Annotated in this window: 55 protein-coding genes and 1 tRNA gene (2 of these 56 cut by a window edge); 33 read left to right on the top strand and 23 right to left on the bottom strand. The window is 60.0% G+C overall.

The genetic code is table 11. From position 1 onward, the window contains the following. Window positions 1-848 carry the 3' portion of a glutamate synthase subunit beta gene (locus ACFX4T_RS07365; RefSeq protein ID WP_216923231.1) on the top strand. 610 nt of this gene lie to the left of the window's left edge, so the window shows 848 of its 1458 coding nt (coding positions 611-1458); its start codon lies off the left edge, out of view; it ends in the stop codon at window positions 846-848. A gap of 55 nt (window positions 849-903) precedes the next feature. Then, window positions 904-2394: a pyruvate kinase gene (gene pyk, locus ACFX4T_RS07360; protein WP_216923233.1), complete on the top strand. Its 1491-nt coding sequence runs from the start codon at window positions 904-906 to the stop codon at window positions 2392-2394. 139 nt (window positions 2395-2533) lie between these two features. Here the strand turns inward: pyk and ACFX4T_RS07355 are convergent, their stop codons facing one another. Then, the gene (locus ACFX4T_RS07355) at window positions 2534-3139 is read right to left on the bottom strand and encodes an ANTAR domain-containing response regulator (protein ID WP_216923235.1); all 606 of its coding nucleotides are present in this window, start codon (window positions 3137-3139) and stop codon (window positions 2534-2536) included. A gap of 198 nt (window positions 3140-3337) precedes the next feature. On the opposite strand from ACFX4T_RS07355, the gene ACFX4T_RS07350 reads away from it, so the two are divergent. Together ACFX4T_RS07350 and ACFX4T_RS07345 are read left to right on the top strand one after the other, a co-directional pair. Next, window positions 3338-3419: transfer RNA gene (locus tag ACFX4T_RS07350), tRNA-Leu, on the top strand. Between the two features lie 86 nt (window positions 3420-3505). Next, on the top strand, window positions 3506-4636 hold the full coding sequence (locus ACFX4T_RS07345; protein WP_377651326.1) for a tyrosine-type recombinase/integrase: 1131 nt from the start codon (window positions 3506-3508) through the stop codon (window positions 4634-4636). A 16-nt stretch (window positions 4637-4652) separates the two neighbouring features. Here the strand turns inward: ACFX4T_RS07345 and ACFX4T_RS07340 are convergent, their stop codons facing one another. Together ACFX4T_RS07340 and ACFX4T_RS07335 are read right to left on the bottom strand one after the other, a co-directional pair. Then, window positions 4653-4955 (bottom strand): hypothetical protein, encoded by a 303-nt coding sequence (locus ACFX4T_RS07340; protein ID WP_377651325.1) that lies wholly within the window; start codon window positions 4953-4955, stop codon window positions 4653-4655. 641 nt (window positions 4956-5596) lie between these two features. Next, on the bottom strand, window positions 5597-6949 hold the full coding sequence (locus ACFX4T_RS07335; protein WP_377651324.1) for a DUF1524 domain-containing protein: 1353 nt from the start codon (window positions 6947-6949) through the stop codon (window positions 5597-5599). Between the two features lie 371 nt (window positions 6950-7320). Between ACFX4T_RS07335 and ACFX4T_RS07330 the strand changes: the two genes are divergently transcribed. From ACFX4T_RS07330 to ACFX4T_RS07315, 4 genes are all read left to right on the top strand, one after another. Next, the gene (locus tag ACFX4T_RS07330; protein WP_377651323.1) at window positions 7321-7818 is read left to right on the top strand and encodes a hypothetical protein; all 498 of its coding nucleotides are present in this window, start codon (window positions 7321-7323) and stop codon (window positions 7816-7818) included. Further along, window positions 7815-8831, top strand: coding sequence for an MAB_1171c family putative transporter (locus ACFX4T_RS07325; RefSeq protein ID WP_377651322.1), 1017 nt, complete (start codon window positions 7815-7817; stop codon window positions 8829-8831). Before ACFX4T_RS07330 ends, ACFX4T_RS07325 begins: the two co-directional genes overlap by 4 nt. Further along, a complete protein-coding gene (locus ACFX4T_RS07320; protein WP_377651321.1) occupies window positions 8828-9289 on the top strand; it encodes a hypothetical protein in 462 nt (153 codons plus the stop codon). The genes ACFX4T_RS07325 and ACFX4T_RS07320 overlap by 4 nt, the downstream gene beginning before the upstream one ends. A 298-nt stretch (window positions 9290-9587) precedes the next feature. Next, window positions 9588-10484: an alpha/beta hydrolase family protein gene (locus ACFX4T_RS07315; RefSeq protein WP_377651320.1), complete on the top strand. Its 897-nt coding sequence runs from the start codon at window positions 9588-9590 to the stop codon at window positions 10482-10484. On the opposite strand, the gene ACFX4T_RS07310 is transcribed toward ACFX4T_RS07315, so the two are convergent. Next, window positions 10453-10719, bottom strand: coding sequence for a winged helix-turn-helix domain-containing protein (locus tag ACFX4T_RS07310; protein ID WP_377651319.1), 267 nt, complete (start codon window positions 10717-10719; stop codon window positions 10453-10455). The genes ACFX4T_RS07315 and ACFX4T_RS07310 overlap by 32 nt on opposite strands. Before the next feature lie 379 nt (window positions 10720-11098). On the opposite strand from ACFX4T_RS07310, the gene ACFX4T_RS07305 reads away from it, so the two are divergent. Then, complete coding sequence (locus tag ACFX4T_RS07305) at window positions 11099-11425, top strand: hypothetical protein (RefSeq protein ID WP_377651318.1); 327 nt, start codon at window positions 11099-11101, stop codon at window positions 11423-11425. Here ACFX4T_RS07305 and ACFX4T_RS07300 read toward each other — a convergent pair. Beyond that, complete coding sequence (locus tag ACFX4T_RS07300; RefSeq protein WP_128397298.1) at window positions 11379-11702, bottom strand: helix-turn-helix transcriptional regulator; 324 nt, start codon at window positions 11700-11702, stop codon at window positions 11379-11381. The genes ACFX4T_RS07305 and ACFX4T_RS07300 overlap by 47 nt on opposite strands. Window positions 11703-11887: 185 nt before the next feature. Here ACFX4T_RS07300 and ACFX4T_RS07295 point away from each other — a divergent pair, with 185 nt between their 5' ends. The 8 genes from ACFX4T_RS07295 to ACFX4T_RS07260 all read left to right on the top strand — a co-directional run bounded on the left by ACFX4T_RS07295 (window position 11888) and on the right by ACFX4T_RS07260 (window position 20283). Further along, on the top strand, window positions 11888-12781 hold the full coding sequence (locus tag ACFX4T_RS07295; protein ID WP_377651317.1) for a hypothetical protein: 894 nt from the start codon (window positions 11888-11890) through the stop codon (window positions 12779-12781). A 53-nt stretch (window positions 12782-12834) separates the two neighbouring features. Next, window positions 12835-13554, top strand: a complete 720-nt coding sequence (locus ACFX4T_RS07290) for a hypothetical protein (RefSeq protein WP_377651316.1) — start codon at window positions 12835-12837, stop codon at window positions 13552-13554. After that, window positions 13554-14693: a C40 family peptidase gene (locus ACFX4T_RS07285; RefSeq protein ID WP_377651315.1), complete on the top strand. Its 1140-nt coding sequence runs from the start codon at window positions 13554-13556 to the stop codon at window positions 14691-14693. The genes ACFX4T_RS07290 and ACFX4T_RS07285 overlap by 1 nt, the downstream gene beginning before the upstream one ends. Before the next feature lie 642 nt (window positions 14694-15335). Further along, window positions 15336-16736: a hypothetical protein gene (locus tag ACFX4T_RS07280; RefSeq protein ID WP_377651314.1), complete on the top strand. Its 1401-nt coding sequence runs from the start codon at window positions 15336-15338 to the stop codon at window positions 16734-16736. Between the two features lie 427 nt (window positions 16737-17163). Then, window positions 17164-17394, top strand: a complete 231-nt coding sequence (locus tag ACFX4T_RS07275) for a helix-turn-helix domain-containing protein (RefSeq protein ID WP_377651313.1) — start codon at window positions 17164-17166, stop codon at window positions 17392-17394. Window positions 17395-17566: 172 nt separating this feature from the next. Further along, window positions 17567-17923, top strand: a complete 357-nt coding sequence (locus ACFX4T_RS07270; protein WP_377651312.1) for a hypothetical protein — start codon at window positions 17567-17569, stop codon at window positions 17921-17923. Window positions 17924-18195: 272 nt separating this feature from the next. After that, window positions 18196-18354, top strand: a complete 159-nt coding sequence (locus ACFX4T_RS07265) for a hypothetical protein (protein ID WP_377651311.1) — start codon at window positions 18196-18198, stop codon at window positions 18352-18354. A gap of 171 nt (window positions 18355-18525) precedes the next feature. After that, window positions 18526-20283: a hypothetical protein gene (locus ACFX4T_RS07260; protein ID WP_377651310.1), complete on the top strand. Its 1758-nt coding sequence runs from the start codon at window positions 18526-18528 to the stop codon at window positions 20281-20283. Between the two features lie 72 nt (window positions 20284-20355). Here ACFX4T_RS07260 and ACFX4T_RS07255 read toward each other — a convergent pair whose 3' ends face one another. Further along, window positions 20356-20556 carry a hypothetical protein gene (locus ACFX4T_RS07255; protein WP_377651309.1) on the bottom strand — a complete coding sequence of 67 codons (201 nt, stop codon included), beginning with the start codon at window positions 20554-20556 and terminating at the stop codon, window positions 20356-20358. A 74-nt stretch (window positions 20557-20630) separates the two neighbouring features. After that, window positions 20631-21197 carry a recombinase family protein gene (locus tag ACFX4T_RS07250; protein ID WP_377651352.1) on the bottom strand — a complete coding sequence of 189 codons (567 nt, stop codon included), beginning with the start codon at window positions 21195-21197 and terminating at the stop codon, window positions 20631-20633. Window positions 21198-21457: 260 nt separating this feature from the next. Between ACFX4T_RS07250 and ACFX4T_RS07245 the strand changes: the two genes are divergently transcribed. Both ACFX4T_RS07245 and ACFX4T_RS07240 read left to right on the top strand, forming a co-directional pair. Beyond that, a complete protein-coding gene (locus ACFX4T_RS07245) occupies window positions 21458-22390 on the top strand; it encodes a hypothetical protein (RefSeq protein ID WP_377651308.1) in 933 nt (310 codons plus the stop codon). Between the two features lie 28 nt (window positions 22391-22418). Next, window positions 22419-23006: a hypothetical protein gene (locus ACFX4T_RS07240; RefSeq protein ID WP_377651307.1), complete on the top strand. Its 588-nt coding sequence runs from the start codon at window positions 22419-22421 to the stop codon at window positions 23004-23006. A 321-nt stretch (window positions 23007-23327) separates the two neighbouring features. On the opposite strand, the gene ACFX4T_RS07235 is transcribed toward ACFX4T_RS07240, so the two are convergent. The 6 genes from ACFX4T_RS07235 to ACFX4T_RS07210 all read right to left on the bottom strand — a co-directional run bounded on the left by ACFX4T_RS07235 (window position 23328) and on the right by ACFX4T_RS07210 (window position 29550). Beyond that, complete coding sequence (locus tag ACFX4T_RS07235; RefSeq protein ID WP_377651306.1) at window positions 23328-24344, bottom strand: hypothetical protein; 1017 nt, start codon at window positions 24342-24344, stop codon at window positions 23328-23330. A 274-nt stretch (window positions 24345-24618) separates the two neighbouring features. Next, window positions 24619-24921 carry a hypothetical protein gene (locus tag ACFX4T_RS07230; protein WP_377651305.1) on the bottom strand — a complete coding sequence of 101 codons (303 nt, stop codon included), beginning with the start codon at window positions 24919-24921 and terminating at the stop codon, window positions 24619-24621. 412 nt (window positions 24922-25333) lie between these two features. Then, window positions 25334-26170, bottom strand: a complete 837-nt coding sequence (locus tag ACFX4T_RS07225) for a recombinase family protein (RefSeq protein WP_377651351.1) — start codon at window positions 26168-26170, stop codon at window positions 25334-25336. Continuing rightward, on the bottom strand, window positions 26053-26715 hold the full coding sequence (locus ACFX4T_RS07220; RefSeq protein ID WP_377651304.1) for a recombinase family protein: 663 nt from the start codon (window positions 26713-26715) through the stop codon (window positions 26053-26055). Before ACFX4T_RS07220 ends, ACFX4T_RS07225 begins: the two co-directional genes overlap by 118 nt. 853 nt (window positions 26716-27568) lie before the next feature. Further along, window positions 27569-28363 carry a hypothetical protein gene (locus ACFX4T_RS07215; RefSeq protein ID WP_377651303.1) on the bottom strand — a complete coding sequence of 265 codons (795 nt, stop codon included), beginning with the start codon at window positions 28361-28363 and terminating at the stop codon, window positions 27569-27571. 818 nt (window positions 28364-29181) lie between these two features. Then, entirely contained in the window at window positions 29182-29550 is a 369-nt protein-coding gene (locus ACFX4T_RS07210; RefSeq protein WP_377651302.1) for a helix-turn-helix domain-containing protein, read from the bottom strand. A gap of 252 nt (window positions 29551-29802) precedes the next feature. On the opposite strand from ACFX4T_RS07210, the gene ACFX4T_RS07205 reads away from it, so the two are divergent. From ACFX4T_RS07205 to ACFX4T_RS07180, 6 genes are all read left to right on the top strand, one after another. Continuing rightward, complete coding sequence (locus ACFX4T_RS07205; RefSeq protein WP_377651301.1) at window positions 29803-29979, top strand: hypothetical protein; 177 nt, start codon at window positions 29803-29805, stop codon at window positions 29977-29979. 137 nt (window positions 29980-30116) lie between these two features. Then, entirely contained in the window at window positions 30117-33503 is a 3387-nt protein-coding gene (locus ACFX4T_RS07200) for a hypothetical protein (RefSeq protein ID WP_377651300.1), read from the top strand. Window positions 33504-34143: 640 nt separating this feature from the next. Beyond that, window positions 34144-34602: a hypothetical protein gene (locus ACFX4T_RS07195; RefSeq protein WP_377651299.1), complete on the top strand. Its 459-nt coding sequence runs from the start codon at window positions 34144-34146 to the stop codon at window positions 34600-34602. A gap of 116 nt (window positions 34603-34718) precedes the next feature. Continuing rightward, entirely contained in the window at window positions 34719-35984 is a 1266-nt protein-coding gene (locus tag ACFX4T_RS07190) for an AAA family ATPase (RefSeq protein ID WP_377651298.1), read from the top strand. 2 nt (window positions 35985-35986) lie between these two features. Next, window positions 35987-37303, top strand: a complete 1317-nt coding sequence (locus tag ACFX4T_RS07185; protein WP_377651297.1) for a hypothetical protein — start codon at window positions 35987-35989, stop codon at window positions 37301-37303. 245 nt (window positions 37304-37548) lie between these two features. Beyond that, window positions 37549-38394, top strand: a complete 846-nt coding sequence (locus ACFX4T_RS07180) for an AbiV family abortive infection protein (protein ID WP_377651296.1) — start codon at window positions 37549-37551, stop codon at window positions 38392-38394. 129 nt (window positions 38395-38523) lie between these two features. On the opposite strand, the gene ACFX4T_RS07175 is transcribed toward ACFX4T_RS07180, so the two are convergent. From ACFX4T_RS07175 to ACFX4T_RS07165, 3 genes are all read right to left on the bottom strand, one after another. Further along, window positions 38524-39174: a hypothetical protein gene (locus tag ACFX4T_RS07175; protein WP_377651295.1), complete on the bottom strand. Its 651-nt coding sequence runs from the start codon at window positions 39172-39174 to the stop codon at window positions 38524-38526. A gap of 119 nt (window positions 39175-39293) precedes the next feature. Next, the gene (locus ACFX4T_RS07170) at window positions 39294-39737 is read right to left on the bottom strand and encodes a hypothetical protein (protein WP_377651294.1); all 444 of its coding nucleotides are present in this window, start codon (window positions 39735-39737) and stop codon (window positions 39294-39296) included. Further along, the gene (locus ACFX4T_RS07165; RefSeq protein ID WP_377651293.1) at window positions 39734-40972 is read right to left on the bottom strand and encodes a hypothetical protein; all 1239 of its coding nucleotides are present in this window, start codon (window positions 40970-40972) and stop codon (window positions 39734-39736) included. The genes ACFX4T_RS07170 and ACFX4T_RS07165 overlap by 4 nt, the downstream gene beginning before the upstream one ends. Window positions 40973-41537: 565 nt before the next feature. Here ACFX4T_RS07165 and ACFX4T_RS07160 point away from each other — a divergent pair. From ACFX4T_RS07160 to ACFX4T_RS07145, 4 genes are all read left to right on the top strand, one after another. Next, window positions 41538-41852 (top strand): hypothetical protein, encoded by a 315-nt coding sequence (locus ACFX4T_RS07160; protein WP_062096305.1) that lies wholly within the window; start codon window positions 41538-41540, stop codon window positions 41850-41852. Between the two features lie 12 nt (window positions 41853-41864). Then, a complete protein-coding gene (locus tag ACFX4T_RS07155; RefSeq protein ID WP_377651292.1) occupies window positions 41865-43274 on the top strand; it encodes a type IV secretion system protein in 1410 nt (469 codons plus the stop codon). Beyond that, complete coding sequence (locus ACFX4T_RS07150) at window positions 43267-44745, top strand: SCO6880 family protein (RefSeq protein WP_377651291.1); 1479 nt, start codon at window positions 43267-43269, stop codon at window positions 44743-44745. Before ACFX4T_RS07155 ends, ACFX4T_RS07150 begins: the two co-directional genes overlap by 8 nt. A 239-nt stretch (window positions 44746-44984) precedes the next feature. After that, window positions 44985-46202, top strand: a complete 1218-nt coding sequence (locus ACFX4T_RS07145) for an ATP-binding protein (protein WP_377651290.1) — start codon at window positions 44985-44987, stop codon at window positions 46200-46202. 58 nt (window positions 46203-46260) lie between these two features. On the opposite strand, the gene ACFX4T_RS07140 is transcribed toward ACFX4T_RS07145, so the two are convergent. Next, entirely contained in the window at window positions 46261-46425 is a 165-nt protein-coding gene (locus ACFX4T_RS07140; protein WP_377651355.1) for a hypothetical protein, read from the bottom strand. Here ACFX4T_RS07140 and ACFX4T_RS07135 point away from each other — a divergent pair. The 4 genes from ACFX4T_RS07135 to ACFX4T_RS07120 all read left to right on the top strand — a co-directional run bounded on the left by ACFX4T_RS07135 (window position 46424) and on the right by ACFX4T_RS07120 (window position 50301). Further along, the gene (locus ACFX4T_RS07135) at window positions 46424-48001 is read left to right on the top strand and encodes a type IV secretory system conjugative DNA transfer family protein (protein ID WP_377651350.1); all 1578 of its coding nucleotides are present in this window, start codon (window positions 46424-46426) and stop codon (window positions 47999-48001) included. The two genes, ACFX4T_RS07140 and ACFX4T_RS07135, sit on opposite strands and share 2 nt — an antisense overlap. Continuing rightward, the gene (locus tag ACFX4T_RS07130; RefSeq protein ID WP_377651289.1) at window positions 47998-48498 is read left to right on the top strand and encodes a hypothetical protein; all 501 of its coding nucleotides are present in this window, start codon (window positions 47998-48000) and stop codon (window positions 48496-48498) included. The genes ACFX4T_RS07135 and ACFX4T_RS07130 overlap by 4 nt, the downstream gene beginning before the upstream one ends. A gap of 85 nt (window positions 48499-48583) precedes the next feature. Continuing rightward, on the top strand, window positions 48584-49741 hold the full coding sequence (locus ACFX4T_RS07125; protein WP_377651288.1) for an ArdC-like ssDNA-binding domain-containing protein: 1158 nt from the start codon (window positions 48584-48586) through the stop codon (window positions 49739-49741). Window positions 49742-49794: 53 nt separating this feature from the next. Beyond that, window positions 49795-50301 (top strand): single-stranded DNA-binding protein, encoded by a 507-nt coding sequence (locus tag ACFX4T_RS07120; RefSeq protein WP_377651287.1) that lies wholly within the window; start codon window positions 49795-49797, stop codon window positions 50299-50301. Window position 50302: 1 nt separating this feature from the next. On the opposite strand, the gene ACFX4T_RS07115 is transcribed toward ACFX4T_RS07120, so the two are convergent. From ACFX4T_RS07115 to ACFX4T_RS07090, 6 genes are all read right to left on the bottom strand, one after another. Continuing rightward, the gene (locus tag ACFX4T_RS07115; protein WP_377651286.1) at window positions 50303-50524 is read right to left on the bottom strand and encodes a hypothetical protein; all 222 of its coding nucleotides are present in this window, start codon (window positions 50522-50524) and stop codon (window positions 50303-50305) included. 252 nt (window positions 50525-50776) lie between these two features. Then, window positions 50777-52174: an alpha/beta hydrolase gene (locus ACFX4T_RS07110; RefSeq protein WP_377651284.1), complete on the bottom strand. Its 1398-nt coding sequence runs from the start codon at window positions 52172-52174 to the stop codon at window positions 50777-50779. Between the two features lie 241 nt (window positions 52175-52415). Further along, window positions 52416-53246 carry an alpha/beta fold hydrolase gene (locus tag ACFX4T_RS07105; RefSeq protein ID WP_377651283.1) on the bottom strand — a complete coding sequence of 277 codons (831 nt, stop codon included), beginning with the start codon at window positions 53244-53246 and terminating at the stop codon, window positions 52416-52418. 3 nt (window positions 53247-53249) lie between these two features. Continuing rightward, window positions 53250-54206, bottom strand: coding sequence for a glycosyl hydrolase family 32 (locus ACFX4T_RS07100; protein ID WP_377651282.1), 957 nt, complete (start codon window positions 54204-54206; stop codon window positions 53250-53252). Between the two features lie 29 nt (window positions 54207-54235). Beyond that, the gene (locus ACFX4T_RS07095; RefSeq protein WP_377651281.1) at window positions 54236-55204 is read right to left on the bottom strand and encodes an alpha/beta hydrolase; all 969 of its coding nucleotides are present in this window, start codon (window positions 55202-55204) and stop codon (window positions 54236-54238) included. A 62-nt stretch (window positions 55205-55266) separates the two neighbouring features. Then, window positions 55267-56400: the 3' portion of an IS110 family transposase gene (locus tag ACFX4T_RS07090; protein ID WP_377651271.1), read on the bottom strand. The gene runs 66 nt beyond the window's last position; only the last 1134 of its 1200 coding nucleotides appear in the window; its start codon lies off the right edge, out of view; the stop codon is at window positions 55267-55269.

Below are 56400 nucleotides of genomic sequence, written 5' to 3'. Positions count from 1 at the left end.
TGAAGGCCGAAGGTACCCGCTTCCGCACCGGCGTCGCAGTCGGTACGGACGTTACTTGGGAACAGCTGCGCCGCCGTTACGACGCCGTGGTGATTGCTACCGGGGCCACAGTTCCGCGCGATCTGCCCATTCCGGGCCGTGACCTCGAAGGCGTTCATTTCGCCATGGACTACCTCGTTCCTTCCAACCGCGTCGTGGCGGGGGAGAGCCCCGAAAACCACATCGACGCCCGGGGCAAGCACGTGGTCATTCTCGGTGGCGGCGATACCGGTGCAGACTGCATCGGTACAGCGCACCGTCACCAGGCCGCCTCGGTCACGACGCTCGCGATCGGCAAGCAGCCGCCTCTCGAGCGCGCAGGCCACCAGCCCTGGCCGACGTTCCCCACACTCTTCGAGGTCGCCAGCGCCCACGAAGAAGGTGGCGAACGCACGTACCTGGCGTCCACCGTGGAATTTGTTGGCGAGAATGGCAAGCTCACCGGAGTCAAGGTTGCCGAGACGGAATTCGTGGATGGCAAGCGCCTCCCGAAGGCCGGCACCGAGCGGATCATTCCCGCCGACCTCGTCTTCCTGAGCCTGGGCTTCACCGGTGCTGAACCGGCCGGTATCACCGAGCAGGTCAGTGCAGAATTCGACGGTCGGGGCAACGTAGCCCGCGACGGCTACTACATGACGAACACCGAGGGTGTGTTTGTTGCCGGTGACGCCGGACGTGGCCAGTCCCTGATTGTGTGGGCCATTGCCGAAGGCCGTGCGTGCGCGGCGGCAGTGGACAAGTTCCTTATGGGAAGCACAATCCTTCCGGCACCGGTCGCCCCCACCGATCGGGCAATCGCGGTCTTATAGCGCCGGTAGGAATGATCTTTAACTCAATCAGCAGCACACTACTTAGGGTAGGTATATGAGACGCGCGAAAATTGTGGCAACTTTCGGTCCGGCAATCTCCAGCTACGACAACACTCTCGCAGTGCTGGAAGCCGGCGTTGACGTTGCCCGCATGAACATGAGCCACGGCGACTACTCCGTGCACGACAACACCTACGAGAATGTCCGCAAGGCTGCGGCGCAGCTGCACAAGCCCGTGGCCATCATGGCTGACCTCCAGGGTCCCAAGATCCGCCTTGGCCGTTTTGTCGACGGCCCGCACGAGCTGGCTGTCGGCGACACGTTCACCATCACCACCGAAGATGTCCCCGGCACCAAGGACATCTGCTCCACCACCCTGAAGAGCCTCACCGAAGACGTCAACGTAGGCGATGCACTGTTGATTGACGACGGCAAGGTTGCACTTCGCGCCATTGAGGTAGACGACGTCAAGGTTGTCGCCACCGTTACCGTCGGCGGCAAGGTGTCCAACAACAAGGGCATCAACCTGCCCGGTGTCGCCGTCAACGTCCCCGCTCTGAGCGAAAAGGACGAGGATGACCTCCGTTGGGCCCTCAAGCGTGGCGCGGACCTGGTTGCCTTGTCCTTCGTCCGTGACGCCTCGGACATCAAGCGCGTCCACGAGATCATGGACGAAGAAGGCCGCCGCGTTCCGGTGATCGCCAAGATCGAAAAGCCCCAGGCCGTGGACCAGCTTCACGAAATCATCGACGCGTTCGACGCCATCATGGTTGCCCGTGGCGACCTCGGTGTTGAGCTCCCGCTCGAAGAGGTGCCGATCGTCCAGAAGCGCGCCATTGAACTGGCACGCCGCTGGGCCAAGCCGGTCATCGTGGCAACACAGGTCCTGGAATCCATGATCGACAACCCGCGTCCGACGCGTGCCGAGGCTTCTGACTGCGCAAACGCAGTTCTCGACGGCGCCGACGCAGTCATGCTGTCCGGCGAAACCTCCGTTGGTCAGTACCCCATCGAAACCGTCAAGGTCATGGCCCGGATCATCGAGTCCACCGAAGAACACGGCCTCGAGCGCGTCCCCCCGCTGGGTACCAAGCCCAAGACCCGTGGTGGCGCCATCACCCGTGCCGCCGTCGAAATCGCCGACCAGCTGGACGCAAAGTACATCTGTACCTTCACCCAGTCCGGTGACTCGGCACGCCGTTTGTCGCGTCTGCGTCCGGTCAAGCCGGTCTTCGCGTTCACGCCTGTTGAGCACGTGTGGAACCAGCTGGCCCTCACCTGGGGTATCCAGCCGGTTCTTGTTCCCTCCGTGGGCCACACCGACGAAATGACCGCACAGGTGGACCGCAGCCTCCTGGACATGAAGATCGTCGATGAAGGCGACCTCGTTGTCATCGCTGCCGGTTCCCCTCCAGGACAGGCCGGTTCCACGAACTCGCTGAAGGTCCACAAGGTGGGCGACCTCGCCGACACGTCCAAGGTTGATGCTTCGCGCAAGGAACCTGTGGGTCCGTGGCCCGAAAAGAAGAGCAAGACCAGGGACTAAGTTCCTCGGTTTGAAAGCGGGCCCCGCCGTTTGGCGGGGCCCGCTTTGTTTTGGGTTGTTTCGTCACTGGGACGGGCACGGCGGCGGCCGGTCACCCCTCGCGCTTGGGTGACCGGCCGCCGTCGTTCGTTGCTTGGTGCTAGTTGACCTGGTTGATGATCGTTTCGGCAACTTCACGCATGCTCAGGCGACGGTCCATGGACGTCTTCTGGATCCAGCGGAAAGCTTCCGGCTCAGTCAGGCCCATCTTGGTGGTCAGGAGGCTCTTGGCGCGTTCTACGAGCTTGCGCGTGGCGAACTGCTCCTGAAGGTCTGAAACCTCGTTTTCGAGCGCCTTGATCTCCTCGTGGCGGGACAGAGCGATCTCAATGGCCGGGATGAGGTCAGCCGGCGTAAACGGCTTCACAACGTAGGCCATGGCACCGGCGTCGCGGGCACGCTCCACGAGTTCCTTCTGGCTGAAAGCAGTCAACAGGACAACGGGGGCGATGCGGGCCTTGACGATCTTCTCTGCCGCTGAGATGCCATCCATGACGGGCATCTTCACATCCATGAGGACGAGGTCCGGCTTCAGCTCTTCGGCCAGCTGCACGGCCTTCTCGCCGTTGTCTGCCTCGCCGACGACGTCGTACCCTTCGCCCTTCAGGATCTCGATAATGTCCAAGCGGATGAGGGTCTCATCCTCGGCTACGACAACGCGTCGGGCCGGCTGGGCTGCGGGTGTGGACTCCGTCTGTTCGGTCACGGGATCTCCTTGAAAAGGTTCGGCGGGTTCATGTCCATCTTAGTGTGGACCGCTGCGGCACATGATTTTGTTGCACTCGCGCGCCCGGTTCTTTGATTTAGCCTATCTGCATGTAGAGTAGTTTCGCGTGCTGGGAACGGATCGCGTTGCTCACAGAAATGAGGGCAGTCAGCGAGAATTAACTTCCCGGTAATCCGCGCCCGAGTGGCGGAATTGGCAGACGCGCCGCACTCAAAATGCGGTATCGAAAGGTGTGTGGGTTCGAGTCCCACCTCGGGCACGATATTGTCGCAGGTCAGGGGCCTATATGGCCCCTGATTGTTGACAAAACCCCCGAATCTGTTGACAGAGATCTAGCATTTTTATGTGGCTAGTATCCGGAAGCGCGTCAAAAAGGACGGCTCTTTGTCCTTCATGGTGGTCTGGCGAGATCCCAAAATCCGGAAGCAGCAGGGCATCACTGTTGAGTCCGAGCACGAGGCCGAAACTCTGAAACGGTTGCTCGATGCAAACGGTCAGTCCTTCGAAATCGCCCAGCAGGCCATCCTTTCGAACAAAACCAAGATGCCCACTGTCGCTGAGGTGGTCCAGGAGCACATCGACCTTCTGATCCGTCCCTCGAGCGGAACGGTGAAGACATATCAAACCATGCTGGATCTCCACGTGAAGCTGGTCATTGGTCACGTTCCCGTCGACAAACTGGACTACCGGATGATCGCCTACTGGGTGAAGTCGATGCTCGCAAAAGGCCGTTCGCCTAAGACCATCAAGAACGTGCATGGCCTGATCTCGGCGTCGATGACCACCGCGGAGATGCTCGGGTACATCACGCGTAATCCATGCCGCGGTGTGCAGCTGCCGAGCGTGGAGAAGGCGGAGGACGAAATGATGTTCCTCACCCACGCGGAGTTTGGCTTGATCATGGAGGGTATGGGGGAGCGATACCGGGATTTCACCAATTTCCTTGTAATGACTGGGACGCGCTTCGGTGAGGCAACTGCGCTGACTGTGGCCGACATTGATTTGTTAGGAAAGCCGGCAACTGCCCGCATCAATAAGGCATGGAAACGGGATGGGCAGAACCAGTTCTACATCGGACCAACGAAGACGGGTGCGGGTAAGCGGACGATTGGGCTGAACCCGGCGCTGGTGGACTTGTTGGTTCCATTAGTAGCCGGTCGACCAGGCAGCGACCTCTTATTCACGACGCCCAAGGGGGAACGGATTGTCCACAAGCTGTACTGGCACCACTACTGGGTTCCGGCGGTGAAGGCGGCCCAGCTCCGGGGGCTCCGGAAGGAACCTCGCATTCACGATTTGCGCCATACCCATGCGTCCTGGCTGATCCAAGATGGTGTGCCGATATTTACGATCTCGCGGCGGTTGGGACATGCTTCCATCAAAACCACTGAGCAGGTCTATGGGCACCTCATGCCAGAGGCGCTTCAGGTTGGAGCTGATGCGACGGAGCGGCAGGTTTCGGCGTTTATGCGGTGAGGCCGTTAGCGCTTGCTTAGGAGACGAGGCGGTTCCGTGCCCGTGTGCCGATGAGCCGAGTGCTGCTTGCGTTGGCAGTTTTTCCCGCTGGTGACGGATGGGAACCGGGCAAGATCTCACTGAGCCTGGCTATCTCTGCAATGTGCTCAGAGGTGAAGACGATCTTGCCCTTGCCCCAACAGGCATGCGGGAAGCGTCCGGCAGCAGCACCGTCCCGGAGCCACCCTTCGCTGCAGCGCATGAGTGCCGCCGCTTCGGCAGGTTCGAAAAATTCCAGGTCCATGACTTTCCGCCCTCGTCGTTCCACTTTGACTTTCATGTTCGGAATTTTGAGGAAAGACATGATCGGTGGATGTGACTAGAAGGAGGCGGCCAGATCATAGGGTGGCGTGGGCCTCTTGCTCTGACCGTCCTTTTCTAGATCAGCTACGTTGGAGTGTTACTCGTACTTTGGCCCCGGCACGAGTAAGGGGGCCTACTTATCTGAGAAAGCCCCCTTACTCACCTAATCGAGTTCGAGCCACCGTTCCCACGTCGGGCGACGGATCACGCCTAGAACCGAAGCGATTTCCGCCCAAGATAGCCCGCCTTGAGCCGCGTACTTCACGGTCACGTGTTTGGTGTTGGGTCCGATCACACGTCTGGCGGACCTGTTGGATGGCCCTTGGGGTTGCGGTTACCTCGGCCATCCACCCTTGGAATAGATCGGGATGTCCATGAGTCCTAGATATCAGGTCCCAAAATCAGTCCACGCACAATTTCCTACCCTTTTATGATGCTCGTTTGTCGGTGGAAGACGCTGTTGGCTAACGGCGCAACTTGCAGCTGAGGCGGCCGGCAGGCCAAGTTGAAGTCGGATTTCTTTGAGCTGTTCCAGGGCGGTTTTCCATACCTGAGGCCCAGCTGTGACATGCGGAGGTGAAGCCGGGTTGAGTCGTCTGTTTCGGTGTTCTCTTGCGACTACTTGTACCAGACGGCTACGCCGCCGTGGTGGGAGCATGTTCCTCGGTGGTTGGCTGAGTAGGAGAGTGTTCCGTCGTTGCACAGGGCTGTTGCTCCTCCGCCAGGCGCCGGTGCTGGAGCGGCGGGAGCGGGCGCAGGTGCGGGTGCGGGTGCGGGTGCCGGTGCGATCGGAGCCTGTACTGCAGGGGCGGGGACGGCGGCTTGGGCCGGTGCGGGGTCAGCGGGTGCCGGGACGGCCGCGTGTGCCGGCGCCGGTTCAGTGACAACTGCCGGTGTTGAAGCCGTGATAGTTGGTGCGGGGGCTTTTTCGTTCGTGGGTGCGGTTTGTTCCTTGCAGTCACCGAGAACCTTGGCCATGGCGTCGTGTTCGGCTTGCGTGACCCACAGGTTGTAGGTGGCCTTGACCGATATTTGGCGGGCTACGTAGTCGCAGCGGAAGGACCTGTTCGGGGGAAGCCAGGTTGCGGCGTCGCCGTCGCCCTTTTGGACATTCGTTGGGCCATCAGTGGACTGCAGGTTCAGTGGATCATTGGCGAAAGTGGTTCGCTGTTCAGTGGTGAGCTGTTGGGCGCCCTTTTGCCAGGCGTCGCTGAGGGCGACGACATGGTCGATCTGTACTGCAGCGCTCGTGTTGGAGCCTCGTACGAAGCTGATGGTCTTTGTCGTGTAGGGGTCGGCCAAGATCCCGGTTTGGACCTTGCACTGCACGCTGCTGGTGAACGTCACCTGAGTAAGGTCACGTTTGAGCGTGTCATTGCGGGTATCGCACCCGTTCCGGTCAACGTCTGCCCATGCCTGCCCAAATTGATCGCGGTCGTATCCGGTTTTTGGCGCCCTGCCCTTAACGGGGAGGGTAGCCAGCAGGTCCGCCGCCTTCGTCGCGTACGTAGGCTGTGTATGGGGTGCCTTGAACGTGGCGACCGTGGCCAGTTCGCTGGTGGTTTCTGGGTCCAGTGGAGCTCCGGTGTCCGAGGGGGTCGGAGTGGGCGACGGTGTCGAGCTCGCCTCTGACGCGGCAAGTTTCTGTGCTTCCGCCGCAGGGGAGGAGGTCAGAGGCTCTTTGGGCTTGGCGGGTGAAATTGCTGCGCCGACGATAAAGAGCACGAGCGCGCCTGCTAGGACCACGGCACCGGCTTTGCGGCCTCCGCGCAGCATGGCCCAGGAGCGTCGACCTGTGGCGACTACGTACAAGCCCGTTATGAGGCCAAAGAGCGAGAGCATGAGCAGCGCCCCGCCAAAGCCCGAGGACACGGCGCCACTAAGAACGAACAGCAGCGCGAGAATGCCGACGACGATCGTGGATGCGCGTGTCCGAAAATAGGCCCGTCCGGGCGGTGTGTGGTTAGTCAAAGAAGGATCCCCATTTCTAAGATGGGCAGCGTCCTTCGCTGCCCATGTTTGGTGCGCTGAACGCACCCAAAGGGATCCTAGTATTTGAATTACAAGATTGTGATTCGATGCCGGATTATGACAGCGTTTCCGCTCTACCAAAAGTCACAAGAGATTTCGCAGAGCAGGATGGGTGCGGTTGCTGTCTATCGAACTCCTAGGGACCGTGGCGCTGCGAGTTGGTTAGATCGCAAAGGGTTTCCAAGAGGTCCGCGCTCTGGACATGTCCAGAGTAAAGGCGTTCAATGGATTCGAGGGTTCGCAGTCGGCTCAGTAGCCAACAGTCGGATCGGGCCAACGACGAACCGGGGGAACGCATCACTGGGGATGCTATGAACAACAACAGCAACAGATATCCGTCAGGTGAATCCCCGGCCGAACGCGCCGCGAATGCCTTCGATTCGCTAGCGCTACCGGTTCATCTGAACCTGGAGCGACTAGTCGAAGTGGTCGAGGGTGTAAGGCAACGTCCCATTCAGATCGAAGCAGCAGGAGCATTGAATGGTGGCTCGATCTGCGGGTTGTGGCTTTCCACAGACGATGTCGAGATTGTCCTGCATGCGGTCAGTCCATCTGGGCTTCACCGGCAACAGTTCGTCCTCCACGAGCTCGGGCATATGGTCTTGCGGCACGATGAACTAGTCGTTCCGGCCGATTATTTGTCAGTCCTCTTCCCGAACCTTCCGGCGGCTTTGGTCTCGCGCGTCCTGGCCAGGAGCAGCTTCACTGACGAACTGGAGGCGGCTGCGGAATCGCTCGCGGATCTGTTCGCCGCGGCAATAAGGAATAGTGCGAGGGAACCGAGGTCCTTTGAAAGGGTCTTCGGATGATCCAGATAGCGACGGCGGTTTTGATCTGGTTGCTCGTACTCTGTCTGCTGCCGGGAGTGCGGAAACGGCGAGACCACAGTGTGCTAACTGCCGCCATCACGATTTCAGTAGCGCTGACTCTTAATATCGACCAGATTTACCTGGGCATCGATTCCGTGCTGGGCGGCCAGAACAACGTTGACCTCCTGGCAAATGTGTCGATGGTGGTTGGGATCTACTTTCTCTCGAAGGCGATTATCCGTGCGGCCACCCCGGAGGAAACGATCCAGAAGCGTGACACTCGTGGCTTGATCTCATTGGCGATGGTGATCCTCGGACTTGCCGCAAGCTTCAGTGCCATCGTTACCGACAGCAGTTCAGCCCGTTTCATGGTGGATTACGGGGCACAATGGCCAGCTGCTATCTACTCGTCCATCCAATTCGGATACATCGGTTACGTAGTCAGCGTTACCGGGGCAACGTGCTTCCGTTTCCGTGGTGACATGTCGCGGCCCTATTTCCGCATTGCATTCACGTTCATCGGAGTCGGCTGTGCGCTCGCCCTTCTCTGTGTAACGCTGGTCCTGATCATGGATATGTTGCACTTGCAAGGGAGCTTGGTTGCTATGCGTGCAGTCTCCCAGTTCTATGACATGACGGTTGTGGTCGCTATGGCCTTTCTGTGCGTGGGCTTGGCGATCCCGCCCGTGGCGCGCCGGATTCGTCGCCGTAGAGAATCCGTGACCCAGTACGAGTTGGTCATTGGTCTCACCAGAGTCTGGAACAAAACTACGGGAAGACGCCAGGACGTTCGCCTCTCAAGCGACACCCAATCAGATGGTCAGCTAGACCCGGCCCGCCGCCTCCACAGGATGCTTGTTGAGGTGCAGGATGCCCTCTTAGTTGAGCCCGGGTTAGGCAGCTCTTTGGACATCCACGACCTCAATATTCTCAATGCTGCTGAGAATTATCTGGCCGGGCCGTTCCCGCGAGAAGCTGGTACTCGAAGACGGAAAGGGGAGCGGGCGATATGACGGATGCTGGCGCCAACTCCTCCGATACTCCGCAGTCCAGATTGGCGCGGAAGCTCAACCTGCTGTTGGATCTTTATGAGGCTCAGGGATCCGATGCATTGACATACCCCGAGATCAATCGGCACATGGGTCGGCTTGGAACTCCGCTATCCCGCTCCCGCTGGGCGTATATGCGAAGCGGCGATAGCTCTATGGCGAACGATCCCGAGCTGCTCCGTAACCTGGCAGAGTTCTTCGGTGTGGATCGTGACTATCTGCTCGACGATGCGGGAGAAGTACCTAAACTTGTGGATGCCCAGTTGGAGCTTCTTCGGACCTTACGAGAGAGCCGCGTCCGGAATTTTGCTGCGCGCCAGCTACAGGGGATATCTCCGGAAACCTTGGTACGGCTCCGGCAAGTGATAGACGAACGTACGAAGCCCAAGGGGGAATACGATGCCAGTAGCGGTCCCGAATAGGACACTTAAAGTCGCGCTCGTTACGGCAGCCGGGGCGGCGTTCGCTTCTTTCGCCGGTGCGGCCTATTTTGCGCGTCAGGTTGTCGTGCCTAGCTACAGCCGCCGCGAGAATTTGCAAGTTAGATCGGTGCGCGCCAGCGCTGATCGGCAGCTTCGAATCGAACTGCCCGCAACGGAACAAACCCAAGCTCCTGGACGGTACAGCTTTTGGTTCGATCAGGGAGCCGGTCACGCGTGTCTAGGACCGATTGTTGAACCCAATCCCAATCGCGGAGCGGTAACCCGCGTGGTGGAACGAGTGGACTCTGGGAATCTCGAGCTGGCGAGAGCAGGCATTTGGAGCGGTTATGTTTACTCGAAACCTGAGCAACTGGGTGTGCCGTACGCAGACGTGGACATTCCAGTCGTCGACGGCGTTGCCCCGGCTTGGAGATTTAACCCATCTGCCGGTGGCGAGACTGCAGGTACCTGGGCGATACACATCCATGGAATGGGCGGTAGGAGGGCAGGCACGCTTCGCGGCATACCTGTCGCGCGGCGTCTGGGAATGACGTCGCTGGTTGTCTCGTTTCGCAACGACGGCGACGCGCCACCGTCGTCGGATGGCCGATACAGCCTCGGTCAAGGCGAGTGGCGCGATGTCGAGGCTGCCATCAACTACGCCGTTTCCAATGGGGCTGCACGCATTGTCCTATTCGGTTGGTCACTCGGGGCTGCAATCGCTCTACAAGCGGCGGCCTTGTCAACGAGTTCGTCCCGAGTAGCCGGGCTGGTTCTCGACGCGCCAGTCTTCGACTGGAGAACGACACTGGCTGCTAACGCCAAAGCAGCCGGACTGCCTCAGCCGCTTGTGCACCTAGGCCTCCGCATTCTCCGATCCAAAGCTCTTCGCTGGGTGACCGGCCTTGGTGAGCCAATATGCCTCGACTCCCTGGACTGGCTAACTAGAGCCGCTGAATTGAGCAAGCCAATCTTGGTTCTTCACGGAGAGAAGGACAACACGACGCCCTTTGAAGCATCTAGAAAAGCTGCCAGTCTGCGGCCAGACCTAATAAGGCTCGTGCAGTTTAACGTTGAGGGCCACTCGCTCGAGTGGAACGTAGACCCAGAAAAATGGGAACGGTCCGTCGAGGACTGGTTCCACGATCTGCCTCGGGCCAACGCTAGGTCGATTCCATCGATGGCGCGTACATAGGAGGGATTGGCACGCAGTATTGGGCAGCAATATCCCTGAGCTGGCCCTCGATCAGTGAGGTGTGTGCGGAGTACCGTTCCTCGCCCAAAGACTGAACGTAGCCAGCCGACTCGAGGAGGAGCAAATGACGCCGAACAGTTGCTCGAGAGGTCTGAAGCCCTGAAGCCAAGACCCCCAAAGACATTGGCCCGTTCCTTATGAGGCAGCGAAGGATCTGGCTCCGTGTTCGGTTCATCAAAATTAATGTCGACATGCAAACCACGGCTCAGGACGGTGGAATATTGGTACTGTAGACGGGTCTACAGCAACAGGATACGCCTGAAGTCGGCCGAGGAACAGATTCAAGGTGCAGCTGATTGTTTAGCCGCGGCGCTCGCGGAATACTGATGGCAGAGAAGCTGCACTAATCGGACGAGGCAGTCGAAAGGCGGATTATGCCGGCAAAGGACGCTAGCCGTGAGGGCGAGTTGCCACCCCAGGCTGCCCTCGCTCGCCGCCTAAATCTGCTGCTAGATGTCGTTGTGGCCGAGCGGGGGGTGGCGGTCACGTTCAGGGAGATTGAGGCGGGCCTTAAGGCGCGAGGAGTCAAGATCTCGAGGGCCCGATGGTTTTATATGAAGGATGGAACAGGGCGCCTGGTTAGTGATCCGCAGCTGCTCGCGGCCATCTGTGACATGTTCGACGTCGATCCCTCCTATCTGCAGAAGGGTGTCGAAGGCGACATCCCGGAACGCATCGATTCGCAGCTGGAGTTCGTGAAGTCGTTGAGGGCCGCGCGTGTGAAGTCATTCGCTGTTAGGACGCTGGGAGACATCTCACCGGAAACGTTGCGCGCCATATCTGAGTACCTGAACAAAGACATCGGCTTGCATCCGAATGGTGAGAGGGCCGCAGCTACTCCTCCAGGACATACCGCAGATGGGCGTCCAGTAACTCCTTGATACGCGCCGGGTTCGCCGAGTAGCGAGGGGAGCGGCCATGGCGCCGCCCAGCGGGGACGTCGACGACTATCGCTCCGACCTGCTCCAGTGCAACTAAGTGTTTAGCCACACTGGGTTCGCCGGCGCTTACGGAATCGACGATGTCGCCTCGCGTTGCGGGACCGAAAGTTGTAAGAAACCGCAAGATCTCGTTCCGGGCTCTGTTGCCGAAGGTTGCCACAGCTGCCTCGACGTCGGGCGACCAGGCGTCATCGTGGGGCTGCGTAATCCGTGGCATGCCCCAATTCTTGCTGAACAACATGAAAAAAGTAAGAACGGCACTCTTGACGATATCTAAAGTATCTTTGACAATATTTGTTAGATGCTTTGTGTTCGTGGTCGCTTGTTTCATCCGATCACTTCCAACGTAGCCGCGGCGCGGCGAACGGTAGAGAACAGTAGCTATTCGAAGCGGTGAGGGCTATGAGCCTCAACAAGGCGGAGCAAGCCGAAGAACTACCTGCACGGTCCGAAACCGTGGACATCTCCCTGATAGGTCCGCCAGCGCCCACATTGTCAGTGCCCGTTGACCAGATAATGCGAGCGGTCGAGGGGGTGCGTCGATACGTGGTTTCGCACCTCGGGCACATCGGACGTGCCTGCGACGTTGACGATGTGCTGCAAGACATCCGTGTAGCTGTGTGGGACGGGGTGGCTAAGGGGCACTACCGTCAGCTCCCTGGAGTTCCGTTTGAAGCCTGGGTTCAGGGTGTGACGTCGAATATCTGCGCGGCTCATGTCCGTCGCGAGCTCAACCATAAGACCCTGCCCTTGCTGCTCGATCCGACGGGTGACGAGGTTTCCGGGTCCTGGGGACACCTGTCGGCGCTCCTCCTCGCCCAGGACAACCCAGAAACACAGGAAGTCATCGATCACGAATGGGCTGTGATGGTGCTGCGGTTGACTCGTGAGGCAGTATCGGCACCGACATGGCGGAAGGCGGTCTATAGTCTCACCGCGCCCCGTCAGTACGCCCTTCCAACACCGCAGGACCGCCGACGGTGGAACGCCGTAACCGCCGTCCGGCAGACGGCGAAGACAGTTAGCCAAGCACTCGACGTGGCGCCAGGAAGCGTTCGCGATATCGCTCAGCTGTGTCAGCGCGCCGTTGAGTGTCTCCCGAGCGCGCTCCTCCGCGCCGTTGCCGAGGCGATTGTTCTTCCTGAGGTTCATGGGGCCGAACGCCAAGAGGCGATTGCACGGCTTGCGCGCGACCTCGGTGTGACTGACCGCTACGTGGCTGTCCAGATCGGCACAGCACGCCGGCTCTACCAGACCGCTTGGCGCGTCGTGCGCAGGGCGACCAATTTCGTCTGATCGGTGGCCGCTGTGCCGCCTGCAATGCCATCGGCTGCTTTGAGGAGAGGACTATGGGCGCTTTCAGCGCTACTACGGCTCGAGGGCGGCAACGGCGTTGGGTCTTGGGCGTGACTCTGCTCTTGATCCTTGGCTCGTTGGTTCTTCTGATCGCCTGGCCGCAGAAAGAGCCAGCTATCGGGGCAGCCGGACCTTCGGCCACGCCAGTGGCTACCGCGCCGGTGCCAAGTGCTTCCTCCGGTGTTCCACGGAATGCCACGAAGGTTTCGCCGACGGTAAAGCCGCGTACGGTGCCTCTTGCGCCCAAGCCGACTGACTTTCGCGCTATTGCTGCATCTGCTGCCCAGACTATCTACACATGGGACACGCGGACTTCGTCGTACTCAGAGGTCTACGGCAGGATACGTGATCTCTGGGTCCTGCTGCCAGACGGTTCCAATCCATGGACGGTGCTCGTTCAAGAGTTCGAGGCAACGGGTGTCAATGCTGGATCCTTCGCGACGTTGGCCGGTCAAGGCGCCTACCGTGAGGCGAAATCAGAGTCGCTGGCGTGCGACGATCAGCTCGTCAAAGTGCGTGAACGACCTGCTCCGTGGCGCGGGCTTCATGTTTGCACCGTTCGGCTTCAAGTAACCGACCACACATCAACCACTACCAACTCATACTCGGCACCCGTTAGTGTCATGGTGAATTGTCCTCCCGCGACGACGGCAACCGCTAACCGATGTGTGATGGTCGGGTTCTACGCCTCGTCCGACCGGATCGTTTACTGATGCGCCATCTGGGACTCGCCGTTCTTCTTCGACGACGCCGCACCTTTTTCAGGTTGGTCGGAGCATTCGTGGCAGTGGCTTCCCTCGCGTTTGCTGTCGTTGCCGGTGCGGTGGGGGTCGTCTTGGTGGAGGATCGTCCGACGGCGGTATTTGCCTGTGTCCCTAGCGCTGACGCTGGTGCCGGCAAAGCCCCTGACGCGCTGGACCTACCTGTCGGCGTTGGAGTCGCCGGGTTGTCAGCGGCCCAGATGAATGTCGCCAAGGGTTACGTTTCGGTTGGCAGAGGCCTTGGTTTACCCCGCGAGGCGTTGGTGATTGCCATCATGATGTCGCTCCAGGAGTCCAGCCTGCGGATGTTGGCCAACACCAGTGTCCCCGAGTCGTTCAACTTTCCGCACGACGGAGTTGGGAGTGATCATGACTCCGTGGGCTCGGCTCAGCAACGTCCTGCGGCGGGATGGGGGAGCGTCCAGGAGCTGATGGACATTACCTACAACGCGCGAGCCTTTTACGGAGGGCCGTCGGGGCCGAATCACGGAAGCCCGCGTGGGCTGTTAGATATCCCCGGATGGACTTCCATGGGTAAGGGGCAGGCAGCACAGGCCGTACAGGTGTCGGCTTTCCCTGAACTTTATGCCCGTTGGGAGCCGCAGGCATCAGTCATTGTCGCGGCACTGGATGGGACAACTCCAGCGCCCGTCTGCAAGGAGGCCCAATCGGCCGGCGCTGACGCCGTGTCAACGGAGAGATTGAGCCAGATTCGCCAGGATATTCTCCGCTACACAAAGATGGGTGTGGGCGGCGCTTATGTTTGGGGCGGCACGGGATTCAAGGCTTGGGACTGTTCGGGCTTCGTACAGTGGATTTATCGACAGGTCGGTATCGAACTGCCCCGTGTCGAACAGTGGCGAGTTGGACGGATGACCGACAATCCCAAAGTGGGTGACCTGGTGGTGCAGAACCAGCAAGGTCCGTACAGCTGGGGCCATGTGGGTATCTATGCTGGCAATGGGATGATGTATAGCGCCCTCAATCCGTCAGCCGGGACGCTGCTGCACCCAATCGACTGGAACCCCGGCACAGCCTTCTTCGACCTTCTGGGGACCAGAGATGACCGCCGCTTAGTCGGTGCCTCTTGAGTTGCGCGCCGAGGTCCGATCCAATCCGAGGCATGGAGGGACAGACCTGCCTCAGATCATCGGATTAAGGCGGTCACCCCGCCAATTGCCGCAGGAATGGGCAGTTACCCATCTAACTGTGATGTCTGGTGCCAAAGTGTTCTAGTGGGAGATGGGTGTGTTGTTTGCTCCGCGGGCCACCTTTCCCTTGGCTGGCCAGGTTCTTGGCCTAGGCATGACCCACCCCTGTTACTAACATTGCCTGGTTGTTTGGGCGTCTGAGCAACCTTTTCCCCGCACCCGGCCCGCCCCTCTGCCAGGCTCCAGCAGCGGCTGAGTATGGCAGGGTCTGCAGTGGGTGACACGACGAGGCCTGTTCTTGTCCCAGTACCAACCCGGTCGCTCCTCCATACGTGGCGTCCTTTTTAGCGGGAAGTACTCCTCCCGAATGTTACATATCCATCTGATGCACGGAATATTGACGGAAATTGGCTACAGCGGGCGACCCCCGTGCCTGAGCCAGGATTGGATCTGCATATGGATGGGATCTCGCAGTAGCCTCGGAACGCAGGGCCGTTCGGTGACAACCTCTGGGGGCCGCCCGCTAGACTCCTTCACGTTGGCCTAAACATGGGGGAAGCAGTGGACAAGCAAGGTTTCACAATGGGGGATACCGTGCCGGGGCTCATAATCGACAACGTCGAGGGGGCGCCGTATGTGACGGGAATGTTGACTTTCGAGGAGTTGAAAGGTATCAGCCTCTTGGTTCCGTTTCTAAACAACACTCCTCAGTTCGCTTCAGTGAAAGGTTGGGCCAGGAATGGTCGGCCGCCGTCCAACCTTGAGTTGTTGACGGGAAGTGGAAGATTCACCTTGTATGGATGCCGCACTTCCGGATCGTCGGTCAATTTTGGGGGCCAGGGTTTCTCGACGGTAAGGGTGACGCCACAGGAAATCGTCTTCAAGGACCGCGACGGTGACTTCGAAGATGAATTGGAGGTCACTGAACTTCGCTCGCAAATTGATGGGCTCACAGAGTGGACCAGTATGGGTGCCACTTCTTACTCCGTCGTGGCAGACGAGAAAAACCGCGCTCAGAAGATCAGCGTCGAAGTGGAGTCCCCGCCTGCTCTGACCTGGGGTCACGGGGATGTGACGTTCGAGTTGAGCACTAATTGGACGACGGACCAACAGGAGCCGGGTTTTCGCGTCCGCGAGTGGGTCTGTCTTACGACGAAGTACGAAACGTCCCGGCCGTGCGCGGACCACTTGGAGGAACAGCGCAAAATTGTCGCGCTACTCACACTTATGTACGGCCAGCCCGTAGCGTTTAGGCGGCACGAGATACGCGATTCCCGGTTCAATGCCAAGGTTCTCACCGGCCAGGTCGTCGACGTACCGTTCTTTGAGATGGTGTCGGAGAATACCGTCTCGGACTACTGGCGCTCCCTTCCGGGGGAACTGAAGCACCCACTAGCGACAGCCTCGGAAGTTGGAGTTGAGGGCTTAGGGCGCTGGCTGGCTGAGTTCGAAGAGTGGGAGCGTGTGATTCAGCCCGGAGCTGGGACGTTGAGACGCCCGGAGTCTTACGTCGAGGACCACATCGTGAACGCCTCGGTAAGTCTGGAGGCGGCGGGACACATCATCCGCGAGGTCGAATCCGAGCGTGACTCATGGACTAACGGCAGGTCGCCGAGGCCGACGACTGCCAGCTATGTTTTCCGTGGTCTTTCCGCGGTCAATCTCGACTGGTCCGAGATAGCCGAATCTCGGATGGCATTGGCGAGAGCGATCGCGAACAACTACAACGACGTCAAACACGCTAAGCGGGGGCCGATGCCTCCGGCCGAGCATACATACGTCGCCGGAAAGGTTGCGCTTCTGGTTGTGCGGCTATTAGGGCTGAGACTCATGGATCCGACCATGAACTTGATTAAGGCTTTCGGCGATGACTGGAAGTTCAGCCAGTTCAAGAAACAGATTGTTGACATGAACATCTATGCCGACGGCGCGGGCAAGTTCGGCCCCCGCCCGCAGGAAGAGACCGAACTCGAAGAAGCATAGTGGGCAGCATAATGCTGCCCTGAGTAACGTAGAAGGGTCCCTCTTGCCGCCTAGGAAGTGGTTCTTGGGCGGCAAGAAGGGGGTTGCCGGGTTTCCGTCCGTGCGTGCGAGATACACCCACCAAATAACCTCACTCACGCCTGGCAGGACCTTGCGTTGCCTTCGAATGCCATAGGGGTCAGCCACCTCGACCTTCAGACCAACATTGGCCTCCAGTTCGCTGAGTGTCGTCCATTTCCGTTCGGACCTCGGTGAATTTTCAGCGAGCTGGACAGCAGCTTGATCTTGGCACCGCGGATCTCCACACCGACCGCCAGCGCATGTTCAGGGATGAGGCCGAGTGTTGCGCGTACCGTCTGGGTGACAATGTAGCCGCCGCCAGATGCCGGTTGACGGTTCAGCCCTCCTCGGCCTCTACGATGGAGCAGTGGCTGATGAACCCAAAAAGCACCGCTTCCTGACCATCGAGCAGGTCGCCGAAGAGTTGAACGTCTCCATAGCCCAGGTGCGGGCGCTCCTGAAGGCCGGCGAACTCCGTGGTGTCCAGGTCGGTGGCAGGAACCTGTGGCGCATCGGAGCCAACGATGTGGACGACTACATTGCCGAAGCGTACAAGAGCACCGCTGAACGGATCGCCACCGGTGACCTCCCTGACTGACGGCGTGCCCACGGGCATTTCGTCGAGAAGCTTCGGGCCTCGAAGTTCGGGCACAAGATGACCTGGGACATGTACACGTACCCGAGCCGTGCCCAGAAGCAGCGGCCGAACCGCGAACTGCTGGGGGAGCAGTTGTTGAAAGACACGGCCTGGTGATGCCGGTATGAGGAACATGCCCCAGCGTTCGGATCTGTACCTGTTGGGGCAACGCGATGGAGCACTACGAAACTTCGACCTGTCCATTGAGTACTTCAACTCCCTGGATGGCGATGACTTCGGGACCGCACTGCGGCATATCCCGTACCTTCAAACCGCTGGTGTCCCTGGCGGCGCTGGATGGCCAAGAAGGCGCATCCACTATGGTCCCCGACGAGTACAAGCAGTTTTACATCGGCCAGTCGTGGACCTTCTGAAACGGATCAAGCAACATTGGGGTGCCCGGAATCCCTTCCATCGGCTGATCTACGGACGGAGCATGTACGACTCGATCTTCCCGGTGGACGAGCTGCGAGCTTTGGACAACACCTGACCTATGCCGCCCGCAGACGCAACCCCTATGCCCTGGAAGAACGAGCAGACGCCGCCGACCAACGCTTCTGTTTGTACCGGGTGATGGGAGGGGAATCGACACCCTGGCCGGATGCTGTCCGGGCCTGGGCCCGGCTCCCATACCTATGGGGTGGCCTCGGCATGGCTGAGGTATGAGGGATGCGAACGGGAGTGGGATGCAGTCCACGACGCCATAGCCGTGGAACGGTCAGCCGCAGAGCCCGGGTTGCCCCGCATGCTCGCACAGACGGAGTGGACATTTATGCAGTCCAGCCCGAAGACGGCACGCAGTTCCTGTGGTCCCGCCGGGACAGCATCACCACAGCAGCCAAGCATGGTGACCTTAGTGTGTCGGAGTACACAGCTTTCCTCACAACCATGGGCGAAAAGGTTGTCTGGCCGGAAGACTAAAAGAGGGTCCAGCTATCTTCAGGATCACTCTGCCGGATGCCAGCAGAAGATCCAGTATGAGCGTGCCACCAGCAGAATCAGCCGCTCCGCAGCCGCCGGCCAGGCGCGAGTCGACATGGGTTCCAGCAGTGGTCGACGATACGATGGTCCTGCGGTTTGAAAGGGGACAGCATGTCGACGTCTAGGGTGAACTGGCGAAACGTCAGCGAGGACGATTTCAACACGTTCGCCGAATCGCTCATCGTTCGAGAACGAACGCGGGACGGCCTTGTTGGGCAGGCTGTCGATGGCCGTGGCGGTGACGGAGGCGTCGACATCGACGTCCGTGTTGAGCGCACGGGGCAACTTACGGAAATCCTCCAACTGAAGTGGTTTCCCGAGGGGTTCTCTAACAAGTTCAGCGACCGAAGAAAGCAGATCCGTCATTCGTTAGAGAGGGCGATGGAGCATCAGCCGCCCGTGTGGACCTTGGTGGTGCCTTGCAAACTCACTCCGGCCGAACGTAAATCTATCTTGGCGATGCGTGAAGGCCGCGGCGTTCTCATACGGTTCATCGACTCCACGGTTTTAGACCTCCTTTTGGCTGAGTATCCGGACGTTCATGACTGGGCGACAAGGGACGTCGGCCTTGATGCACTGTCACGGATTGGCCGAGAGCAGTCTGTCCTGGCAAAGCCTAATGACTTGGCGGGTGAGGCAATTCTTCTCCATAACCGTGCAGACGGGATCAGCGCCTATTGGGGAAGGAACTGGACCGTCAAGAACGGCTGCTACGTTGAAGAGCTCTATGCCAAGCGACCCGATGCACATTTACGGGAGCCGTTATCGTTTGTCTTGGAAGCCTCGTTCGGCCCCGGCGATGCTGAACTCCATAAGAAATTCGAACGATCCTTCGGGTACGGCTTGATCGAGCCGTTGGTGCTTCCCGAACACGTCGTCACCTCCTTCACTAAGGTCGGACCGGAATGGTTCGCTGGATCGTCTGACTTTGGTGGTCTTCGTCTTGAACCATCTGAGGCTGTGAACAGCGGGCTCAAGATGGCTGTCACGCTGACGGACGACGATGGCCGTAGAATCCACAGCATCTCGGGAAGAACCTCAGGCACAACCATCGGCTGGGAGGGTATGACCCTCACAGGTGCCTTCGGCGGGGGTCTAGTTCAGCGCTGGTTCTTCCCAAAGAATCTCGCCCAAGAGGGTACCTTGGAGCTCACTTTCAAGCCGGCTGGCCACTCGGCCCGCGAGATCCAGCGAATCATCGCCTTTCTTGAATCCTTGCAGGATGCGGCCAAAATTTCGGTGACCGTTGACGGGAAGACAAGCGAACTGGGAGTTCCGCAAGAGGCAGCCGCTGACGCCTACGAGCCCAACGAAGGGTTCCGTGAACTGATTGATGACCTAGCTTTCATCGAAACCGACTTAAACGTCGAGTTCGAGTTTCCGGAGGATATTCCGGGGCCAATGGAACGAGTTTGGATTCGGGTGGTCCGACGCATGCTGTCCGGCGGCTGCGTAGTGCTGCCGGAAGTCAATGGCTTCAGCGTTACTCTCAACGGGAAACGCTCCATTGCAGACTCGGGACTCTTTGGTGAGGGGGCGGCCCTATTTATCCGCACGGACGAGTGGTCTGTGAATATCGTTGGTGAAGAGCTGTTCATTGGCAGTATGGGGGTCTATCACCCTGGCGTTGTCGCGAGGGACGGCGCGGGTCATCTTGCGGCCCTGAAAGCAGGAACAGCAGCTGGCCGCAGGGTTCATTTCAAGCCAACAGATGGAACGCCTTTCCGGATCTTTAGTCCTGCACGGATGAGCCCGGCGACGACTGTGGCTGCTCAACCGTGGGCTTTAACCGGAATACCTGAGCATCCGAAGCTTGAATCGATGCCAGCTATCACTGACGGCGATCTCGCACGTGGTGCTGGGCGCTAAGGCTCACGTTGGATTAATTTGATACGTCGGGGCTAGGAGGCTCTTGTAGGGGTCGGCTGGGAGCCGATTTGCCTAAGGCATCTGCGCGACATCGAACGGCGCAGAGAAGCCACTGCCGACGATCAAATCCGCGATGGGGGAGCGTGCCCTGCTACTGGAAACCTCTGCAGGATTAGATAAACGGCGGTAAGCCCGCAGTGCAACCCGTGAGAGGCCTGCAATTGGAAGCAAGCCTCCGAGAGCTATAAGGGCGATGACAAAGGCAACATTCATCCTTCGAGCTTAGGGTGACGCTGTGTCGCTTTCTTAAGGCTTCTGCGGGAGGCCCTGCTTAGAATGCCAGAGTGCTAAGTGGTGCGCCTTTGGAGCTCGCGGTACACCGTGGTCCTGGACACGCCGAACAGTTCGGCGAGTTCAGCCTGGGTATGCTCGCCGGCGTCATGCAGTTTCAGAAGGTGCTTCCGCTGAGTCTTGGACAATTTCGGCTGCTTGCCTTTTAGTCGCCCTTTGGCCTTGGCCACAGCCATACCCTCGCGAGTGCGCATCCGGATTAGATCCGCCTCAAACTCGGCCACCATTCCCAGCACGTTGAACAGCAGACGGCCTACCGGGTCAGCTGGATCGTGGGTGCTTCCACCGAGACTAAGCACAACGCCCTTGGCTGTCAGCTCGTCGGCTATGTCCCTGGCGTCAGATAGAGAGCGCGCCAGCCTCTCAAGCTTGGTTACCACGAGCGTATCGCCGGCACGGCAGGCCGCCATCGCTTCACGGAGACCGGGGCGCGCACGATTTGCCCCCGTCAGTCCGTGATCGACGAAGATTTGGGTCTCATCCACACCCAAGGTAACGAGGGCATTGCGTTGGACGGTAAGGTCTTGGTCATTCGTCGAGGCCCGCGCATAACCGATCTTCATTCCAGCCATAAGGAACATGGTTGCAGTAATCCCCCCCGGCACCGTGCATTTCATCGTGCGGGTCTTACGTACATGGCGCAGGCCAGTAATCGCGTGAGACGCGGCGACAGGCTTTGGGAGCACGGTGATCGACCGGCTAACGGGCACGTGTCGATTGCTCCTTCGCGTGCCGATCCCAGCACGAGGGCAGGGGCAAGGAAGGATGTAGGAATGTGTTCACAAACGCCTGTCTGCCATCCGTGCGACGAAAGGTCCCATCCATGACTGATGTACAAGACGTACAAGATGCGAATCGAACAGCAAATATGCTCGCGGAGCTTTGCGAGTCCTTAGTTGTCAGCTGGAAGGAGATTAGCCAGCAGGCGTTCGCTGGTGCCCCTCCGGAAGCCCCATTGTCCCTCGACGCGAACGATGCGCGCCGTTCGCTTTCGCTCCCTGATCGACCGAAGAACCTCGAATACGCGGCGGTCTACATATCGGGTGAGATGGTGGGAGCGATCTCCTTGCTCCTGCAGGCGGTCGCGACGCAATTGCGAGCACGTCCTCTGGTATCTCTGACGATTTGGCCCCTGGTTCGGGCCGAGCTCGAATATGCGGGTCGAGTTGCCTGGCTGCTCGAGCCGCTGGAAGGCAGCAACGCCGGTGCCCGTCGGGTCGCTCGAGCTCTACTTGAACAGCTGTCGTCGATGCAGCGAGAAAGATTCACCGCGGGCAAATTCAACAATAAACCCCTTGTAAAGCAGCTGAAGCAGGAGCGCGATGCTTTGCTGGCCGCGATCAAGTCGCTATTTCCTGATGATGTTCACGCTCCCCTGGATTCGCCCAAGGACATCGAGGAGTGGAAGATAGGAGGGGAACCCATGCTGTCACTGGGCAAAGCCAACGACCTCTTCGTCTCTCTCAATGTCAAGACGGGTAAGGCGTTGTACGACACTTTGTCCGACCACTCGCACCCCTCAATCACGGCCCTCGCCCGTCAGTCGGTAGCGGTGGAGTCAGAGGGCGTGACATTCAGGACATATCCTCCGGTCGCCGAAGTCCTCGATTACCAGGCCCGTTTGGGCTGCCTGATACTTTACAAGGCTGCTCACACCATCGCGGGGTACCACGGCCTCAATACTGATCCCCTCGAACGGTGGGCGGAAACGGTTCCGGAGCATTGGTTCAACCCGACGAAAGATGCGGAGAATTAACTGGACACTGTAAAAAGGGAAACTGGATATGGACGTCCTGGCGACGGTAATTGCCATTCTCGGTGGCGTAACGGGTCTTTCCGGCTTCATCATCTCTGTACGAGCGGATCGCCGCGCTACGAGGGCCGACAAGCGCGCGGCGGCGGCAGACCAGCGGGCGATTAGGGCTGAAGAGGAAGGCATCCGCGCAAGACAACGGGAACTTTGGAGTGAAGTCATTAGTGCCATGCAGGACGTTGTGGGCGCCAACGTTCTTGCTCAAGATCTCCGACCGGTTCTTGTGCGAGTTCGTTCGTCCATGATGGAGCTCGTTGATGGTGTGTCCAGCGACCACTACAAGTGTCTGGACAGGTGGATGAGCGTCGAGCACAGAGTGATCAACGGACTGCTCGAACAGACCATGCTGAATCTGAGCGGAAGCGGCCACACTATGAAGCAAATTGAAGATGCCCATCATCCGCCGAACGAGTGGGCCGCGATGTTTATCAACAATCTCCGCGTAGCTCGGAAGCTGGAACCAAGCCCCGAAGTCGGAACCAGCATCGAGGAAATGATTGCAGCAGGTGAAAAGGTGCTTAGCCAGCTACCGCAGAGTAATCAGCAGCGGGCCAACTGAGGCCCTGCCGCTCAAATTATTCGTCCGCGAAGCCAGGTGCTCGGGGGTGCTTGAGTGCCCGCTGACGGATTGGCTTTCGGGCGCCCCTTCCAAGCATTTCCCTGATTGGTCGGTGCCCAGCTCATAGAGTGTAAGTGTGATTGAGGAGAGCTACCCGCAGGCCGTCTCGTACGTTGGTTCTGGGGCCAGCTACGCCGTGCTCTGGGGGAACGGGAAGAGCACGGGGGCCGGGGCAGGGCTTGAAGCAGGTAAGCAAGCAACGGCTCGTTCGCAGGTGCGCCCTTGTTTGGTACTAACCAGCACGGATACGCGAAGCCCGAGTCAGCCTAAGCCAGGCTTTGGTTGACGCCTTGCCGTATGCCCGGTCTGCGTGGACTGAACCTGAGGCAGACCTTTCCACCACTGTATGAGGCAGCCGCGAACGAGCTCCTCGAAAGTTTGCAGAGTCATTGGATACTGGTGGGCAGCCCACGAGGAGCCGCCGCTTGACGCGGTGATCCCAAGTGGCATTTCGCTCCAGCCCTCCTCGTCAGTGCCATATGGTTTCTGCAGCATGGGTGCCGGGAAAGGTGTTCCGTCGTGCAGTGCCTTACTTCGGTGTCCGTAGATGACTTCCATGTAGGAGTCCAGCTCGAGCCAATCGAGTTGTTGGAATTGCGCCGGTCGTGGTTTGGGAGGGCCTTGATTATAGTCCGTGACAAATCCAATGAACTTCTTTTGTGCCTTGAGGTTGGGGACCATGATGTCGGCAATATCCTGCTTGATAGAGCTATCGGCCGCTTCGAGGGCTGCCCAGATTTTGGGTTCAAGTTCTTCGAGGGCTTTTAGTGCGGCCTCACCATGAAGGCCTGATCTTCGGGTGTTGGCGGCGGTCTCGATTGCACCAACGAATTGGATCCAGGCAAAGTTGGGATCCTCATTGGACCACCACAAAGCGTTCGAATACATCCTGGCGGCCCGAATTAAGGCGATTGCCTTGCTTTCCGCGATGTTTGGGAACGTTAGAAGCAAGACTCGGATGGCATTTAGGTCTACCTGCCGCGCGTTAATCCGCGGTAGGATCTCCTGACCGGAAGCACCTGGCCTGCGGAGCGGTTGCATGTCCCAGAAAACAGGCCGTCCGTAAGGATCGTTGCCACTAGTGGTCCAGTCGCGAGTAGTGCCGCCCACGCGGCAGCGGACTCCGCAGCTCAACGAGAGCAGTGCTGCGATCTCGTCGGCTGCAGTGCCACCGTGGTAGGCCTTCGAATTTGTTGGGAGGAGCTTCTTCGTTTGGGGATCCACCAGCTCGGGCATTTCGACAAGATTCTCCCCGCGTATGGCCATTGCAGGCATCATCGGAGATGGATACGCCACGGTGTTCAAGACTGAGTAAGGCCCAAGAACCAGCGGGCCACCCTTTACTGAGGCGTCGGAATACAGGAGCACCTCGTATTGCGGTAAACCCTGTTGTTTCCGTTCGTTGGCGGCCCGCCAATTTTTCCACGCGATGGTTCCCACGGTTACCTCCCGCTGTCCTTGGCCGTTTTGAGCAATGATAGGTCGACGACCGTGAGTCAGGGAGAGCGCAATGCATGCCGGGCGCAGGAGGCCCCTCGTTGCGCTAACTGAACTAGTCCAACAACCACTGGCTGTACCCGGGGTTCGGCTCAGCAGTGGCAGGTGTTCGTGACGCGCCACCGGCAAGGATGACGGCGAGCCGTTCGCGCCGCTCCTGTGAAAGGGGCGGCGCCGAGGCAACTATGCGGTCGATCGCGGCCTTGATGGTCTCCCGTTCGGTGAGGAGACCGGGTGCTGGCGCGAGCGGTTCGCCTGAAGCGACCGCTTTGAGAAGGGGGGACTGTTCTTCGAAGCCGCTGTCCACAGCTTCTTGGAGGGTCCGACGGTTAGGCGATGTAAGGATGGCGGCAGGCAAGGGCCCACTCCTCTCGTGAGGGTTGACCACCTGTACGTCTTGCGGGACGCTAGCACGCTCTACCCCGCCAGGATCGATTCTGGCCGACCCGACCTCACCAGAGGTGACTCGTAGGCTCATCATGCGCTGGAGATCGCACTCGCCTCAAGCGTGGGAACAATAACGACGGAGGGATCCCATCCCCTTTGTACCGCCGGGTGCATCTGACCGTTTGGTCAGACAATCAACACAATAGTCAATATCTGCCGCGAATTGGCGTTGCAATATGTCATTAAATGTGGCTCACCGCCAAGTGACCGCCAAGGAGCCCGGATTGAACGCCTTGACTCCCGTGGGTGCGGGAAAAGCCGCACTTCGCAGAGGATGTTGATGATTTGTCGTCGGGCGGCGAGATCGCTCGCATCGAAGGCATTCACGGATCCCGGGACTCCAGCACGCTGTTGCGCGACATCCCCAGTGAGAGCCTCAGCCGGTCCACTTCAAGAGTGTCAATGGCGGCATTTTCACGGTCCCGAATGCGCTTGAGATCGAAGCCTTCAATGACTTCGCTATCGTAGTCCCGCTGCGCCGTTTGAATTCTTGCCCGGTGCTCGTCTATCTCGTTTTTGATCTCCTGCAGACGCGGCTCATCCGCAGATGGCAGTAGGTCCTGAACATCCGGCAGTCCGAGTCGCCGCCGCACGACCTCGACAACGAAGTCATCGATCTGTTGTCGGGAACGCTTGATGTGGCCCTCGCATCGATACCGTGTACCGCGTGCCTTCACCGGCTGGCCGCACACCCCGCACCGAAACAGTCCCGAGCCCAGATGCTTCCTGTCAGTCCCCGCCCGGTTCGAGAGACGTGCCGGGTCGTCGAGCCTGTTCTGGACCGCCTCCCACACGTCGGGATTCACAATCCGGTCCCATCTGCCAACAATCGGTTCGCCGTGCTCGTCACGCAGGATCCTGGCCCGCCACGACCGCCGGCGGTCGCCGTTGGATAGAACGTTCTTCGGCGTGTACGTGCTGTACCCGGCGTAGCGCGGGTTGCGTAGAATATCCAGGACCGTCGACGAGACCCAAGGGGCGTCGTCGGGAACGGGGCGCGGCTCGAGACCGTCACCAGCCCGACGCGCATTGCGCTCGATCATCACGGTGCGATTGTGCCGGGGGAGAGCTGGAATGTTAGGAAGATCCTCTCCTTCACCACCGGACAAAGCCGCTGCAATCGCCCGAAGCGACGACCCTGATGAGAAGGCAGCGTAGATCTTCCTGACGGCTTCTGCCTCGTGCTCGATGACGTCACCGTTCGTGGCGTAGCCCAGAGGACGTACACCCTTGGGGGTCTCCCTTGCTCGGCGCGTTGGCGCTGTGCTCGTGACTGTCGTTCTGCCTTGACCTCAATCTCATTGCGGGCAATCGCGGAAAACATATCGGCCGACAAACGGCCGGCGGCTGTCGTGCAGTCGATGTCGGAGCCCTTGGCGAAGGTCAGCAGGACGTTGTGACGCTGGGCGGTCTCGATGATCCTCACACCATCTGCTCGGTTCCGTTCGAGGCGAGGCCATTCCTGGGCAATGACAACGTCGATGAGGCCCGATTCGATATCCCCGAGGAGCCGTTTAAAGGCGGGTCTCTTTTTGGGGCCCTGGCCGGAGATGTCGTTATCCTCGTAGACACCAACAGACAGCCACCGTCGGGCGGCTAAGAGCGCCTCGGCGTCCTCACGGTGTCTGTCCACGCCGAGACGAGTGTTTTCGCGGTCCTGGGATATGCGCAAGTAGATTGCTGCACGACGCTGTTCGGAGGCCATGGAACCAAGCTACAGGTTCTGTAAGGATAGGCCTTGTGACCGAAGGAGCCCCGATGCCTCAGACCCCACGGCCTGTAACGCGCAGGACTGTGATTCGCTGCGAACATGGTTTCCACCATCACGCGGGTCCGCATGCTTGTGACTGGGGAAATCACGGCGACGAATGTCCTTTCGAATCGCAGGCTACTCCAGCAAATTCCTAAGTAGTGGCCGGGACCGGGGCGTGGGGCCAAAGACAGACCCGGAATCGGCACCTATCGCCGCCGGGCCCGAGCCGTGGCACCTCTCTCGCGCAGCTCATGAATAATCGAGTGGTGACAAAGGAGGTAGAGGGCGCATATTCCCTTGACCAAAAGCTACGAGCGTCTGAACCCACCACATCGTAGTCATCCGATCCCTCCACCGTTTGGTCCATGACTCCGCTGTCGTCGTCTCTCGCCTGCCTCCAGGCTCTGAGGGCTCGTCGCTTCCGGCTGAGATCACGCGGAAAGCCTTCGTGAACATACACTCCCGCTAGGGCTACTGCGTTGTCTATGAGCATGCTTGTGTCACTTTCCTGTGGGGCCCGAAATGCAGAATCCACTCGGCGACCGCGAGAGTTCTTTGCAGTTCCTCGACGAATGCTTCACGCGCCCATCCGGCGGCTTTCTCCTCTCCATGAGAAAGGAGAGCCGCTACCACCAGCCCCCGGCTGGTACTAATCATGGCCACATTCTTCCATTTTCAATGTTCCAGCCCGGTGGAGCATGGTTCCACAATCTTCAGCGCAGCAGGAACGGACCTCGGTAAACATTCGAGTTTCGACCACCCAACCAGCGCCCGGTAAAGGATGGTTGAGCGACTACAGCGATGTTTAGCGGGGGCCGCTGGCGATCCTGCGTGCTTGGGGTTGGGCCCGGAGTTCAATGAGTCGCTCTACGTCCGATGCTTGAGCGAGGCGGTGAGCTTCAGCTGCGGCCTGCATATTGTGATGTCCATCGAGCAAGAAATGCGTAAGACCCCAATGGACGTAATAGTCCGTGCCGCGGTCGACGGCCGGTGAACAAACATCAAGGATCGATACGGCCACTGCCGTTGGGGTAGACGAGTTCATGAGTTCCTGTGCGTACTCTTCCACTCGGCTGGATTCGTTCCAGTTGGGAGGGACCATCGGAACGACGAACTCAAATGCGTGTTCCGAAGCGTCGACCGGGGCTTGCCATGTCCGGTAGTACGGCGTTTGTGGATACTCGGGGAGACCCCAAAAACCTGAAGTACTCCAAGTATCGACCTGTTCCTCGCTGAAGTAATCCCCATGACCACCTGGGTACACCAGTTTGGGCTGCACACGCAGAAGTAAGGGCACGTGTGTCCCCTCCGGCAGAATCGCTGTGAATGCCTCAAGGACGCTGCCCTCGATTCTGTCGATACCCGAGTTCAGGGTCTGCTGCATTTCTGGAAGAGATAGTGTCTCCGTTGCCCCTTCCAGGCGCTTGAACAACAGTGGGCAGGTTCCACACCACCACGAAAGCTCGAACGCAGGGTCAGCACCCTGCCACAGCAGACGCCGCCCAACCCCCTGTCCGTCCGGTTTCTCTTCCTGCCTGAACTTCAATACTGACGACTCGGACTCCCTAACGAACCGGGGCTCACCCGTTTCCAACAACATGATCGGAAGTCTAGCTTCGTTGCACTCGCAAAAATCCGAAAGAAAAGTGCTGTCAGACTTCGCGTAACCGAATCAACCGGCCAGTAATAGTCGGCGCGGCGAGGGATCCTTCAACGGGCGCTGGGGGAATCCGCCACGCATGCGAGTATCGTGAGGAACTAATTGTGAAGGATTGATGCTTCAGCATGATTCCTTCCTTGACGTTGACGTAGGGCATAGGAAGGATCCTCACGGCCAAGCGCTTCCGTCCTCCGGGCGGACCTAAGATCCCTTGGGTGTTCTACATGATTCCACCTGCTGCTGTCGCAATGCTCATCGTGACGCTTATGAGAGACGTTTGGCATTGGTTCTAATCGGGGCGATGCTGCTGCTTATGGTGTGAATCCGTTCCCGTACGATTCCGGGAACCACGAGGGCAGAACGCCTATCGGCCAGTAATATGACCAAAGATTGCTATGCCGGTCCCAAGGACTATCCATGATGCCCCGATCAGCCGTATTCGACCTGTATCCCGTTGAGTCAGCCATGCTATGTCTGCACTGGCCGAAAACCACGTCCGAATGATTGCAGCGCGTCTTGCGAGACGTCTGGCGATCGCCAACCCGAACAACCCGGCGCCAACAACGACTAATCCGAACGTCGTTGCTGCCGCCAAGACAGGCTCCTCACTTTCAGCTACCTGAGCGAGCCTCACCATATCCCGTAGGCTGTGCGCCAGTGACGGAATCTAGCAGCCAAATGGCCCGTCAGCCGGTGGCTCTCCGGACGCATCAAGTGCCAGTCATAGAAAGTTGCCGTCGAGTGCAGCGTTCGTTTCGTCAGGTTTGATAGCCGCTACTTTTTCCTTCGTGGCCTTGCTTAGTGTCCAAGACCGTTGAGAACGCTGCCATGATGATGCTGATCTGCTCGCGGTTGAGTGGCGGTGCTTCTGCCGCCTTGCGCTGAGCCCAAGCCTTCAGTTCAGCGGTGTCACTGACCTGACCACGGTCCTCGGAAAGTGCGCTGTCTAGGTCCTCTGGTTTGACGTAAAGCTTTCCGCCTTCTCTAACGGCGGGGAGCCGCCCGGCTTTGATATGTCTCCGGAGGGTGTCGACGGAGCGATTACATCGTTCGGCTGCGGCCTTGAGGTCGAGCATTTTGGTGTTCTGGGTGGAGTAAATAAACGGGAGCACGATTTGGTGAGTCAAGCCTGTTGATTGGCCCTGGCTCTTCTGAGGGCGGCCAGGGGAGTGGGAGCGAATCAGTTGATCTGGCTGAGTCCGTCGACGTGGTAGGGGTCCATGAACCAGCCGGCGCCTACATCTCCACGTTATCCATCAACTGTTTTGAGTCAAATCTTGCACGATGACCCCGTCGATCTTCAGCACAATCTTCCTGCGGTCCTGTGGATGTTCCACCAGCAACCGGCAACAATGTGAGAGAGAGCGAATGGAGGGTCTATGCCTGAAGAGGTGTACGACTCGATCGCCCTTAGTCTCTGGTTCGCGACGGTCTACGTTGTGATCGAAGGGCTGCGCGATGCAGGGATCTCCAATTCGGAGGTCGCTGAGCTCCTTGGAACCGCTGGATCGGGTCCTTTCGTGACCGACATGCCCCCGAACTGCCCTGACACGTGAGTTTCACGCTTGAATATGGTCATGGACACAATGAGGCTTGGATGCGGACTGAATCTTAGAGACCTGCCGGAATCGACGACCCAGCGACGCGGTAGCCCCGCCAGGAACGAGAGACAATCGCTCCGGCGGAGTGCTGCATGAGCCTCACAGATCATCTGAGAGACTCGGGATCTCCTGTTCGTGCGTATCTCGATGGTGTCTCGCCGAGCCTGGCAGACATGCAGGGTACGTCCAGTCGGTCCCGAATAATGGCCAAGGCACTCGGCCTTGAGGAGCTGGCCAGAAGCAGGACAGTCATGCCTCCGCCACCCGGTGTCGACGCCCAACGCACAGGCACGGCGATCGACTTTCGCGTGCGCTTCGCGCTCGGGGGCTTCGACCCCTACAACTCTGCCGCTGCCCTCGGAGTCGCGGCGCTGCCCCTCTTTGAGGACGAGGTCGAGAATGGCTCCCACCGCACGCGAGTCCTCACTGAGGCTTTCGATGCCGTGACGTGTATCCTCGAGAACCCCTCGGGCAAGGCTGAACTCGACCGTGCCGCACTAGTGCTTGCTCACTGTGAGCAGGTCAGCCGCGGTGGTGCCGCGGCTCTGAAGGGATCCCTCGGTGAGGCCTTGGACCTTGCAGACACTGGCCTCTCGTTTGCCACGGCCATCGACGAGTCCTCGCTCACCGATCTCCGAATGCTCATGGAGGCCAACGACGGCCAGCTCGACAATTGGCGGTCGAGGGTCTCCGGTGGCGAGCGCCTCAAGCTGAACCCGGCTTTCATTGGCTCCGGACTCGTCGGCGGCGCTGATGCCGACTGGCTGGTGGGGGACACGCTCATCGACAGCAAGGCCTACGGGAAACTCACCGTCCCGACGCTGAGAACCTTCCTCCGCCAGCTGCTCGGTTACGTCATGCTCGACCTTGACGACGCCCTCGGCATCCGCAGCGTCGGGCTCTGGCTACCGCGGCAGAACCTGACGAGGGTCTGGAGCCTCGACCAGCTCCTTGGCGGGGAGCCCCAGGAACTGCTGCCCAAGATGCGTGAAGGTTTCCGGGTAGCCGCGGGCAAGCAACAGCTGGCAATACGCGAAACCGTGACGCAACGGCGCAAGCACCAGATCCTCGCCGACAATAAGCGCACCCCGCAACGGATGCTGATGGACTTGGCCCGAAGCGATGACACCGACATCCGCTACCGCGTCGGGCGTAACGCAGTCACTCCCGAGGAAACGGTGCGGGAGCTCGCCAAGGATCGATACGCCAAGGCTCGCGAAGGTGTGGCTCGAAACGAGCGCGCGCCGATCGACGTGCTCGAAGTGCTCCTCGGTGACAGCAGCGTCGGTGTCCGAAGAGCGGCCGCAGCGAACCACCGCACGCCGAGGTTGCCCGCGAAGGCTCTGGAGCGAGGCCGATCGGCAGCGATACAGCTTAGTCTGGCTGCCCCGGCTACCGAAAGCACCGCCGTTCTCCTCGCCAGCGGAGTTCACGCCTCGGTTGAGTTCAGCAAGAACCGCGACGGCTCGACTCTGGATTCATCATGGTTCGCCGACTTCCTGATCCTCACCCGGAGCGGCACTCCTTGGGGGGCGGAACCCCGTATCCCCGTGCCGAAAGCGAGCCAGAACGCGGCCTGGCAAGTGGGGCGCTCGCTCAAGGTTCCGGACTGGCTGAAGCCAGGCCTCCCCGACGCCGTAAATCTCGACCTCATGCGCGAGGGCCGTCCGGCCTGGGTGCGCCGGACTGTTGCCGACGGCCTGCCGGTTTCGGAGCCAGCAGTGCGCGACAGGCTGCTCGCCGATTCTGATCCCGAGATCCGCTGGTCAGCGCTATGCCGCACGGCAGCAACTCCCGATGAATCGTTGGGCGAGCTACTCGGGAAACTTGCGACTGATCGGAAGGAGCGCACGCGCTTCCGGACGAAGGGCGATGATCGTCCCAGCTGGGCGCGCGGCGGTACACCTGCCGAGCGTGATGGAGTCACTCTGCAGTTCGTAGCCTCTCACCCATCAACGCCCCTCTGGGCGCTCCGGGAGCTCATGCGCGCTAAGACCCCCGAGGTTCTAATCGCCCTCATGGAGAACCAGGCATTGCCCGGCGAGGAACTGGACTGCCTTCTCCCGAAACTGCGGGCGATACGATCCGTCGAGCCCCGCGAGCGACTGGCCGCATCTGCTCGGATACCTGCAAAGGCAGTCAAAGTCCTCGTCGACGACCGTGACATCCGCGTGCGCACCACGCTCGCAGAGAATGCGGCGGTGTCCGCCGAGGCCCTGACCAAGTTGGCACGGGACCCCGAGCCGTCGGTGCGCCTTGCCGTGGTTACGAACCCGCACGCAGCCGTCGAGCTAGCCACCTCCATCGCCAAACCACTGCTCGACTCGAGTGTAGATGAGGAGTTGCTTCAGGTCCTCAAAACGGTTGCCTGTCGCAATGATCTGGTACTTCCAGCTGAACTGCTCGAGGTTGCGCTCGAAAGGTTGTCGAAGAGCCGCGTGCGCGAGCCGGATATGAGGCTGGCCGCAGCAAGCGACGAGCGCACAGGCGCGCGGACCCTGAGGCGTCTGGCCAGGAGCGCTGACGAACATGTCCGGCGCGCCGTCGCCGAGAACACCCGCACGCCGTCCGAAGCGATGAAAGCTCTGTCGGAGGACGCGGACTCCTCGATCCGAGCCGCGGCAGCCTGCAACGAGACGTTGGACCTTGGCCTCCTCGAGGCACTCGCGCGCGAGGACGAGCCAGAAGTGGTGGCAAGCGCTGCTAGAAGCGTGCGCCTCGATCCTGTCTTGCTCGGTGAACTGCTCTTCCACGCCCACAGGTCGGTGCGATCTGCCGCGTACGGGAACCCGGCAACAAGACCCGAGGACAAGCTGAAAGCTGCTGCCGAATGGGACCGGTCTTGGAGAGAGTCAGCGCCCATCCGGGCCGACCTCGAGGACATGGCCGCGAGCAGGAGAGCGGAAGTGCGCATGCAGGTTGCTTCCGACCCACGCACTCCGCCGGACATCCTCGACCTCCTTGGCGGGGAGCGGCGCAGCGCCCGGGTGCGACGGGCCGTCGCGGCGAACCCAAATACGCCAGCAACTGCCCTGGCCTTGCTCGCCGAGGACCAGGACGACGAGGTGCGCGAGGCGGTCGCATTCAATGGCGCGACCCCGCCCGAGGTGCTCGTCGAGCTCGCGGGCAGCCGCATGGACCTCGCTCTTATCGTCGCGCTCAACCCCGATGTGCCGATCGGAATACTCGATGCACTGGTCGGGGACCCGGACCCATTGGTCAACTTCGTTGCCTCGGGCGTTCGTGCTGAGCTCGCGTGGCTGCTTGAACATCCACATCCGGCCGGGCCTATGCTGAGGACCGCCGTTGAGCAGATCAAAGAAGTTTGTGAGCTCTCCGATGGCGGCTATGGGGCCGCCTCTACCCAAAGCGAAAATGCTGAAGGGCAAGCAGTCAACCTCGAAACCTCTTCAGATTTCACCTACCGGTCGCGGGGCCGGGAAAGCTCATCTGGAACCAGATCTTCATCGTCGGGATGACGAAAGATTTCTGCTCCGGGTATTGATGATCGTTTGGTTGTAGAAGAAGTGAGCCATCTTGGGGCACCAGCCATCTCAAGGTCATGTCTACCGCTGACGAATTTGTCCCTCGGGTCCGTCGGTGGTTCTGGCCGGCTGTTTCCTCAAGCAGTGGTGGCGGATTGCCCAGAAAAAGGCGTGTCCACTGGTACGAATGGACCGCGAATTTCGGGCCAGACCCATTCAAACCCCACGGCGTTCCAGATAGCGTTCAAAGTGGCCCGCCCATCGTCCGGCGACTACCTCATAGGGTTCGAGCTAATGGGTGGGAGCGGAATCGGGAGCGGTCCTTGGTCTATGTCGCGCAGATGATGGCGAGGTCACAGGTCTTGATACAGGGACTCCGATCCATCTGTCACCCCGCTCTGAAACAGGGGTGTGTGGGTTCAACAAGCTCACGGACTATCAACTTTGTCATTCTTACCACCCTCGCTGAATTTCTAAATGTATCTGGCGTGAACGACGCTGTTTGTGAGGTGGGTTGCGCCTAGGTGCGCTGCCTGACATGGCACCGGTTGTAGCTAACGTAGGCGATGGCTACACATCCACCGTGCGGTTCTCCCGACAGGGCGTGACAGAGCCCGCGATGAGAAGATGAGCCATGGCTGTTTTCTCTGAACAAGATCGCGGGCCAATCGACGGGTTATGCGCTCAGTGGCGCAAGCTTTCGCTCATTGGAGACGCTTCCGTAGCGTATCCCGATGACTTTCCGGACGCCTGGTCCAAGGACAGGCTGGAAGAGCTGAACCTGAGGTTCTGGGGCAACCTTCTGGAGGGTAAAGAGGGTGGCGGACGCTTCGAAAGCAAATGGGAGCAGCAGCTGGAGGGAACCTCCATCGAAACCAGGTTGTTGGCCGCGGAGTGCCTGCTGGTCTACTACTTGATCACTGAATCGGTCGGGCACGCCCGGAAGCTGGAGATGGTCAACAAGACCATCGGGCCTGACCATCCAGAGCTCCACGTGGGTAGCGACAGTGAGACGTACCGGGCATTCCAAAGTTGGATTGCCCACCCTGGGCAGTACTACAACACCCGTCAGGACCTCCACTGGGCTACCTGATGGACCTGGCTTGGCGTCTCAAGCAGAAGTAACCGGAAGACAGGGCCGCGCTTCTGCACGACAACCCGTGGGGCTTCGCACAGTTCGCCGAGGAGGGAGACCGCCAGAGCGACGCGATGCGCCACGTCGTCTGCCACCTGCTGTATCCGGAGTATTTCGAGCGGATCGCGTCCAGCCAGCACAAGGCACTTGTTCTGAAGGCGTTCGGCGAACTTGACACCAGTGGGGCGGACGCCAGCGAAGACGAGAAATTGTATTCAATGAGGCAGGCCTTGAAGCAACGACTGCCTGATTGGGATGAGGACCGTCGGGACTATTACAGCTCTGACCTGGAACCCATCTGGCGACCCGTGACCAAGTCCGGTGAAAACGAAGCGCTGGACCCGGCGTTCGCCCTGGAGTTCAAGAAGCAGATCGTCTTCTACGGGCCTCCCGGCAGCGGTAAGACGTACCGGGCGGGGAAGCTGGCCGAGAGTCTGATCCGCACCGCGGCTTTGCAGCGCTGGGGCGTTGTTGGCGAGTACTTCCGGAACCCCGACGTCGTCGAGGCTGTCGCGGATCATGTGACGCGTCTGCAGATGCATCCTTCCTATGGTTACTCAGAGTTCATGGTTGGTCTACGGCTCGACGCCGACGGCGGCACCACATACCAACTCGGCGCGCTGCCGCGCCTGGTGGAGCGGATGCGTACCGAGCGCGAGCATTCGGGGGAGCGTGCACTGCCGCATGTACTGATCCTCGATGAGATCAACCGCACCGACCTGAGTTCTATGTTCGGCGAGGCGTTCAGCGCCATGGAACGCGACAAGCGGGACATCGAACTTGAGCTGTTTGCTGAGGACGGCAAAGGTGAGCCGATCCTCTTCTCGATGCCTGGAGACTTGTACATCATCGGCACGATGAACGAGATCGATCAGTCCGTTGAGGCGCTCGACTTTGCGCTGCGCCGGCGTTTCTTCTGGTTCGCAACACCCTACGACGAAGAGGACCTGTACGCGATCTGGCATGCGCAGTGGACCGAGCAGTCCGTGGCAGTAGACTGGAAGGACGGTTTGCCTCAGCTCGAGAAACTGGCCGGGTGCATTACAGAGTTGAATGCACGGATCGGCGAATTGCCCGAACTGGGCCCGGAGTACGAACTGGGCGCCGCTGTGTTCGGTGACTTGCCGTACTTCATTGGGCGCGAGTGGCTCAACAAACGCCATGGACGCAGCAGCGGCAAGTACCTGTGGGACGGCAATGGAAAGCCGCTCGCCCCGCTACGGTCGTTGTGGGCCTTGTCGATCCAACCTGTGCTCGTGCAGTACCTGGCTGGATCCGACCGGAGAGCCGAGCAGCTTGCTGAGCTCGAAGAGCTCCTGCTGACCCGTCCGAAAAATTGAATATGGCCGGCAAACGAGGCAGGAGCAACGCAGCAGGAGGATTGACGGATCGGTTGCTGATTAACGATTTGACTCCGGAGGCGTACTGGGACCGACCAATCACCGTTGATGAACACGGATGGTTGACCGACATTGCCAGGCTTTCGCCGGAGCCGTACATCTTGAACGCGCAGCTGCAGGTGGACCATGAACCGACGATGGAACCGATTCTCAGCCGTGACATCGACGGTTGGCGGGCCAACCGCTACATAGGAGAGATCCGCCATAAGGGCAGGACCCTGGTGATCAATCCTCGACTGGGTATCGAGACGATCACCGGTTGGATCAGCACGATCCTCAATGTCCAGGTACTTCCGCGCACGGCCACATATTCAAACGACGCGAGCAGTGCGGTCACTCAACTCCTGGCAGCCTTGTGGCGCGCTTCGGTGCTTACAGCCGGCCAGCACGCTTTGCCAAGGAGAAGGGAAAACATCAGTTCGCACGGGCTGACTATTCAAGGTCGGCTGGACATGCCGGCCACAGCACGTCGTCGGGCATCCGGTCGCCGGGACCTGGTCTCCACCCGCGTGGTGCGCAGTTACGACAACCCGGCTGCCCACGCGGTAGTTTTGGCGGATCGATACTTCGACCAGCGACTGGCAGGGGGTCGGTGGCGTGGCACCCGGCTTGATGAACAGCTGGCCGTGCTGCGGACAGCCGCTGGAGCCCGGCCGCAGTTTCCGACGCTGCACGAGATCCGGACCGCCTGCTACAGCCCGATCACTGTCAAATGGAGGCGGGCTGCTGAACTGTCGTGGCGGATCCTGAATGAGGATCCGCTGGGTGTCGCTGCCGACGACGAGTCGACTCACGGAGTGCTGATCGACGTCGCTGAACTGTGGGAGCTGTTCGTGTTGCACTGTGTTGGTCTGGCCTCCAACGAGCCGGTGAGACACGGAACAACTGAACAGGCCTCGGGTCACCTCGCACGCTCCACGGTCGATCCCCGTCGCGCATTGGGCAGGCTGTATCCCGATGTCCTGGTGGGAGAGCACCCGATCGTGGCACTGCTGGATGCAAAGTATAAAAGACTCGGCGGTAGGCGTGGCGTCGACCGTGATGACCTCTACCAGCTGCATGCCTACTCCTCGACGTTTGAGGTGCCGCTCGCGGCGCTGGCCTATCCGGCAACCAGCGAAGACCTGCCCTTGGATGAGCAAAACAGCCCCTGGCAGAGCAGTAACAGCATGCTTTCGTTCGTGACGTTGCCAACCGAAAGGGATGGCTGCGTCGCAAAGCTTGTGCAATGGCTCGGGAGCAACGATGCCTCCAGTTGACCGTGCTCGACTGGCCGGGTTCCACGGTGGGGCCGGAAGCAGTCTTTGGGGTGCGGGACCGTAAGCAGTTCAGTATCAGGAGCCGGCGGCCGGCAAGGGGGCCGGCAGTACGTGGACGCCGATTCCTTCGGTGAAACCCGTAAGAGGCTCCTCCTGCTTTGGAAGATTCAGTTGGCTCGTTCGATTCGGATATCATGACTTGCCATGGTGCCGAATATGTCGACTTCCTCCGAAGGGCCTGCCTTTTGAAGCATGCGCGCAGGCTTCACCACATATTCGAGCTGAAGCGTGAGGAGCGTTTTTCAGTCCTCGTCGACGGTTTGGAGCATCTGGGTGCCCATATTGAACAACTGATGTGGGCGATAGAACACCTCTTGAAACAAGGCCAGAAGTCAGCGGCAGGAACACTGCAGGCGATCTGCCTTGAGGAAAGCGCCAAGGTGCTCATTCTTTTGGACATCGCACGCACGCATGATCAGCGGATCGCCCGCAAAGGGTGTGAATACTTCTACTTGCACCTGCCACGCTTGATCTATGCGAAAGTCCACGCGAGCAATCCTGCAGACTTCGGAGAGATTGAACGTGACCTAACCTGGCTTCGCCCAAGCCACTACCTCGATGGACCTAACGACGTCGACTGGATCTGGCGCAATGATTTGCTCAGGACTCGGGAGAACGCACTTTACGTGGACTACGAGGAGACAGACGACGGGTTCATGTGGACGGGAGGTGACCCGGACCAGTTCTACGTCGAAACCACAGCAGCCCGGCTCGTTCTCGCCATGAAGCAGGCAGGACTTCTCACGGAGAGTGGGCTGCGGGCTGCTGCGGCGGTATGGAAGGGCGCCGCTTTCGACTCAGATACTCGTTGGGAGTTCTGCCGGGACAAGGCCCGGGAGGTGCTCGAAGCTGCCCTGCCGAGGGATGCGGTTCCGTCCAAGAGACTGCGCCATGACGTGAATCTGATCCTCGAGAAGTGGACGTTTCCGCTTCTATCTCTCGACCTGAAGGAAGAACCTGTTTCCATGGAAACTCTGAAGAAGCGCCAAGACCATTACTTCAGCAGGCAATACATGGACGACTACTACTAACCCACGGCGCAGGTTCTGCCTTACTGCGGGCTGGCCCCCGGACACGGCGAGCATAGGGCTTACGGTTGCCCGCGAAGCGAAGATGTCGTATCCGACTTTGTCTTAAGGTGGACTGCTGATTCGAAAGCGTCACTTTTGATTGCCTTCAGCCTGGTACTTCGCAGCAATAGCCATATCGGCTGCTCTACGTGCCGCATACCAGGGGTCGTCGACCGGGTAGGCAAGGGGCGGCATTCCTTCAGACCTAATGAGTTCGTTCACGGGATAGAGCACCCAGGACTCCAGAATGTCGGGGTATCTTTCCTTGATCCATGAGATACCAAATGCCGACTCCCTGTCTTCGAACCGGAGCAGCAGTTCTGAGACGATGTGGTGGCCGATCGCTAGTTCCCGCAACTTGGGGCGGAGCTCCCGTTCCATCCTCTCCATAAAGTCCTGGCGATGGCCGACCGGGTTGAATTGAGCGCTTTCGTGCGCGATGAAGTTCCTGGCGTCCTTCGCGGCTTTGAGCAATTTGGCGGTATCTTCGCTATTGAAAACCCGATGTCTCTTGAGATCGTCGATGGTCTTTCCAAGCAGCTTGTCTCTTGGCACTCGGGCAATTAGAGAGTCAATCGGATCGTCAGTCGCACTCTCATAAATCTCGACGAGGTTCAAGAATCGGAGTAGAACCCTGCATCTGTTCTCAAACTCTTGTGCTGCGTACAGCGCTCGACCGATTGCTTCGAAGACTGGAGCAGTCCACTCGGCATTCTTACCCCAGCTTGACGTCCATGGCATCCCTTGAGTTTACGCCCGGACATTCGGGGGGCGGCTGCTGCCGTCTTCAGCCTGTTTTGCGTCGCCAAAGCAAGTTGTGTCTTTGGAATACCCGAACCGTCCGGACCGCGGCACAGATATCAATCGTGCCATTGCCCCTTCGTCCGGGCTGCGAATTCTTCTCGCGTGCACGATTCCACACCAAACTCCGAGGCTTTCGCCCGCACAGCATTGTCGTTGGACACGATGATCCATGCCGGGCCGAACAGGAACTGCTCCGACTCTTGATTCCCGTCCAGGGCGCACGCGACGAGCAACGGGTCCGCCGCACCTTTGTTTGCGTAGAGGTTCACAAGCGCGGTGTCGTCTTCAGACACGGTGGCCATGACTGTTCGGAGGAAGCCCAGCACGTTCGCTGTTGTCGGGTACTCGACGTCCTTGAGTGCAGCGTCAGCGTACCCGTCGGCTTCGTAAAGGACTTCGGAGGGGATTCGGCAATGTGTGCGGAAGAAGACACTTGTCCGCTGCGCCGGCGATAAGTGGGAGAGTACGTTGTTATCGATGAGATACATCACCTCGTTCATCGGAGTGCTGCCTTCAGCTCGCCGATGTCACTGGGGCCGATCCGGTTCAGGCAGACGACCCGGGAGAATTCCCGGGCCGTAAGCCGGCGTTCTTCGACTGCGAGGAGCATCCGACTGGTCAACTCACGGCCACTGTACTTGCGGATGGCGTTGACGGGTTTGGGTTGGTTCGTCGGTGTCTTCTTGTTTCGGGCACGATACTCCGCTTCGAGCTCGCGTAGGTATCCGGACGCGGTTAGTGGGCTGAGCCTGCCGAGGCGCATGGCCCTAACGGTCAGTGCGCTCGGGGTCACCTTGAATATGTCGGCCATCATCTTGACGGCATCAAGGTCTTCGAAACTGATTTTCCGGAGCTCGGCCGCAGGCATCAGGATCTCACCGACGATGTCGTACTCCCGCCCCGCGTCGGGGGCGGTGCTGTTCGCGTCGTAGCTGACCGGCGCGAAGATTCCGCGTGCGACAAGGACGGTCATCAGCACGACCGTGAAGATCTGACGGCCGGCCGGTTCTTGGAAGTCGCCATGGTCCCCACCTGTTAGGAAGATATAGGGCACCTTCGAATCGCGCACGGTCATTCCGCTGAAGTGCACATCGATGAGTTGGGGCATATATCCCCGGACACTCCGGGATACGAGGATCTGGTTGGCTTCGAGACGTTCAATGATCAGCTCCAGGGCGGTTTCCTTCTTGCGTGCCTGGCGGATGGCTTCACGGTCAAGGCCGATCGCCTTGATCAGCGCGGCGGCGTCCTCCTGAACGGTCGGCCTCGACTTCTTGAGAAGTCCTACGATCTTGTTTTTGGTGAGTGTTGGGTCGTGCTTCCGGGCTAGATCCTGCTTGCGGAGAAGGTCTTTGACGATCAGTTCCACATCGCGCAGCTTGACGGTCGTCCGCGTATTCACGGTGAACGTGGTGGGCGCAACACCTTGCAGAAGCTTTGTTGTTTTGGCCTGCAATTGTGCTTTCACGACGGCCGGAGGAGCGAAGAAGAGCGGGTGCGGGATCTCCGCTTTACGGGCAAGCGTCAAGAGCTCGGAGTACTGGATCTTCGATTTCTCGAGAGCTTGGATGTACGGCGCCCTTCCGTTTACCACGGAGTTCTCCAGGAGATCAATGAATACCGAGCGGTCTATCGGCACTGGTTCGCCTGCAATTATCACATGCACAGTGAAGCCCCCAAACTTCAGTTCCGATTGGATGGAACAGTCCTTGACCTGCGTCTTCGCAATGTACACCGTAGGAATCGTGGATGGGGGCCCCACACGCCAAGCTCGGCCGTCAGCCGAAACTCGGTTCCGACAGTCATTACTCATCAAGGTAGTCGGGTACAGGCTCGTTGATTCGCTCCCAAGGATATTGTTGGGCTGCTTCTTCGGCGCGGCGTACTTCGCTATTTGTTTCGAACTGGATATCACGTTCGAGTGCGGCCAATGCAGATTGAAGTTCGGGCGACCCCGCGCCTTTCCGCCCCGAACATGGTGGCCACAAGAAGGTCTTCAGTGAATTGTCATTCTCGCCACCCCTCTGTATTTCTAACTTTATCTGGGGACACTGCTCTTGGGTGCGTCCATCGGCACACCGAGGCTCTTGGGCGGGTCCATCGGCACACCGCGCATGTGGGATGGGCTCAGGCAGGATCCATCGACATTCTGCTGGTATGCAGGAAATCGCCAACTGCCCATGACTGCTGTCTACAGACATCGAAGCCACACATCGCTCGCCTGAGGCGCGCTGGGTCAGCGGTCATGTCGTTCCCTTCATCCATCCACATGAAGTCGTGAGCCCAATCAGCTCATTCCATTGGAAGACGACTGGATGGAGCACCAGATGTTTCTGGCAGCGGTGGATCCTGGGATTACACCAAACGCGAATTTCCCCTTTCTTGAGTCGTTGAAGCAGATCGGCGGGGGTATTCTCGTCGGCGCCTTCATCGTCATCGCCATCGTGGCGATCATCGGAGCCGCGATGCTCCTGGCCGGCAAGCTGAGTCAATCCTCGCGGCTCGCTTCAGGCGGTGGCGTGATCCTGTTGTGGACCGGTCCCGTTGCTGCCATCCTTGGCGGGATCAACGGCTATATCCTCTGGTCGCAGACGGCATTCCCGCTCGGCTTCTGAGTCCTTGAGATCATGCCTCTCGATTGCGACCTCAATGGCTGGTGGCCGCCAGGATGCGGTCTCGTTTCTCAAGCAAACGACGGTATTCAAGGCTCCATCACATCTATCTTCGCCAACGTCTTGCAGAACATCGCGTCGTGGATGTGGGGCTTCATCACGGGTGCGTTCACTGTTTCGGAAGTCGACGATTCTCAGTGGACGGCAATCGGTGGACTGACGAATTGGTGGGTCATCGTGATGATGACTCCCCTTGTCGTGGTGATGATCATCCAGCTCCTCTCGGGTCTGATCAGCCAGCAACCGCGACGACTTTTACGGGCACTGATCGGGGGAGCGGCAGCGGTACCACTCGTGGCGGTGGCCGTGTACGTCGTTCGTCAGCTGACTCGGGCTAGCGACCTGGCCTCAGCTTCGCTCCTGGAATCGATCGGTACAGATCCATACGTCGTGTTCATGCGTTTGTTCGGGTTCGAACGTGCTCCAGCCGGTTCAGAGCGCGAATGGAACGTCATCTCTTTCGCACCCGGCAATCAGGGCGGCGCCGTCGGTGGAGCAATTGTCACGGCCATGGCGGTCATCATCGTTTGGATTCTGGCCTTTATCCTCATGTGCTCCATGATCTTCCGGACGTTCGCCCTCGCCGTCCTAGCGGCGGTGGCGCCGGTTGCCCTCATGATGCTGCCTTGGGAAAAGTCCAAGGCCTGGGCCGGACGTTGGTGCGAGATCGTCGTCGCCCTTCTCCTGGCAAAGCCGTTGGCGGCGACCGTCCTGGCAACGGCCATCAAGCTGTTTGCCGATTCGAAATCGTTCGCGGGACTCGCGGCAGGCACCGTCGGCATGGTCTTGGCCTGCGGAGCTCCACTAATGGCGCTTCGACTTGTCAGCTTCGCGGGTGGGGAATTGGCGGCGGCGGCTCAGACCGCTGGCGGCGGTCACGTCCTGTCGCGCAGCAACAGCATTGCGTCGCGGCAAGTCAGCCGACAACTCGGCGGGCGGCTGGCGATTGCGTCCATGTTGGCCCGTTCTTCGATTGCGCGGCCCGTTCCGTCGAGCCGCCGGGACACCCCCACCAGGGCCCTACCGAATTCCGTTCCGTTGCCAGGGAACCTTTCAAGCACGACGCCGGTACATCGCTCAGGTGGCGATGTCGCCGCTTTGGCCGGGGCACCGTGGGGTAGTTCTGATTCGAGTACTTCAGTAGTGACGGGGCAAGTGGTCACTGATGCTGGCGGCAGAGCCAGTCCAGCATCAAGCAAACGCGCTGGCACCGGCCCAAGTAAGGCATCGAGCGCAGGCATGGCCTCAACTACACGGGTACCCGAAATGAAAGCTCCGAACAGCTCCTTGCCAGCGACGGAGCTACCGCCCATCAAGCACAGAGACACTCACACACCACTACCACCGGACAAATCCAATGAGTGATGAAACGCGGGCTCTGGAACCCGTCAAATTTCCCAGGTATGAACGCCGTGGAACCTTCATGGGGTTCAAGTGGTACCAGCTGGCACTGGTTGCCATCGGTATTCTCTCGGCGATTATTGCCTCCGCTGTGGGCGGCCCCGGGAGCCTCTTGGTCACAGCCCCAATGTGGATGTCCCTTGTCTTGATCGGAGTGCTCCAGTACTCGCGGATTCCATATCCGATCTGGGGCAGCCTCATCCTGTTGTTTTTCGTGCGGAGTGTTCTTGGACAGACCCGCTACCTAGCTCGACCTGAGCGTCCCATCAAGGCAGGACAGCTCGCCCTGCCGGGCGGACTCGGCAACCTCAAAGTCCAGCCACTTTCCCGCGGCGAGTGCGTGATCGTGGATACCCAAGGCAGAGAGGCCGTCGTCGTGTTGCGCTGCAGCACCCGGTCCTTCGCGTTGCTGGACGACGATGACAAAGCGTGGGCGACACAGGCATGGTCGAGGGTTCAGACTGGTCTGGCCCAACGATCGGACATCGCTCGCATGGCTGTTCAGGACTACACCGTTCCCTACCCGTCGTCCGCGCTTCAGGACTTCTACGATCGAACAGTTGCTGCCGTGGACGGTGAGCGCAACACATGGGGGCACGCTGCTTATCAGGATTTGATCGCAGCGGCGGGGTCGGCGATGAGCCACGATGTGTTGCTGTCGCTGGTGGTGGACACAGCCAAGTCGCGACGACGGATTAAAGAATCCGGCGGCGGGAAGAAGGGGCTCGAACGACTGCTGCGCCTTGAGGTTGGTGCGATCACGACGTCGCTGGCAACTCACGGTGTGAGGGTTGATGAATGGCTGTCCGAGCCTGGATTCCTCGACGTCTTACGCGGAGCCTTCGATCCCGAGGCTCTTGCACGTAGATCGTCCAAATCCGAGCGGCGGCAAAGCGAATCCATGCAGCCAACTCGGCAGGGCTCTGGCCCAATGGCAGTCGAGGAACACTGGACCTATCTTCGGACGGACTCCGGTTTCCACCAGACCTTCTGGGTGGCTGAATGGCCGCGTCAGAAGGTGTATCCGGGCTTCCTGCATCCACTCGTCTACGTCGGAGATTTCAGGCACACGGTCACCCAAGTCATCCGGACCGTGCCGACTACTGAAGCCCTCCGCGATATTCGCTCCGCCCAGGAGGCTCACGAAACACGACGGCGGATCAACGCACGTTTCGATCGACCGACTACACGAGAGCAGCGTGCAGAGGAGGAAGAGGTTGATCAGCGAGAAGAGGAAATCGTCGCAGGGCATGGCGACGTTCGACCGACGGCCTTCGTCACTATAACCGCCGAGTCGTTGGAAGACCTGGCTCGGCATCGCCATGAACTCGAGTCCGCGGCTGCCGGGGCATTCGTTGAACTGCGCTTGCTCGCGGGGCAGCAGTGGGCCGCTTTCATTGCTGGTGGACTCCCGCTGGGGCGGGGATTGCGATGAACCTCAAGAGCCAAAAGGTGACCTATACGCCGTCGGGCACCCGCTCAGAGCGGAAGGACGCCAAACGAGCAGCGGCAACTGAAGCGGCTCCACATAGAAGGAAGCTGTTTCGCCCCGACGAGGCGAAGCTGGCGATGCTTCACGACCGGGAGCGCCTTGTTAGTGATTGGGGAAGCCGGGAAGCGAACTCGTTGTGGGGTCCCCATCGCTTGCGGCCCGCACCACACCGCGCTTCAACCATGACGTTCGCAGCTGCATATCCGTTCATCACCGAGTCCGGCCTGGGTCACGAAGGAACCTACATCGGAACCGACGTCTTCGGATCAGGGGCCTTTTCATACGATCCGTGGATTCTCTACGACAAAGGAATCATCAGCGGACCATCAATCGTGGTCATCGGCACAGTGGGCACTGGGAAGTCCATGTGCGGAAAATCGCTGGTAGCCAGGTCCATAACCCTCGGCAGGAAAGCCGCAGTCGCATCGGACCCCAAGGGCGAATGGGTTGACGCCGCCAATGCTACCGGCGGCAAGGTGATTTCTGTTGGCCCGGGCCGGTCGGCTCGTGTGAATCCCTTGGATGCCGGGTCCAGACCGAGCTCGCTCACGGATACGCAATGGAAGGCTGTCGTGAGGCAGCGGCGGCGGCAGCTGCTGGTAGCTCTCGTGTCCCTCATGCGCCAAGGCACTCCGCTTCACCCAGTTGAGCACACGGCCCTGGACATGGCGCTGATGGAGACGACGGCTGAGAACTCGACGCCGACGCTGCCCATGGTGCTGGAGCACCTGCTGAGTCCTTCGCCGGAGACCTTGGCTCTTGTTGGTAGGGACGGAGGGACTTCGGTGGGTCACTCCTTGCGGCGGACTGTGTCCGGCGACTTGGAAGGGATGTTCGATGCACCCTCCACTGTGGCGTTCGACGCCGACGCCCCAATGATGGTCATGGACACCTCAGGCTTGATCGGCGCGTCCGAGCAGGCGCTGTCTCTTGCAGCCGCTTGTGGCGCCACCTGGCTGGAGGCAGCTGTGACAAACCCCGACGGCGGAAAGCGGCTCGTGGTGTACGACGAAGGTTGGCGCATGCTCGCCGATCCATACATGTTGGCCAAGATGAGCGAGCAGTGGAGGCTCGCCCGCACCTATGGGATAGCCAACCTCCTGATCATGCACAAAGTGGCAGACCTCAACGAGATCGGCGACAGCACTAGCGGGCATAGGCAGAAAGCGCTTGGCCTGCTGACTGAGGCAGACACCCGAGTCATCTACCGCCAGAAGCACGACGCTATGCGGCTAACTAAAGAGGCGCTGGGACTTACGGAAGCTGAGTGCGGTCACGTCGAGAATCTGCCCAAGGGCGTTGGGCTTTGGAAAGTGGGGAACCGATCGTTCATAGTGGCCAATCGGGTGACCACCGACGAGCTCGAAGTCTTCGGTACAGACGATCGGATGCACTTGTGAGAAGTCGATCCGGAAATACCAATCCGATGGTCTCGGTAGGTCTATGGTCGATTGCTGCCTACGTGGTCTTTTGCTTTTTCATCCAGGCAGCGGCCTCGGTAGTTGCGCCCCGGCAGTGTGGCGGCAGGCCGCCGTCGTCCTTCAATCCTGCAGCCGGCGTCGGGCTGTTGGCTGGGCGCCCTGACTGGATCACGCAAAGCTCCGGAGAATGCGCAGTCGACATGGTTGCACTCTGGTGGATAGTAGGCGGCGTGCTTGCTTTGATCGCGGCGCTCGCCGTCGGCGGAGCGCTCGGCTGGAGAATGTGGAAACAGTCCGGGGCCTGGCTCCGGCAAGACATTCTTAACAGGGACGGTATAGCTGGAAGAGCAGAAATAGTTCGTGACTTTGGCTCCAGGGCTGTCCGACGGCGGGGGCAGTACACGCGTCCCGGACTGCCGAGGCCGAGCATCCACGACGTTTCCTGGACTCTCGGCCGCTCGCGGGGAGTGACCATCCACGTCTCGACAGAGGAATCGATGGTGATTCAAGGTGCGCCTCGATCGGGCAAGGGCTTGTATGTCGTCATCAATGCGATCTTGGACGCACCTGGCGCCGTGGTGACGACATCCACACGCGCCGACAACTTGGTAGTGACGATGAGGGCCCGGATGAGTGGAGGGCGTCCAGTGACTGTTTTTGATCCGCAAGGCATGTCGGGGCTACCGTCAACGCTTCGATGGTCGCCCGTCCGAGGGTGCGGTGATCCTGATATCGCAACCCGTCGAGCCTTAGTGATTACAGCCGACACAGAAATGAAGGGTGAGAACGCAGCGTGGCAAAAGCGCTCTCTCATCGTTCTGCAGTGTCTCCTTCACGCAGCGGCCCTATCGGGGGAGGGTATCGCGGCCTTTCGCCGTTGGTCATCCAGCCCGGTCCTGGCGCGTGAAGCGCTGGATATCCTCGGCGGTGCCGGAGCAGCCCTCGGATGGCAGGCAGACTTGATGGGGATTTTGGAGGACGATCCTCGCAACACGTCGAACTCGTGGATCGGCGTTTCAGCGGCAGTCGCACCATTATCCTCGCCACGTGTTCTGGCGGCGCTGAATCCGCAGGATGAAGCACAGGAGTTCGACCCTAAAGCGTTCATCAGACAGAGGGGGACTCTGTATCTCATTGGCACGCGATCTGGAGCAGCCGCCGCAGGACCATATCTCTCCGCGCTGATTGACGACATCGACAATGCCGCCCGCGAGATGGCTTTTGTTTCTGCAGGCGGCCGTTTGGATCCGCCGTTGTCACTGATCCTTGATGAGATCGCCAACTTGTCCCCGTGGCCCGGGCTCCCCGTCGTCCTCTCAGACGGCGGAGGGATTGGGATCTCGACTCTGGTAGTCCTTCAGTCACTGTCCCAAGCACGCAGTGGTTGGTCGCTTGAGGAGGCGGCGACTATTTGGGACTCCGCAATCATCAAGGTGATCTTCGGCGGAGGTTCTGACGAGGGAGACCTGCGGTCGTTGGCGGGCCTGCTGGGGGAGCGGAGCGTCATCTTGAACACCCGGTCCTGGTCCGCTCAAGGACGCCAAGACGGCGAACAGATCCGGGAGAGTCCGGTGATCCGCCTGGACGAAATCCGCCGTCTCCCCGTTGGTACTGCACTCATGCTCGGACGCAGAACTCGACCCATACTTCTGGACCTGCGCGACTGGCATAAACGCAAGGACGCGGCGGAACTGGGCCGTTCCAAAGTGGAAACAGAGCGGGAGTTGGCTGCCGGTCACCTGAGCCGCCAGGAATTGAATAGTGAGGTTGAATCATGAGCACCCAGGCTGACGATTCAGACTTCGAAGTTGGCAACGTACCAGACCTTGACGACGAACTAACGGCCGAGTTGTTTCGCTCCTCATTTCAGCCATCGCCCCGAACAGTTGGGGTAACACACCGCTGGCGGGACATGTCCTCGGAACAAGCAGAGGTCGTTTGGCAGGGCCTCTTTGAATGGGTTCGATGGTTTGTGGCCACCTATCAGCTCACGACCTCTGTTGTGCCGGACTGCTGGTGGCGGCATTCGGAAGTGGTGGCTGAGCTGTATGCCTTGCAACGAGCCGAGATGGCCTCGTATACAGCGGACGATGCGGGATTCGGCCCATTGGCATTCCACGAAAGGCTTCCACATGGCGTCGAGCGTCTCCGAACCCACACGCGAACTGCAGGTTGTGTGGGACTGCAGAGCCACAAAGAACCGACCCCGAGGATTGTCCCCGCGGACCCCGCGTTCGACGAGTGGAAATTGAGCGCGCACCAGCCCCGGAGCTGATCTGGTCATGGCGTCCTGGCTTTGGGACGCCATGGATAGGTGATCCCTTATAAGGGCTGACTTAGGAGCATTAAGGATGGCTGTCGTGGCCACTGAACCTGAATCGAACGCTGTCCCGTCCGGCGGGGCTGACGACGCCGGCGCCGCGCCTAGCGTTCGAATGTCACCGGAAGAGCGCATCGCGAACCTTACTGAAGGACTCCACGCTGCTCTTGGGCAAGCCATTGAGTCTCCATCTCGATGGCAGGTTTTGCTCGATGCCTCTGCAACTCTCTGGCGCTACTCAGGGGGCAACGTTGCCCTGCTGTTGATGCAGATGGCGCAGCGCGGGGCCGGGGAGCCGTCGTTGGTTGCCGGCTACAAGGAGTGGGCTCGTCACGGGCGAACGGTACTGCGTGGCGAGCACGCGCTCTGGGTGATCGCGCCGCGGACGGCCTCCATGCAGGAACTGAAATTGGCGGACGGGCAGCGGAAGCTGCTGCCAGTAACTCATACGGCGCCGGATGGAGCCGTCAGTCTTGGGAAGAAAAACATCATCACGGGTTGGCGAGGACAAGCTGTATTCGACGTCACGCAAACGGAGGGAACGCCGATCCTCGTGCCGCGGGCAGCCCCTGAGTCTGAGGCTAACCTAGACGATCTATGGAACTCCCTGAGTGACGTGGCGAAAGGACACGGCTTCCGGGTTGAGGTGACTGGCTATCAGTACGGCTACACAAGTGGCTACACCGACTTTGACGCCCGTCGAATACAAGTCGGCCTCTGGATGAACGACGAGGAGCGAGTTGCTGTCCTTGCCCACGAGCTGGGACACGTCCTGTTGCACGGGCCGGAAGACAACGTTGGTCGACTATATGGCAGCAGCGCTAACCATCGCGGACTGGCCGAAGTGGAAGCCGAGTCGGTGGCGTACACCGTCCTAAGGGCTCACGGGATCGACCGGGGGCCGCAATCTGCCACTTACTTGGCTGGTTGGGCGGACGCTGTGATTAGAACCGAGAAGGACATTCGGCATGACGCAGGGGGTGAGCGGGCAGCAGCGTCGCGCGTCGATATCGCCAAGTCCGTGCTGGGGCGAGTGACGGCCGCGACCAAGGGCATTCTCGCAGTTTCAGATCCTCCAGGTTTTGGAGGCAAGTTCGCTGCGGTCAGTGCTGATCAGCCGGTATCAGCGAACGCCACCTATGCAGGAGTTCCTGGCCCAGGCCTTTCTTTGAACGGCCCGGAGTTGAAGGGGCCATAAAGCGCAGCAGTTGTCCGGTGGGAGAGTCCTGTCGGCAAGGAAGGTGAACGACCATGAACACAAGAATCCCCATCACCATCGCTGGGAACCTCGTTGCGGATCCCGAGCTCACCATTGGAGATTCCGGGACGCCTCACGCGAAAATTCGGGTGGCTGTTAACCAGCGGATCCAAAACCCCGATGGAACCTGGCGGGACGGAGAGCCAGTCTTTCATAACGTCTCGGCATTCCGGATGTTGGCGGAAAACGCTACTAACTCCCTAAAGAAGGGTGATCCTGTAACCGTTTCCGGTGAACTGGAGTTCCGTTCTTACGACAAAGACGGAGAACGGCGTGAAGCTCGACGCATCATCGCTGACACGATTGGCCCAGATCTACGGTTTGGGACTGCCACGTATCAGCGAGCAGCCCGCGCGGTTGCCGAACCGGAAGCACAAGTTGAGGCCACGGGTCCGGAGGCAACGACGACGACAGGGTGGCCAGTGTTCAACGTGACCACTAAGAGTCCGGTGGTGACGCCCCCTTTCGCCGGAGCGCCGGGGACTGAGATGACACTCTGACTCAGCCGCCGCTGCAGTGTGGGCCCACGTCACTTGTCGCGACGTGGGCCGCGTCCTGCGCTGACTCACCAACGTAAGCACCGGCGACCTGCCCGGCCGTCGAGCGGTGCAGGGAGTACATCGAACCGAGTTCGACGTCTGGGTGGCTCATAGTGAGGTCCACCATCGGAACTTCCATCAGATGGAAGGCGCTCGAGGGACCGTTCTCGTCACGGACTTTCATAGTGAACGCCTGCAGAGTGAGGTTTGCTCCCGCTGATCCCCACTCAGGGCGAGGTACCCAACATCGGCGGGAGTCTCGGGGGACCGGTAAAAAGGGACAAGAATTGGACCGAGGGGCACGTGCCGCTTCGGTCAGGGCTGAATTCAAAGACACCGTGTTATCCCAGGCAATACTGCTGCCCTATATCTGGCTGTGTAAAGCACCGGCGCCCCCTTCCCCATCTGGGGGAGGGGGCACCAACTGACGGTAAATCTAACGACGAAGGATGCTGACTACGCTGGTCCGTAGGGAGGTGTCGGCATCAAGGGTGAACTGCTGATCATGGTCGGCCCGACCGAGATCGACAGCGATGGTGATTCGACCGGTACTATCAGCCCTGAGCGTCGTAGCCGCACCGTTGATCAAGACGGTGACGGGCCTATTGCCCGAAAAGATCGGTGGCGTCGTGATCCGGGTCAAACCGCTGCCGGTGATGGTGAAACCGGCAGTGCTGACATCGCGCAGGTCGAGGAATTCCGTTGCACGGTTGGGGTCGGCTATCGCGGACCAACCAAAAACGTTGAAACTCGGTTCGATGGAGCTGTAGTCGAAGCTTGCGGGTGCAGGTAGGTTCCGGGCGAAGACCTCCGCGAACCTGGGCAGGGTGTCAGCGATCTGTTGCTGGAACATCTCAGGGGTATGGCAGCCCCAGTTGTAGGCGCTGAACTTGTGCTGGACACCGAGTCCGATGAGGGTTTTGTGCAGGTTCTGTGTTTCGGGGTAGATGACCCCACTCTCGATCGGGCAGCCGTAGGGCGTTAGAGGATTTCCGAGTTCCTGGACTCCAGGGATACCGTTGCCCGTATACACTTGCAGGTCCAGATTTCCCAGGTTCGCGGCGAGATCTGTGGGGTTGTGTCCTCGCCAGATGACCTCGTTGGTGGGGCGGGGCCCATAGATGGAGTCCGGGAGGGCCAGATCTATAGCGGGGCTGGCGGATGACACGACGGAACCTGGAGCCCAATTGGTGTCGACGGCGCCCGAAAGGCTGGTTCCGGCGACAAAGAGGTCGGGGTGGCGGGCGGCGAGCATAAGGGCTCCATACCCGCCCATCGAGTCGCCAAGAATGGCCCGGTGCGGGCGGTCGCCCTTCGTATGGAAGTTCGCATCAATGAGGGGTATCAGCTGCTCGATAACGAAGGTTTCATACATCGGCGGTCCGCCGGCGCCGTTGTTGTTCCAGTCGCTCCAGTACCCGGAATGACCGGCGGGCGAAACAACGATCGATGGGTAGGAAGCCGTCAGCTCTTCGCCCCTGTACGCGGTCCGGAATAGGGCTTGGCTACCGTTGGTGCCATGTGTGTAGTAGGTGACCGGCCAGTCTTGATCCTCTGCTGTTGCTGCGTACCCGTTAGGTAGCATCACCTCGACCTTGACCGGCGTGGTGAAGGACGGTGTGGCGACGGTCAGTTCCAGTGTCCGCTGAGTGAGCCACTGCTCGCCGATGATGGTCGCGCCCGGAACCGGGGTTGTGCCTGGTGTCGCCGGTAAATCTTCAGCGACCGAGACCGGGGCTGTTACCAAGGCTGCTGTCATGCTGAGGGCAATTCCGAGTGTCACCATCGGGGGCCGGGCGGGGCCACAGCGGATCATGCGAGGAATGATATTCATGAATTTCTCCAAGACGTCGTCGGGTTGGGAATCGTCTAAGGTGCTTCGCGGGGCGGCATGGTCTGTAAGGGTAGGACTGACAGGCTTTCGGATCACGGTCCTGTGTAGGTTGCAGCCGCGGGTGCGCAATGGGTCGCCGTCGCCTGGCTGTTCGACTGGAATCTGTGGGCGCGCGGCCGTCGTGGACACCGACTGCCCGGCCTAGGATGCCCGAGAACAGGGGCGTCAGCGGTGAGGCGCATCATTGCGGCGGGTGGGCTGATGCCTCGAGAGCGCGGCGGGTGGTCCGGGTGATGATGCCACCGAATTCGGGCCATAGTACTCGGGCGACTTCATGCCCCATCCCCGGGTACAGGTGTAGTTCGGCGTGAGGCAGCTGGTGCCACAGGCGCAGTGTCCCTTGGTGCGATATAAGCAGGTCATCCTGGCCGTGAATCAGTGCTACCGGAACGTCGATCTCCGGGAGCCGTCCGGTGAGCTCGGGCATCTGCCTGATGGCTTCACGCTGGCGCGGTATCCCGGAATGGTCCTGGTCGCGGTCCCACATGCGTCCGGCAAGCAGACGTTGGCCCGCTTCGTCGTAGCCGTAGGCCGGTGAAACGGTGTTCCGGTTACCTTCCAGGAAGACTTCGATCGCTTCGGCGCGGGTTTGCGGAGCGAGGATCTCGGCCTTAAAGACGTCCTCAGTAATGTCCCGGATGGTCGGGGTGGTGTAGAAAAGCACCAGCGCCGCAACGACTTCAGGGTGGTTGAGGGCCAGATGCTGGGCGATCAAACCGCCCATTGATTGCCCGACGATCGTTGCGCGCCCGATTCCGGCGGCGTCGATGACCTCCCTGACGTCGTCTGCCATGTCCGCGAGGGTGTAGGAGGTCCCCTGTTGCTCGTGGCGGGAAAGACCGATATCTCGGTTGTCCATCCGGAGGACCCGCAGGCCCCTGCTGGTGAGCAGGGCGCAGAACTCTTCACGCCATCCGATGAGTTGGCCTGTGTAGCCTTCCAGCAGCAGAACGGGGGGGCCGTCGACAGGGCCTTGGCTGTCGTAGAAGATGCCCGATGGTGTGGTGGGCATCTTCTACGAAATCCGGGCTTCGTTGGAGAGCCTCACGTGTCCGTGGGCGGACTCGATGGGTATCGGGTCACTGATTCCACCCACGAAAGGTTCGATTCCGTCGGTGAGTTCAAAGCCCAGGAACATCGGAACCCCTTGGCGGTCAATGATGCGTCCGCTGTACAGCCCGGCACCGCTGAGGTTGATCGCCAGGTCGAGGTCGATATGTTCGTTCCAGGGCGCGGCCCAGGTGCCGGTGGTGGCACCGTTGGCGCGCCGTTCTCCGGAAATGACCTGGTCATGTGCGGAGAAGAGGATCATCTCCTGGCCGTTGAGGGTCAGTTTCTGAAAGACCTCCAGGTGAGCGAAGCCGTGGCGGGGCTCGGTAAGAGGTGGTTGAACGGTCCACGTGGACAGGTCCGGTGATGTCGCGTGTCCGACGACGCCACGGTCTATGGAGGCTCCGGTGTTGGCCCGGGCGGTGATCAGCATGTGCCACTGGCCGGCGCCGTCTCTGTATACCCATGGGTCCCGCCAAGCCTCTTCGGGCCAGTCGGAGTCGCCAAGTGTTTCATACCAGTTCGGGTCGGCGTGGAGGGCGAAGGACGGGTCCTTGGTCCAGGTGTGGAGGTCCGTGGATACGGCCTTGGCGATCACCTCGATGTTGGTCGTTGTCTCCGGGGAGAGGAAGGTGGAGCCGGTGTAGAACATGCACCACGTCCCGTCGTCGGCGCGGACGATGGAACCTGTCCATGTGGCGGAAGCGTCGACCGTTCCGGCGCCTCCGGGAGTGAGCACGGTGCCGTGTTCGGTCCAGGTGCTGAGGTCCGTCGATGTTGCGTGCCCGACTGTGGCGTTCCGGTGCCGCAGTTCAGGGTCGCTGAGGGTTTTCGGTGCCTGCAGGTAGTAGAGATGATGAGTGTTTTCGTGCTCGACGTGCCAGAAGTCCCAGATCCATCGGTCATCGGGTTTGAGGGCCAAGTTGTGTCCTAACTAGGGCTTTGAAGGCGTTATGCGGGGGTGATCGAGTGGGACTTTGCGTGCTCGATCAGGTGGGCGATGGCCTCATCCCGCCAGGCAGCTGCTTCGGGGAGCAGCTTGGTGAACTGCGAGGACCCGTGAATGTGGCCGGCACCGAGGGTGAGGGTTGCTTGGACTCCTGCGTCCCTGAGCCGCTCGGCGTAGCGCGTTGCGTCGTCCTGCAGGGGGTCGTATTCGGAAGGCATGATGTGGGCGGGCGGAAGCCCGGTCAGGTCCTGGGCCAGCAGAGGGGAGGCGTACTCGTTTTTCGCGTCCTCAGCGGTGGACAGGTAGCCATCGATGCAGGCCTGCAGTTCAGCTTGGGAGAGCGGATACTCACCGGTGCCGTACTTCTCTACCGAGGGGCTGCTTGCGGTCAGGTCCAAGGCCGGCACCTCCAGAAGTTGGAAGGTGATCGCTGGCCCGTTCTCGTTCCGTGCTTTGAGGGCCACAGCGGCGGCGAGGTTGGCACCGGCGGACCCGCCGCCGACGGTGATGCGGGTCGGGTCGCCATCGAATTGTGCGGCGTGCTCGGCGATCCACTCCAGTGCTGCGTAGGAGTCGTTGAGCGGAATGGGGAATTTGTTTTCGGGTGCCAGACGATATTCGACGGCGACGCTTAAGTAGCCTGCCAGGGCGGTCCGTTCGCGGCAGAGGATGTCGACAAACGGGTCATCGATCGTGCCGAACATCCAGCCGCCGCCGTGGTAGTAGAGATGGATGGGGTGCGGCCCGGAGTTCTCCGGCTGGTACACCCGCAAGGTGATGTGCCCACCGTCGACTTCTACTTCGACTTCGGTGATGGTGCCTACCTCGCGGGGGTCCTCGGCGACAACGGAGGCCAGGGCGACGGCGCCTTCGTTACCGGCCTTGCGCTGGTCCTCGAGGCTCATTTCCGCCAACGCCGATTGTGAGGGGATGCTGGCGAGCAGTGTTTCGATGGCTGGGATGACGGGCATGGGAAGGCCTTTCTAAAGGGGTTTTAGTGTGGTGCAAAAGGGGGGTGTCCCTATGCTTTTCGTCAAGCGGCTTGGGCGGGTTTCTCCTCGTAGAGGGTGCCGTTTCTGAGCATTGAGTAGATGACGTCGCAGCGGCGCCGAGCAAGGCAGATGACGGCGGCGTTGTGCTTCTTCCCCTGGTCCCGTTTCTTTTGGTAGTAGGCCTTCGAAGCCGCGTGGTGGCAACTGGCGATCCAAGCGGATCTGAACAGTGCGTTCTTGAGCTGCTTGTTGCCTGATCGGGCAGGGAATTCACCGCGTATCGAGGTGCCGGAGCGTCGTGTGACCGGGGCAATGCCCGCGTAGGCCGCGAGGTGCCCAGCGGAAGTGAACGTGCCGGCATCGCCGATGGTCAGGAGTATCGTCGCTGCGGTCTTGATGCCTACTCCCGGCATGGACATCAAGACCTGGGAAAGAGGGAAATCATCGAGGAGCTTTTCGACTTCTTCGGCCACGATGGCTCGCTGGTGTTTGAGTTCCTTGATTTGGCCAGCAACGCGGGGAATGACCAGTTCGACGGCTTCGGTACCGATGACAGTGACCGTCTGCTCGCCCAGTGCGGCGAAGATCGCGTCGACCAGATTCCCCGGATCCTTCCGGCTGTGGTTTCTGGCCCAGCGCAGCACGTTGGACCGCCCGGCGGCCCGCAACCCGGTCGGCCCCCAGTACTTGATCAACAACTCCAGGACCAGAGACCGGGTCAGCACTGTTCCCGGGAAGACGCGCTCCAGGGCGGGGAAAATCTGTAGCAGCAGGGACCGCAAACGGTTGATCGCCCTGGTGCACTCGTGGGTCAGGTCAGCGTCGAATCCGGAGAGCACCTTCAGCGCGGCGAGCACTTCGCTGTCCCGGTCTACTGCCCGAAGGGTGTGCGGCATGGCACGTGCGGTCTCGGCAATGATGAACGCATCCCGCGCGTCCGTTTTGGACTTTCCGGGGTACAGGTCAGCGGCTTTGCGCATCGCTAGGCCGGGCAGGTATGCAACGGTGCAGCCGCAGTCCCGTGCCACGGCTATCGGCAGTGCGCCGATGGTGTTCGGTTGGTCCACGATCACCAGGACCCGACCGTGCTGCTGCAGACCGGTGAAAAGCTCGCGCAGCCGGGCCTCGTCCTGCGGCAACGGCTTATCGAATACCCGCTCACCGGTCGCGTTCAG

The sequence above is a fragment of the Paenarthrobacter sp. YIM B13468 genome (genome assembly GCF_042788025.1).
Lineage (GTDB): Bacteria > Actinomycetota > Actinomycetes > Actinomycetales > Micrococcaceae > Arthrobacter > Arthrobacter aromaticivorans.
The sequence above is the reverse complement of the archived record's forward strand: the minus strand, read 5'-3'. Positions and strand labels throughout refer to the sequence as shown.

What these genes read in the sequence shown, in the direction of transcription:
- ACFX4T_RS07115 (WP_377651286.1), bottom strand. Translation starts at nt 50,524, where the DNA reads ATGAAAGTCCGTGACGAGAACGGTCCCTCGAGCGCCTTCCATCTGATG.
- ACFX4T_RS07205 (WP_377651301.1), top strand. Translation starts at nt 29,803, where the DNA reads ATGCCTGAAGAGGTGTACGACTCGATCGCCCTTAGTCTCTGGTTCGCG.
- ACFX4T_RS07185 (WP_377651297.1), top strand. Translation starts at nt 35,987, where the DNA reads ATGGCCGGCAAACGAGGCAGGAGCAACGCAGCAGGAGGATTGACGGAT.
- ACFX4T_RS07195 (WP_377651299.1), top strand. Translation starts at nt 34,144, where the DNA reads ATGGCTGTTTTCTCTGAACAAGATCGCGGGCCAATCGACGGGTTATGC.
- ACFX4T_RS07260 (WP_377651310.1), top strand. Translation starts at nt 18,526, where the DNA reads ATGTCGACGTCTAGGGTGAACTGGCGAAACGTCAGCGAGGACGATTTC.
- ACFX4T_RS07325 (WP_377651322.1), top strand. Translation starts at nt 7,815, where the DNA reads ATGATCCAGATAGCGACGGCGGTTTTGATCTGGTTGCTCGTACTCTGT.
- ACFX4T_RS07270 (WP_377651312.1), top strand. Translation starts at nt 17,567, where the DNA reads ATGCCCCAGCGTTCGGATCTGTACCTGTTGGGGCAACGCGATGGAGCA.
- ACFX4T_RS07245 (WP_377651308.1), top strand. Translation starts at nt 21,458, where the DNA reads ATGACTGATGTACAAGACGTACAAGATGCGAATCGAACAGCAAATATG.
- ACFX4T_RS07175 (WP_377651295.1), bottom strand. Translation starts at nt 39,174, where the DNA reads ATGCCATGGACGTCAAGCTGGGGTAAGAATGCCGAGTGGACTGCTCCA.
- ACFX4T_RS07300 (WP_128397298.1), bottom strand. Translation starts at nt 11,702, where the DNA reads ATGCCACGGATTACGCAGCCCCACGATGACGCCTGGTCGCCCGACGTC.
- ACFX4T_RS07340 (WP_377651325.1), bottom strand. Translation starts at nt 4,955, where the DNA reads ATGAAAGTCAAAGTGGAACGACGAGGGCGGAAAGTCATGGACCTGGAA.
- ACFX4T_RS07105 (WP_377651283.1), bottom strand. Translation starts at nt 53,246, where the DNA reads ATGCCCACCACACCATCGGGCATCTTCTACGACAGCCAAGGCCCTGTC.
- ACFX4T_RS07220 (WP_377651304.1), bottom strand. Translation starts at nt 26,715, where the DNA reads ATGGCCTCCGAACAGCGTCGTGCAGCAATCTACTTGCGCATATCCCAG.
- ACFX4T_RS07130 (WP_377651289.1), top strand. Translation starts at nt 47,998, where the DNA reads ATGAGCACCCAGGCTGACGATTCAGACTTCGAAGTTGGCAACGTACCA.
- ACFX4T_RS07290 (WP_377651316.1), top strand. Translation starts at nt 12,835, where the DNA reads ATGGGCGCTTTCAGCGCTACTACGGCTCGAGGGCGGCAACGGCGTTGG.
- ACFX4T_RS07150 (WP_377651291.1), top strand. Translation starts at nt 43,267, where the DNA reads ATGAGTGATGAAACGCGGGCTCTGGAACCCGTCAAATTTCCCAGGTAT.
- ACFX4T_RS07310 (WP_377651319.1), bottom strand. Translation starts at nt 10,719, where the DNA reads ATGAACCGAACACGGAGCCAGATCCTTCGCTGCCTCATAAGGAACGGG.
- ACFX4T_RS07280 (WP_377651314.1), top strand. Translation starts at nt 15,336, where the DNA reads ATGGGGGATACCGTGCCGGGGCTCATAATCGACAACGTCGAGGGGGCG.
- ACFX4T_RS07235 (WP_377651306.1), bottom strand. Translation starts at nt 24,344, where the DNA reads ATGATGCCTGCAATGGCCATACGCGGGGAGAATCTTGTCGAAATGCCC.
- ACFX4T_RS07200 (WP_377651300.1), top strand. Translation starts at nt 30,117, where the DNA reads ATGAGCCTCACAGATCATCTGAGAGACTCGGGATCTCCTGTTCGTGCG.
- ACFX4T_RS07155 (WP_377651292.1), top strand. Translation starts at nt 41,865, where the DNA reads ATGCCTCTCGATTGCGACCTCAATGGCTGGTGGCCGCCAGGATGCGGT.
- ACFX4T_RS07330 (WP_377651323.1), top strand. Translation starts at nt 7,321, where the DNA reads ATGAACAACAACAGCAACAGATATCCGTCAGGTGAATCCCCGGCCGAA.
- ACFX4T_RS07305 (WP_377651318.1), top strand. Translation starts at nt 11,099, where the DNA reads ATGAAGGATGGAACAGGGCGCCTGGTTAGTGATCCGCAGCTGCTCGCG.
- pyk (WP_216923233.1), top strand. Translation starts at nt 904, where the DNA reads ATGAGACGCGCGAAAATTGTGGCAACTTTCGGTCCGGCAATCTCCAGC.
- ACFX4T_RS07190 (WP_377651298.1), top strand. Translation starts at nt 34,719, where the DNA reads ATGCGCCACGTCGTCTGCCACCTGCTGTATCCGGAGTATTTCGAGCGG.
- ACFX4T_RS07250 (WP_377651352.1), bottom strand. Translation starts at nt 21,197, where the DNA reads ATGAAGATCGGTTATGCGCGGGCCTCGACGAATGACCAAGACCTTACC.
- ACFX4T_RS07295 (WP_377651317.1), top strand. Translation starts at nt 11,888, where the DNA reads ATGAGCCTCAACAAGGCGGAGCAAGCCGAAGAACTACCTGCACGGTCC.
- ACFX4T_RS07110 (WP_377651284.1), bottom strand. Translation starts at nt 52,174, where the DNA reads ATGAATATCATTCCTCGCATGATCCGCTGTGGCCCCGCCCGGCCCCCG.
- ACFX4T_RS07215 (WP_377651303.1), bottom strand. Translation starts at nt 28,363, where the DNA reads ATGTTGTTGGAAACGGGTGAGCCCCGGTTCGTTAGGGAGTCCGAGTCG.
- ACFX4T_RS07145 (WP_377651290.1), top strand. Translation starts at nt 44,985, where the DNA reads ATGACGTTCGCAGCTGCATATCCGTTCATCACCGAGTCCGGCCTGGGT.
- ACFX4T_RS07095 (WP_377651281.1), bottom strand. Translation starts at nt 55,204, where the DNA reads ATGCCCGTCATCCCAGCCATCGAAACACTGCTCGCCAGCATCCCCTCA.
- ACFX4T_RS07140 (WP_377651355.1), bottom strand. Translation starts at nt 46,425, where the DNA reads ATGTCGACTGCGCATTCTCCGGAGCTTTGCGTGATCCAGTCAGGGCGC.
- ACFX4T_RS07120 (WP_377651287.1), top strand. Translation starts at nt 49,795, where the DNA reads ATGAACACAAGAATCCCCATCACCATCGCTGGGAACCTCGTTGCGGAT.
- ACFX4T_RS07320 (WP_377651321.1), top strand. Translation starts at nt 8,828, where the DNA reads ATGACGGATGCTGGCGCCAACTCCTCCGATACTCCGCAGTCCAGATTG.
- ACFX4T_RS07240 (WP_377651307.1), top strand. Translation starts at nt 22,419, where the DNA reads ATGGACGTCCTGGCGACGGTAATTGCCATTCTCGGTGGCGTAACGGGT.
- ACFX4T_RS07255 (WP_377651309.1), bottom strand. Translation starts at nt 20,556, where the DNA reads ATGAATGTTGCCTTTGTCATCGCCCTTATAGCTCTCGGAGGCTTGCTT.
- ACFX4T_RS07170 (WP_377651294.1), bottom strand. Translation starts at nt 39,737, where the DNA reads ATGAACGAGGTGATGTATCTCATCGATAACAACGTACTCTCCCACTTA.
- ACFX4T_RS07285 (WP_377651315.1), top strand. Translation starts at nt 13,554, where the DNA reads ATGCGCCATCTGGGACTCGCCGTTCTTCTTCGACGACGCCGCACCTTT.
- ACFX4T_RS07135 (WP_377651350.1), top strand. Translation starts at nt 46,424, where the DNA reads ATGGTTGCACTCTGGTGGATAGTAGGCGGCGTGCTTGCTTTGATCGCG.